The 51,117-nt window shown below is 39.6% G+C and carries 49 protein-coding genes; 31 read left to right on the plus strand and 18 right to left on the minus strand.

What is annotated here, in order from left to right:
* The first annotated feature begins 105 nt into the window (after positions 1-105).
* The gene (locus Q0590_RS14990; RefSeq protein ID WP_302038375.1) at positions 106-1,290 is read left to right on the plus strand and encodes a tetratricopeptide repeat protein; all 1,185 of its coding nucleotides are present in this window, start codon (positions 106-108) and stop codon (positions 1,288-1,290) included.
* Between the two features lie 18 nt (positions 1,291-1,308).
* Here the strand turns inward: Q0590_RS14990 and Q0590_RS14995 are convergent, their stop codons facing one another.
* Complete coding sequence (locus Q0590_RS14995; RefSeq protein WP_302038376.1) at positions 1,309-1,785, minus strand: Lrp/AsnC family transcriptional regulator; 477 nt, start codon at positions 1,783-1,785, stop codon at positions 1,309-1,311.
* Positions 1,786-2,183: 398 nt separating this feature from the next.
* On the opposite strand from Q0590_RS14995, the gene Q0590_RS15000 reads away from it, so the two are divergent.
* From Q0590_RS15000 to Q0590_RS15030, 7 genes are all read left to right on the plus strand, one after another.
* Positions 2,184-2,555 carry a DMT family protein gene (locus tag Q0590_RS15000; RefSeq protein ID WP_302038377.1) on the plus strand — a complete coding sequence of 124 codons (372 nt, stop codon included), beginning with the start codon at positions 2,184-2,186 and terminating at the stop codon, positions 2,553-2,555.
* Between the two features lie 74 nt (positions 2,556-2,629).
* Positions 2,630-3,619: an AAA family ATPase gene (locus tag Q0590_RS15005; RefSeq protein WP_302038378.1), complete on the plus strand. Its 990-nt coding sequence runs from the start codon at positions 2,630-2,632 to the stop codon at positions 3,617-3,619.
* A gap of 390 nt (positions 3,620-4,009) precedes the next feature.
* Complete coding sequence (locus Q0590_RS15010; RefSeq protein WP_302038379.1) at positions 4,010-6,808, plus strand: TonB-dependent receptor; 2,799 nt, start codon at positions 4,010-4,012, stop codon at positions 6,806-6,808.
* An 89-nt stretch (positions 6,809-6,897) separates the two neighbouring features.
* Entirely contained in the window at positions 6,898-8,325 is a 1,428-nt protein-coding gene (locus Q0590_RS15015; RefSeq protein WP_302038380.1) for a beta-helix domain-containing protein, read from the plus strand.
* A 70-nt stretch (positions 8,326-8,395) separates the two neighbouring features.
* Positions 8,396-8,974 carry a hypothetical protein gene (locus Q0590_RS15020; protein WP_302038381.1) on the plus strand — a complete coding sequence of 193 codons (579 nt, stop codon included), beginning with the start codon at positions 8,396-8,398 and terminating at the stop codon, positions 8,972-8,974.
* Between the two features lie 141 nt (positions 8,975-9,115).
* Positions 9,116-10,132 carry a glycosyltransferase family 9 protein gene (locus tag Q0590_RS15025; protein WP_302038382.1) on the plus strand — a complete coding sequence of 339 codons (1,017 nt, stop codon included), beginning with the start codon at positions 9,116-9,118 and terminating at the stop codon, positions 10,130-10,132.
* 136 nt (positions 10,133-10,268) lie between these two features.
* Positions 10,269-12,245 carry a T9SS type A sorting domain-containing protein gene (locus tag Q0590_RS15030; RefSeq protein ID WP_302038383.1) on the plus strand — a complete coding sequence of 659 codons (1,977 nt, stop codon included), beginning with the start codon at positions 10,269-10,271 and terminating at the stop codon, positions 12,243-12,245.
* Positions 12,246-12,339: 94 nt separating this feature from the next.
* On the opposite strand, the gene Q0590_RS15035 is transcribed toward Q0590_RS15030, so the two are convergent.
* The 4 genes from Q0590_RS15035 to Q0590_RS15050 form a co-directional block, all read right to left on the minus strand.
* A complete protein-coding gene (locus Q0590_RS15035) occupies positions 12,340-12,741 on the minus strand; it encodes a hypothetical protein (RefSeq protein ID WP_302038384.1) in 402 nt (133 codons plus the stop codon).
* A 128-nt stretch (positions 12,742-12,869) separates the two neighbouring features.
* Entirely contained in the window at positions 12,870-13,103 is a 234-nt protein-coding gene (locus tag Q0590_RS15040; RefSeq protein ID WP_302038385.1) for a hypothetical protein, read from the minus strand.
* Between the two features lie 12 nt (positions 13,104-13,115).
* Positions 13,116-13,415: a hypothetical protein gene (locus Q0590_RS15045; RefSeq protein WP_302038386.1), complete on the minus strand. Its 300-nt coding sequence runs from the start codon at positions 13,413-13,415 to the stop codon at positions 13,116-13,118.
* Between the two features lie 26 nt (positions 13,416-13,441).
* Positions 13,442-13,711, minus strand: coding sequence for a hypothetical protein (locus tag Q0590_RS15050; RefSeq protein ID WP_302038387.1), 270 nt, complete (start codon positions 13,709-13,711; stop codon positions 13,442-13,444).
* Positions 13,712-13,870: 159 nt separating this feature from the next.
* Between Q0590_RS15050 and Q0590_RS15055 the strand changes: the two genes are divergently transcribed.
* Positions 13,871-14,212, plus strand: a complete 342-nt coding sequence (locus Q0590_RS15055; RefSeq protein WP_302038388.1) for a hypothetical protein — start codon at positions 13,871-13,873, stop codon at positions 14,210-14,212.
* Positions 14,213-14,279: 67 nt separating this feature from the next.
* On the opposite strand, the gene Q0590_RS15060 is transcribed toward Q0590_RS15055, so the two are convergent.
* Both Q0590_RS15060 and Q0590_RS15065 read right to left on the minus strand, forming a co-directional pair.
* Positions 14,280-15,377 (minus strand): S1C family serine protease, encoded by a 1,098-nt coding sequence (locus Q0590_RS15060; protein WP_302038389.1) that lies wholly within the window; start codon positions 15,375-15,377, stop codon positions 14,280-14,282.
* A gap of 30 nt (positions 15,378-15,407) precedes the next feature.
* Complete coding sequence (locus tag Q0590_RS15065) at positions 15,408-15,977, minus strand: RNA polymerase sigma factor (RefSeq protein WP_302038390.1); 570 nt, start codon at positions 15,975-15,977, stop codon at positions 15,408-15,410.
* Positions 15,978-16,109: 132 nt separating this feature from the next.
* Between Q0590_RS15065 and Q0590_RS15070 the strand changes: the two genes are divergently transcribed.
* Together Q0590_RS15070 and Q0590_RS15075 are read left to right on the plus strand one after the other, a co-directional pair.
* A complete protein-coding gene (locus Q0590_RS15070; RefSeq protein WP_302038391.1) occupies positions 16,110-16,319 on the plus strand; it encodes a hypothetical protein in 210 nt (69 codons plus the stop codon).
* 151 nt (positions 16,320-16,470) lie between these two features.
* Positions 16,471-16,653, plus strand: a complete 183-nt coding sequence (locus Q0590_RS15075) for a hypothetical protein (RefSeq protein WP_302038392.1) — start codon at positions 16,471-16,473, stop codon at positions 16,651-16,653.
* Between the two features lie 67 nt (positions 16,654-16,720).
* On the opposite strand, the gene Q0590_RS15080 is transcribed toward Q0590_RS15075, so the two are convergent.
* The gene (locus Q0590_RS15080; RefSeq protein WP_302038393.1) at positions 16,721-17,119 is read right to left on the minus strand and encodes a TerB family tellurite resistance protein; all 399 of its coding nucleotides are present in this window, start codon (positions 17,117-17,119) and stop codon (positions 16,721-16,723) included.
* 302 nt (positions 17,120-17,421) lie between these two features.
* Here Q0590_RS15080 and thiL point away from each other — a divergent pair, with 302 nt between their 5' ends.
* Positions 17,422-18,447, plus strand: a complete 1,026-nt coding sequence (gene thiL, locus Q0590_RS15085; RefSeq protein ID WP_302038394.1) for a thiamine-phosphate kinase — start codon at positions 17,422-17,424, stop codon at positions 18,445-18,447.
* 85 nt (positions 18,448-18,532) lie between these two features.
* Positions 18,533-18,886, plus strand: a complete 354-nt coding sequence (locus Q0590_RS15090) for a hypothetical protein (protein ID WP_302038395.1) — start codon at positions 18,533-18,535, stop codon at positions 18,884-18,886.
* Between the two features lie 45 nt (positions 18,887-18,931).
* On the opposite strand, the gene purB is transcribed toward Q0590_RS15090, so the two are convergent.
* A complete protein-coding gene (gene purB, locus Q0590_RS15095) occupies positions 18,932-20,275 on the minus strand; it encodes an adenylosuccinate lyase (protein WP_302038396.1) in 1,344 nt (447 codons plus the stop codon).
* A gap of 345 nt (positions 20,276-20,620) precedes the next feature.
* Here purB and Q0590_RS15100 point away from each other — a divergent pair, with 345 nt between their 5' ends.
* From Q0590_RS15100 to Q0590_RS15120, 5 genes are all read left to right on the plus strand, one after another.
* On the plus strand, positions 20,621-21,688 hold the full coding sequence (locus Q0590_RS15100) for a ferredoxin--NADP reductase (RefSeq protein ID WP_302038397.1): 1,068 nt from the start codon (positions 20,621-20,623) through the stop codon (positions 21,686-21,688).
* Positions 21,689-21,723: 35 nt separating this feature from the next.
* Positions 21,724-23,451, plus strand: coding sequence for a M3 family oligoendopeptidase (locus tag Q0590_RS15105; protein WP_302038398.1), 1,728 nt, complete (start codon positions 21,724-21,726; stop codon positions 23,449-23,451).
* 435 nt (positions 23,452-23,886) lie between these two features.
* Positions 23,887-24,693: a TerC family protein gene (locus tag Q0590_RS15110; RefSeq protein ID WP_302038399.1), complete on the plus strand. Its 807-nt coding sequence runs from the start codon at positions 23,887-23,889 to the stop codon at positions 24,691-24,693.
* Between the two features lie 246 nt (positions 24,694-24,939).
* Complete coding sequence (locus Q0590_RS15115) at positions 24,940-25,509, plus strand: type 1 glutamine amidotransferase domain-containing protein (RefSeq protein WP_302038400.1); 570 nt, start codon at positions 24,940-24,942, stop codon at positions 25,507-25,509.
* A gap of 263 nt (positions 25,510-25,772) precedes the next feature.
* On the plus strand, positions 25,773-27,029 hold the full coding sequence (locus Q0590_RS15120; RefSeq protein WP_302038401.1) for a glucuronyl esterase domain-containing protein: 1,257 nt from the start codon (positions 25,773-25,775) through the stop codon (positions 27,027-27,029).
* A gap of 68 nt (positions 27,030-27,097) precedes the next feature.
* Here Q0590_RS15120 and Q0590_RS15125 read toward each other — a convergent pair whose 3' ends face one another.
* Positions 27,098-27,649 (minus strand): hypothetical protein, encoded by a 552-nt coding sequence (locus Q0590_RS15125; RefSeq protein ID WP_302038402.1) that lies wholly within the window; start codon positions 27,647-27,649, stop codon positions 27,098-27,100.
* 208 nt (positions 27,650-27,857) lie between these two features.
* Here Q0590_RS15125 and Q0590_RS15130 point away from each other — a divergent pair, with 208 nt between their 5' ends.
* From Q0590_RS15130 to Q0590_RS15140, 3 genes are all read left to right on the plus strand, one after another.
* Positions 27,858-28,442 (plus strand): LemA family protein, encoded by a 585-nt coding sequence (locus Q0590_RS15130; protein WP_302038403.1) that lies wholly within the window; start codon positions 27,858-27,860, stop codon positions 28,440-28,442.
* Between the two features lie 173 nt (positions 28,443-28,615).
* Entirely contained in the window at positions 28,616-29,059 is a 444-nt protein-coding gene (locus tag Q0590_RS15135) for a TPM domain-containing protein (RefSeq protein ID WP_302038404.1), read from the plus strand.
* Positions 29,060-29,108: 49 nt separating this feature from the next.
* Positions 29,109-29,882 carry a TPM domain-containing protein gene (locus tag Q0590_RS15140; RefSeq protein ID WP_302038405.1) on the plus strand — a complete coding sequence of 258 codons (774 nt, stop codon included), beginning with the start codon at positions 29,109-29,111 and terminating at the stop codon, positions 29,880-29,882.
* Between the two features lie 19 nt (positions 29,883-29,901).
* Here the strand turns inward: Q0590_RS15140 and Q0590_RS15145 are convergent, their stop codons facing one another.
* Positions 29,902-30,930, minus strand: a complete 1,029-nt coding sequence (locus tag Q0590_RS15145; RefSeq protein WP_302038406.1) for a LacI family DNA-binding transcriptional regulator — start codon at positions 30,928-30,930, stop codon at positions 29,902-29,904.
* A gap of 192 nt (positions 30,931-31,122) precedes the next feature.
* Between Q0590_RS15145 and Q0590_RS15150 the strand changes: the two genes are divergently transcribed.
* Positions 31,123-31,938 (plus strand): phosphatidylinositol-specific phospholipase C/glycerophosphodiester phosphodiesterase family protein, encoded by an 816-nt coding sequence (locus tag Q0590_RS15150; protein WP_302038407.1) that lies wholly within the window; start codon positions 31,123-31,125, stop codon positions 31,936-31,938.
* Between the two features lie 125 nt (positions 31,939-32,063).
* Here the strand turns inward: Q0590_RS15150 and Q0590_RS15155 are convergent, their stop codons facing one another.
* Entirely contained in the window at positions 32,064-32,843 is a 780-nt protein-coding gene (locus Q0590_RS15155) for an enoyl-CoA hydratase/isomerase family protein (protein ID WP_302038408.1), read from the minus strand.
* Between the two features lie 262 nt (positions 32,844-33,105).
* Between Q0590_RS15155 and Q0590_RS15160 the strand changes: the two genes are divergently transcribed.
* Positions 33,106-34,302 (plus strand): baeRF3 domain-containing protein, encoded by a 1,197-nt coding sequence (locus tag Q0590_RS15160; RefSeq protein ID WP_302038409.1) that lies wholly within the window; start codon positions 33,106-33,108, stop codon positions 34,300-34,302.
* Positions 34,303-34,390: 88 nt separating this feature from the next.
* Here the strand turns inward: Q0590_RS15160 and Q0590_RS15165 are convergent, their stop codons facing one another.
* A complete protein-coding gene (locus tag Q0590_RS15165) occupies positions 34,391-35,614 on the minus strand; it encodes an acyl-CoA dehydrogenase family protein (protein ID WP_302038410.1) in 1,224 nt (407 codons plus the stop codon).
* A 145-nt stretch (positions 35,615-35,759) separates the two neighbouring features.
* Between Q0590_RS15165 and Q0590_RS15170 the strand changes: the two genes are divergently transcribed.
* The 4 genes from Q0590_RS15170 to Q0590_RS15185 all read left to right on the plus strand — a co-directional run bounded on the left by Q0590_RS15170 (position 35,760) and on the right by Q0590_RS15185 (position 41,058).
* Positions 35,760-36,752 carry a tryptophan 2,3-dioxygenase family protein gene (locus tag Q0590_RS15170; RefSeq protein ID WP_302038411.1) on the plus strand — a complete coding sequence of 331 codons (993 nt, stop codon included), beginning with the start codon at positions 35,760-35,762 and terminating at the stop codon, positions 36,750-36,752.
* Positions 36,753-36,993: 241 nt separating this feature from the next.
* Positions 36,994-38,823 (plus strand): toxin-antitoxin system YwqK family antitoxin, encoded by a 1,830-nt coding sequence (locus tag Q0590_RS15175; protein WP_302038412.1) that lies wholly within the window; start codon positions 36,994-36,996, stop codon positions 38,821-38,823.
* 110 nt (positions 38,824-38,933) lie between these two features.
* A complete protein-coding gene (locus Q0590_RS15180) occupies positions 38,934-40,532 on the plus strand; it encodes an NAD(P)/FAD-dependent oxidoreductase (RefSeq protein WP_302038413.1) in 1,599 nt (532 codons plus the stop codon).
* Between the two features lie 280 nt (positions 40,533-40,812).
* Positions 40,813-41,058, plus strand: coding sequence for a hypothetical protein (locus Q0590_RS15185; RefSeq protein WP_302038414.1), 246 nt, complete (start codon positions 40,813-40,815; stop codon positions 41,056-41,058).
* A 45-nt stretch (positions 41,059-41,103) separates the two neighbouring features.
* Here the strand turns inward: Q0590_RS15185 and Q0590_RS15190 are convergent, their stop codons facing one another.
* A complete protein-coding gene (locus tag Q0590_RS15190; protein WP_302038415.1) occupies positions 41,104-42,000 on the minus strand; it encodes an SDR family oxidoreductase in 897 nt (298 codons plus the stop codon).
* Between the two features lie 365 nt (positions 42,001-42,365).
* On the opposite strand from Q0590_RS15190, the gene Q0590_RS15195 reads away from it, so the two are divergent.
* The 3 genes from Q0590_RS15195 (at position 42,366) to ffh (ending at position 45,680) form a co-directional block, all read left to right on the plus strand.
* Positions 42,366-43,355, plus strand: a complete 990-nt coding sequence (locus tag Q0590_RS15195; protein WP_302038416.1) for an OmpA/MotB family protein — start codon at positions 42,366-42,368, stop codon at positions 43,353-43,355.
* 91 nt (positions 43,356-43,446) lie between these two features.
* A complete protein-coding gene (locus Q0590_RS15200; RefSeq protein WP_302038417.1) occupies positions 43,447-44,202 on the plus strand; it encodes a class I SAM-dependent methyltransferase in 756 nt (251 codons plus the stop codon).
* A gap of 146 nt (positions 44,203-44,348) precedes the next feature.
* Complete coding sequence (ffh, locus tag Q0590_RS15205; protein WP_302038418.1) at positions 44,349-45,680, plus strand: signal recognition particle protein; 1,332 nt, start codon at positions 44,349-44,351, stop codon at positions 45,678-45,680.
* Positions 45,681-45,800: 120 nt separating this feature from the next.
* Here ffh and Q0590_RS15210 read toward each other — a convergent pair whose 3' ends face one another.
* Both Q0590_RS15210 and Q0590_RS15215 read right to left on the minus strand, forming a co-directional pair.
* Positions 45,801-46,778, minus strand: coding sequence for a pyruvate dehydrogenase complex E1 component subunit beta (locus Q0590_RS15210; protein ID WP_302038419.1), 978 nt, complete (start codon positions 46,776-46,778; stop codon positions 45,801-45,803).
* A gap of 223 nt (positions 46,779-47,001) precedes the next feature.
* On the minus strand, positions 47,002-48,789 hold the full coding sequence (locus Q0590_RS15215; RefSeq protein ID WP_302038420.1) for an OmpA family protein: 1,788 nt from the start codon (positions 48,787-48,789) through the stop codon (positions 47,002-47,004).
* A gap of 149 nt (positions 48,790-48,938) precedes the next feature.
* Here Q0590_RS15215 and Q0590_RS15220 point away from each other — a divergent pair, with 149 nt between their 5' ends.
* A complete protein-coding gene (locus tag Q0590_RS15220; RefSeq protein WP_302038421.1) occupies positions 48,939-49,160 on the plus strand; it encodes a PspC domain-containing protein in 222 nt (73 codons plus the stop codon).
* On the opposite strand, the gene Q0590_RS15225 is transcribed toward Q0590_RS15220, so the two are convergent.
* Positions 49,157-50,173, minus strand: coding sequence for a glycosyltransferase family 2 protein (locus tag Q0590_RS15225; RefSeq protein WP_302038422.1), 1,017 nt, complete (start codon positions 50,171-50,173; stop codon positions 49,157-49,159). The two genes, Q0590_RS15220 and Q0590_RS15225, sit on opposite strands and share 4 nt — an antisense overlap.
* A 9-nt stretch (positions 50,174-50,182) precedes the next feature.
* The gene (locus tag Q0590_RS15230; protein ID WP_302038423.1) at positions 50,183-50,515 is read right to left on the minus strand and encodes a YbaB/EbfC family nucleoid-associated protein; all 333 of its coding nucleotides are present in this window, start codon (positions 50,513-50,515) and stop codon (positions 50,183-50,185) included.
* Positions 50,516-51,117 lie beyond the last annotated feature (602 nt).

Genomic DNA, 51,117 nt, shown 5'->3' on the forward strand with positions numbered 1-51,117 from the left:
TAATCATTTATTGCATAACCTTACACGTTTTTTACCCATGTTTAGGTTTTAGCTGAATGAACTACTGCTTGTAAAACAGGGTTTTCTTCAGTAATTAGAGTTTGTATGAAATATAAATTATTGCTGATCTTCTTGCTGAGTACTGTGCATATGCATGGTCAAGAGAAACCTAAAATGCTTCTTATGGACGTGAATATGCAGATTGAGGCTACTCAGGCAGTGAATGATATGTACAATTTCCGTTTTGCGGAAGCAGAAGTAAAATTCAACTGGATTAAAAGGCAACATCCCGATCATCCTTTACCTTACTTTTTACTCGGCCTGAGTCAGTGGTGGAAAATTGTACCTAATATTGATGTACAAACCTATGATAATGCATTGCTCGCCTATATGGATACATCCATTTCTTTATCAGAAAAAATGTATGACCGGGATGAGAATAATATTGAAGCTGCTTTTTTTCTGGCGGCCGCCCACGGATTTAAAGCAAGGTTATTCTCCGAAAGGCGTGAATGGCGAAAAGCAGCCTTTGCCGGGAAAAACTCATTAAAATATTTGGATAAAAGTAAAGGTTTTGAAGAATTAAGTCCTGAATTTTTATTTGGCGATGCCCTTTACAACTACTACCGGGAATGGATTCCCGACAATTACCCGGCTCTTAAGTCGATCTTATGGTTATTTCCTAAGGGCAATAAAGAATTAGGGTTACAACAGTTGAGAGAAGTCTCTAACAATGCGTTCTATACGCGTACTGAAGCTCAATATTTTTTGATGCGTATTTATACAGATGAGAATCAGCCTGCCAAAGCGTACCAGCTAGCTAAATATTTGTACGAAACCTTTCCGGATAATGCGTATTTTCATCGTTACTTCGCCCGTATGGCCTATGCCCAGGGTAGAATAGATGAAGCGGAAGAGGCTTCAGCCAGTATATTAGATAAATTATCGAGAAACATGCCTGGCTATGAAGCTACCAGTGGAAGATATGCCAGTTATTTTTTAGCCTATATCCATTTTTATAATAATGATATGGAGCAGGCAAAATCTTTCTATAAAAAAGCCGTAGTCTATTCAGAACAGACAAATGCCTACGAAAGTGGCTATTATCTGGCTTCGTTGACGGCTTTAGGGCGTATTTATAACAAAGAGCGAAATTATACAGAGGCTGAAAAGTATTATAATGTAATTCTAGACCGGGCAGAGAAAAAATCGGATGCTTACAAAGAGGCGAAAGACTATATGTCTAATAAGAATAGAAAGCAGCGCAGAAAAGCAGAGGCTGGTGTGTAGCCCCTGCTTTTAAATACTTTATGCCGGGATAGGAAGTACTTTGCTATTTTTGAACGTAGAAAGAATTACCATAGACTGCATGCTGTCTATTTCTTCAATATCACTTACCCGCTCCAGCATTAGCTTCTGATAAGAAGCAATATCTTTCGAGATGATCTTCAGAAGGAAATCACCGCTACCGGTTATGTGATGGCATTCTATAATTTCTTCAATACCTTTAATTTTTTCTACAAAAGCATCGATATAGGACTTTTTATGACCAATAAGGGATACCTGTACGAAGGTGGTTACGCCCAGGCCAACCTTTTCGGTATCTAGCTGGGCATGGTAACTTCTAATTAAGCCCGCATTTTCTAATTTCTTTACTCTTTCCAGCGTAGGTGCTGGCGAAAGCCCAATTTCTTTGGAGAGTAATGCGTTGGTAATTTTTGCGTTACTTTGCAAAATCTCCAGAATTTTTCTGTCTGTTGGATCTAATTTGATGGATGTGCTCATAAAAAAAGCAAAATAAAATTTGGCGCAAATGTAGCACCTTTTTGGATTTCAAGTGGTCGAATTTCTATTTATTAACTCCGTTGTTAATTAGTTGATATTACTAATTACTATAATGTGGTAATTGGCAATATATTATGTAGGTATAAAAACTATTTTTAAAATTCAGTGCGAAAAAGAAGGGCTTAAAATAATTAAATATATTGCTGCAATATTACAATAAATTTACTTTACTCCAAGATGGTGTTTTTATAATTAATCTGAAAGCTTTACTGCAATTTTTCACTACTACATGAAATTATTACTGTCATGTGAAACTCAAAACCAAATCTATAACAGGCATTTCTAATAAACTCTGTATTTTTGAAGATTAAACGTTAGCAAAACTAGTATATAACTTTATGAAAGGAACCTATTCCATCCTGTTACTAATTCTATCAAATATATTTATGACGTTAGCCTGGTATGGACATTTGCAATTTAAAAATATCACTGCGTTAAAAAGTTTGGGATTGATTTCAGTCATTCTTATTAGCTGGGGATTAGCCTTTTTTGAGTATATTTTTCAAGTACCGGCTAATAAAATTGGGTACAGAGACAATGGTGGCCCGTTTAGCCTGTTTGAATTAAAGACCATTCAAGAAGCAGTTTCTCTTACAGTATTTGCTTTTATTACCATATTTGTGTTTAAAACTGAAAAAATGGCATGGAACCATTTGGTAGGTTTTCTACTGATAATACTAGCAGTGTTTTTTGTATTTAAAAAGTGGTAACTGTTTCAGGCCGACTTTTATAAGTTGATAAAAAAGGATAAAGTCGGACTTTGGAGTATAGCTAATTTAAATTTATGGCTGAAATTACTGAGTTAGAGCGGGTAAAGCTGCATCAGCATAAGGTGAAGCAGGTGTTTTCGGAAGTAGGTAAAGTAGTGGTAGGGCAAAGTTATATGATAAACCGGCTACTAATCGGGTTATTCACCAATGGACACATATTGCTAGAAGGTGTACCTGGCTTAGCTAAAACATTAACGGTAAATACATTAGCCAAAGTGTTGCACCTAGATTTTCAACGCATACAATTTACTCCTGATTTATTGCCTGCCGACTTAGTGGGTACGATGATTTACAATCAGAAGCTGGGTAATTTTGAAGTTAAAAAAGGGCCTATTTTTGCCAATCTGATACTTGCCGATGAAATAAACCGGTCCCCTGCCAAGGTGCAGTCCGCTTTGCTGGAAGCTATGCAGGAGAAGCAAGTAACTATTGGCGAAACAACTTTTTATCTGGATAAACCTTTTCTGGTACTAGCAACACAAAATCCTGTAGAACAAGAAGGAACCTATCCTTTGCCCGAGGCCCAGGTAGACCGGTTCATGATGAAAGTACATATAAATTATCTGGATAAAGCAGATGAACTTGAGGTAATGCGCCGGATGTCGAATATGAGTTTTACTGGTGAGGTAAGCACGGTGCTAGATAAGGCTGATATTTTTTCTATAAAAGAAGAAATAAACCGGGTAAGTATATCTGAAACACTAGAAAAATATATTATAGAACTGGTATTTGCTACCCGGCGGCCATTGGAGTATGGATTACGGGAAGAAGCCGCCTACATCCAGTTTGGAGTATCTCCCAGAGCAAGCATCAGTTTGAATCTTGCTGCGAAAGCTATTGCCTTTTTTAATGAACGGGATTATGTGTTACCAGAAGATATTAAAGAAGTAGCACACGATGTATTAAGCCATAGATTAATCCTTAACTATGAGGCAGAGGCCGATGGCATTGTAGCTTCGCAGATAATAGATGTCATTCTTAAAAAAGTGGCCATTAGCAGATGATAAACAGTTTCTAAATAAAGTTCAATTAGAAAAATTAGATGTATTTGTTAAAAAATTGTTAATATAAGTGACAGAAGCAATTTGCAGCCTTTGAAAAAACTAGTAAAGCTCGCCCATCCTTTCAAACAATGGTTTTAGTATAACAAGAGCCATATTTTTTAAATAACATCTAGTGCATAGCTTTGGTAAATAGCAAATTGTTTGAAAACAGATGAGTTATCCATTTCCAGAAGTAGTTTTTAATACTTTTTTAGTTTTATGCACCTGTTGATGAAAGTCAAATCAGATTAAGGAATTGTTAACAGAGCTTAACAGCTAATAATACTAATATAATTTTCGATTAATATTAGGCTAACAGTGTAAGACTAATTTTGCGGCAAAATCTTACATATGTTAAAACGTATAACTATTTTTTTTATACTTTCATTTCTTTGCACAATTTCTTTGTTTGCTCAGAGTGGAAGCATCAAAGGTACAATTCGGGATGCCGCAACAAACGAAGGAATTATTGGGGCTAATGTTATATTAGAAGGAACCACCACAGGTGCCTCTACAGATGTTAACGGAAATTATGTAATTCCCAAAGTGCCCACCGGCACAGTCAATCTTGTAATTTCTTATATATCCTATCGCACGAAGAAGGTAGAAGGGGTACGAATTGAAGAAAATAAAACTACTACAATTAACACCAATTTGGAAGAAGATGTAGCGATGCTACAAGACATTGTTGTAGTCGGTGCACGCGAGGCTCATACAGACATTGCCGTAATAAACGAAATAAAGAATGCTACTCAAGTAGTAAGCGGTGTATCTTCCGAACAAATTACACGCTCAATGGACCGGGATGCAGCACAAGTAATGATGCGCGTTCCAGGTATTACCATTCAGGATAACCGCTTTATTTCTATCCGTGGGGTTAGTGAGCGTTACAATCAGGTAATGATTAACAATGCTATTGCTCCTAGCACAGAAATAGATGTTCGTTCTTTTTCATTTGATCTAATTCCTAGCAACATGATTGAACGAATGCTGGTTTATAAATCGGGTACGGCAGACCTACCTGGTGACTTTGCAGGTGGAGTAATTAAATTATTTACACAATCTAGTGTTAACGAAAATTTTACGAACATATCGCTGAGTGGTGGCTTTAGAGTAGGAACTACCCTCAACGACTTTCAACAGAGCAAAACTAGCTCTACAGACTTTTTAGGTTTTGATAATGGTTTCCGCAAGTTGCCCTCTGATTTTCCTGCTAACCTAAATGATGTAAGTGGGGAGAATGCTTTTGACGTTGTAAGAAGTCTACCTAATAATTTTTCACCTATTCGTTCTACAGCTGCACCTGATTTTAGTTTTGGCGTAGGCTTCGGGCGTAAATTTTTCATAGGAAAAGTAGATGTAAGTAACCTCACTTCTATTAATTACTCTTACGGCTCGCAGTACATGAATATTGACCGTAATCTGTATTTGCAGTACAATTCCCAAACAGGTACTGTAGGCTCCCCTATATTTCAATATAATGATGATTTTTATGAGCGAAGTAACCGGGTAGGTATTATTCATAACTGGCGTTTTGTATTGAATCCTAACACAACTATAGAATTTAAAAATTTATATAATCAAATCGGCGACCATGAGACTGTATTAAGAAATGGCCAGAATTTAGTGCAAAGATCTTCTGATGAATTACAAAATTATGGCTACCGCTACACAGAAAGACGAATCTATAGCGGACAATTATTAGGCACGCACAAATTTGGAGGCGATCGTAGTACATTGAGCTGGCTGGTAGGTACTAATTACTTACTAAGAAATGAGCCTGACTTCCGCCGCTTCCGTACTTTCCGCACTGCTGGAACCGATAATGGATATGAAATAATTACGCCCTCTCAGAGTAGTTTAGTAGATAATTCTAGGTTCTATTCAAATCTGGATGAGTACAGTATTTCTAATGGAGTGGATTTTGAGCGTAAACTGGGTAAGACCGATGCAAAAAATCCTCTAGTTTACAAACTAGGATACTATGTAGATTACCGCGACCGTAGTTTCGCAGCCAGATATTTTTCTTATAACATCAGAAACCCTCGCCAAGAACTAACTTTGTTGCCAATTGACCAGTTTTTTGCACCTGAAAATATTGGCCGTGGAGATGTTGAGGCTACCGAAGGGACCAACTTATCTGATAGCTATAAAGGAACAAACTTGCTTACTGCCGGCTACGCAAGCATATCTATTCCATTCGGTCGGTTCTATTTATCTACGGGAGCTAGGGTAGAGCACAATCGCCAGCAATTGGAAAGCCGCGACAATGCAAATAGACGTCTAAATGTAGACAATCCTATATTTGTTCCTATGCCATTTGCTAACCTAAGCTTCGATTTGTCTGAAAGATCTCTTATGCGGCTAGCATATAGCCGTACAGTTAACCGGCCTGAGTTCAGAGAATTGGCTCCATTTTTATATTATGATTTTGTAAATGAAGCAAACGTAGTAGGAAGCCCTGATCTTGAAACTGCACGAATCCACAATATAGACTTACGATACGAATTTTACCCTCGTCCTGGCGAAACTATATCCATCGCAGGATTTTATAAAAACTTCGACAAACCAATAGAAAATTATGTAACGCAAGCTTCAGATGGTACCCAGCAATTCTCTTATAGGAATGCCGTATTAGCTAATAATGTAGGTGTAGAATTAGAAGTTAGAAAGTCACTTTCTGATATAGCAGGCGAAAGTTTTCTCAAAAATTTATCTCTGGTATTTAACGGATCGTACATCTACAGCCGCGTAGATTTAGGAAGTGATCCCACGCTTATTCAAGACCGTATCCGGGCCTTACAAGGGCAATCACCTTACATAGCCAATTTAGCTGCATTCTATGACGACAGAGATCGTGGCTTTGCCTTCAATGTATTTTACAATGTTTTTGGAAAACGCATCTCCAGAGTAGGTAGCGATATATTTCCTACCGTTTATGAAATGCCACGCAATATGCTGGATGCTACTATAAGTAAAACCATCGGCGAGAAAGTGACTTTGAAAGTAGGCGCACAAAATATATTGAATGCTCGCTACCGTTTCTTCCAGGATTCTAACAGAAACCGCGAAATAGGCGGAGTAGACCAATTAATTACCGGTTACCAGCGCGGAGCTTATTACACAGCAGGAGTAGCTATCAAATTATAATACATTGATTATATAAAGTTCACTTAACATTAGTTTAATACTAGAAATATAATTTTGCAACATACGTACATTAAGTAACCTAAACAATTATGAAAAAAATCCTAAGATTTGCTTTAATGGGACTACTGGTTTCTACTTTTGCTTGTAAAGACGATGATCCAGATCCAATAGATGCTGGCGAAACAGAACTGGTACTACTTTCAGGCAATCTCACTACCCAAACATTAGATGCTACGAAGCAATATTTGATTCAAGGGCAAACCTTTGTTCAAGATGGTCAAGTACTGACGGTACCAGCGGGTACTGTTATTTATGGAGAGAGACGTTCAAAAGGTACTTTAATTATAAATGAAGGAGGAAGGATAGTAGCAGAAGGTACAGCAGACAATCCTATAGTTTTTACCTCCAATCAGGCAGAAGGCGAAAGAGATAGAGGCGACTGGGGCGGTGTAATTATATTAGGAAAGGCGAATGTAAACCAGAACCGTCCGGCTATTGAAGGCATTTCTCCTGAAGCAAGATACGGTACACAAGGTAGCACAACCAACGATGGAGACAACTCAGGTGTATTACGGTATGTGCGTATTGAATTTGCAGGCATTGAGTTAACGCCTAACAATGAAACAAACAGCTTAACGCTGGGCGCTGTTGGCAATGGTACAGTTATAGAAAATGTACAAGTATCCTATGGTGGGGATGATGGCTTTGAGTGGTTCGGCGGTACAGTAAATTGCAAAAATCTTATTTCATACTCAACATGGGATGATGACTTTGATGTAGATTTCGGATATTCTGGAAATGTGCAGTTTGGTTTGGCAGTTCGAAATCCATCGTATGCCGACCAGTCAGGTTCTAATGGATTTGAAGTAGATAATGATGCTACTGGATCGGCTGCCATACCTCTTACCTCGGCTGTGTTTTCAAACATGACTATTCTGGGGCCAAGAGTTAATACAGGCTCTAGCCTTAATGCAAACTACCAAAATGCCTTGCATATTCGTCGCAATGCTGCAATTTCTATATTTAATTCTGTTATCTCAGGTTTCCCAACAGGTCTCCGGATGGATGGTGCGAATACAATCACTAACTATACAGCAGGCAGTGGTATATTAGCAAACAACACCCTCATTGCTATAGGTAGCCGTTCTGCAGCTGCTACACCATTTGCTACTGACCAGGCTGCTATTGGTACTGCAGGCATAGAGGCTGCTTGGGCCGCATCCGGTAACGAACTAGTTTTGAATACTCCTCCAGCAGATAATAACGCAGCAGCAACCAAGCCAGATTATGCAGCAAATAATATAAATGAACAGTGGTTTTTTAGTTCGTTTGCTCTAGGAGAATATCCTGCTAATCCCGGATTCACCATGACTTCTGTTAAAAGTGCAGATTTTACTAATCCGAAAATATCTGGTGCTTTCTTCGATAAAGTAGCCTATCGTGGTGCAATTGGTACCACAGATTGGACTGATGGATGGTCTGATTTCAATCCAGTGAATGCACAATATGCACAATAGATAATTTTATTGCTTATTTTAAAGGCTTACCTCAGTTAATGGGGTAAGTCTTTTGTTTAGTATATATTCAATGATAAAAAAGAAATTACCTATTTTACTATTCTGTATGCTCTCGATTTTTGTATGGAGTTGTGCTAAAAAAGAGACATACAGCCCGGAAACATACTTCTCTCCAGAAAAACAACACCAATTTTTGATGAATATAAGCCGATATGTTGCTAAACTTCCTAAACATACCTCGCATGAGCAAAAGTTTGATAGCAAACATGATCTATATTATCAGGAGGAAATGCAAAAGTATGAAATACAACATTATTATATTTCTTCAGATAGCGTACATTATTTTCTAATTAACCGTCCGGCCCCAAGTCTGTATGCTAAAAAGGTGGCTATAGGAGGCAGGTTAAAATACGACAAAGGCATGCTGATTGAATACGAAGAAGTTTTTAGAACTTGGAAACTAAAAGAAGACGAACTCGAAAAAAAAGGAGAAATGCTTTTTGCAGCGATGGTAGAAAAAGGCAACGTAGATCAATACCTACCCAATAAAACTCAAGATGATTGGGTAGAATTTCCGGATAGCAAAAATTATTTTGACAAAGCCAGCCGTCGTTGGCGTGTAAAGGGGCAGAATGATTCACATTTATAATTAACTACTAACCACAGAAAGTGCGCCTTTATAAAATTATCCTTCTTTTTTAATTTATTGTAAACCGTAAGAGCTATTCATATGTTTGTGAATAAATGGACTAGTAAATTTCTTTACAACCAATACGGTTAAGCTCAATTCATGCCAAAGAAAAAAATCCTGATTATCCGCTTCTCATCCATAGGAGATATTGTACTAACCACACCTGTAATCCGGGCCGTAAAGTTACAAGTAGAAGATGCCGAAGTACACTACTGCACCAAAATTCAGTACAAGCAATTAGTAGAACATAACCCATATATAGATAAGTGCTTCTATCTGGAAACCCGCCTGGCTGATTTAATTCATCAGTTGCAGCAAGAGAAGTATGAGTATATTATTGATCTGCATCATAACATCCGCACCAGAATTATTAAATTACGATTAGGGGTAAAGGCCTACAGTTTCGATAAACTCAATTATGAAAAGTGGTTACTCGTAAATCTAAAGATCAATAAACTTCCCAACATCCATATAGTAGACCGGTATCTGGATACAGTAAAAACATTAGGCGTAAAAAAAGACCAGTTTGGCCTGGAATATTTTATTCCTGACAAAGATGTAGTAGAACCCGAATGGCTCCCCCAGACTCATCGCCGGGGATTTATCGCCTATGCTATAGGCGGACAACATGCTACCAAAAAATTGCCCGTTTCCCGCATGATCGAATTATGTGATAAAATTAATAAACCCATCGTATTGCTGGGAGGCAAAGAGGATGCAGAAAATGGGGAAACCATAGCTAAGTTCTTTGAAAAACACGAACGGAACGCCTCTTACGAAAATGCATTACGTGATTTGAATAAAAAAACAGTTATCTATAATGCCTGTGGTAAATATAACCTCAATCAGTCGGCTTCCCTTATTCAGCAGGCGCAAGTAGTTTTTACGCATGATACTGGTATGATGCATATTGCTGCGGCTTTTAAGAAAAAAGTGTATAGCATTTGGGGAAATACCATACCTAGTTTTGGCATGTACCCTTATCAGACTCCTTTTGTTGTATTCGAAAATAATAAGCTTAGTTGCCGACCCTGCTCTAAGTTAGGCTACCCCAAATGCCCGTTAAAACACTTCAAATGCATGAATGATATTGTATTTGATTTTTATATTCCTTAACTGAATACCCTCTGAAATACAATATGTTAGCTGGCAATGGCATAAAGCAGATTTGCTTCTCTGTTAAAATTTTGTAAATTTCATGCATACATCTTACATCTAAGTTGTATTAACCAGCAAAGAGATAACCTAAGCTATGAATGCTATAATGAAACCTTTGAGAATGGTGCCCGGTGGTGTAGGTCCACTACTGGCAATTTTTTCTATTTTATTTTATGTGCCCACACATGCTCAGATTGCTATCAGAGGTGAAATTAATTCGTATGCCGCCGTAACTGGATTTGATGTGTGTGCTAACAAATTGAGTGTAGCAAGTACAGCTGGTTTCCAACCTGGTAATGTTGTCATGCTTATACAAATGCAGGGTGCAACTATTAATGAGAGCAATAGTTCTGCGTATGGCAGTATTTCAAGCTACAATAATGCCGGGAATTTTGAAAAAGCTGTGATCGCTGAAATACAAGGGAACACCATCTCTTTTACAAAAGATTTAATTAAAACTTATGATGCGAACGGGAAAGTACAAATGGTAAGCATTCCTCAGTACGGCACTGGGACTGTAATTGTGCTAGGTGAACTTACTGCTGCCCCATGGAATGGTACTACAGGCGGTGTTCTGGCTTTTGAAGCTATTGGTGGCACAGTAGATGTAAGAGCAAATATTAATGTTAATGGCAAGGGATTTAGAGGTGGGGGAATAACCTTACGAAGAGGTAATGGAAATAATTGTAATCCATTCTTTCCTAGTCCGGACTACTATTATGGAAGTGATAGCTGGGAAAGTGCTTTTAAAGGTGAAGGCATTGCCGAAACAATAACCGGAAAGGAATTAGGTAGAGGCTCACAAGCGAATGGAGGTGGGGGTGGTAATGACCATAACTCCGGTGGTGGCGGTGGAGCGCATGCCGCTTTAGGAGGAAACGGTGGAGAAAACAGAGAGCCTCCATTAAATTTGTTTGGTAGCAACCAGTGTAGAGGATACAATCCCGGCTTAGGTGGTAGAGCTTTACAAACTACAGAACTTATTTTCATGGGTGGCGGAGGTGGAGGTGGACATAGTAACAACGAGAATGCTGGTACTCCAGGAGCGAACGGCGGCGGTATTGTTTACATATCAGCAAACGAATTGATTGGCAATAATAGAGTTATAAGTGCAAATGGAAATAATGCGATAAATGGACTTGGAGATGGAGTAGGTGGGGGTGGTGCAGGAGGCACTGTTATTTTAAATATCAATCAAGTAAATGCACAAGATTTACAAGTACAGGTAAAGGGTGGTAATGGCGCAGATGTAGATAACTTAGGGGATGATCGTTGCTTTGGCCCAGGTGGTGGAGGTAGCGGTGGGGTAATTGCCTTAAGTGACCAAATAGATCTTACTGAGATTATTGCCGATCTTTCTGGTGGCATTTCAGGAGTTACATTAAACAGTACAAGTGAGCTGAACTGTAATGGCAGCACAAATGGGGCTACAGCCGGAGGTAACGGCATTGTACGTAACAGTGTATTTATTCCAACTGGGTTGCTTGATCCGGGAAGTGGTTGTTTTACACCTACACCTGTAGATTACCTGTACTTCAAGCTACAGCCCCAAGATAATATAGTGCACCTGGAATGGGCGACTGCCAGAGAAAAGGACAATGATTATTTTTCTATTGAACGTTCTGAAAATGGCAAAGACTTTTATGAGATAGCCAGAGTACCGGGTAAAGGTACCTATAGCGGCGTTTCTACTTATACCATTAACGATAATAATCCTTTATTTGGGCTTAGCTATTACCGTATCAAACAAGTAGATTATGACCGTAAGTCTGCCTATACAGGTATTGAGCCTGTACGGTTCAGCGCCGGTGAGATGCTGCTAAGTGTTTATCCGAATCCAGTCCAAAGTCAGGATAATTTAAATATAACCTTATACAGTCCGGTAGAAGGAGAAGCTACGTTACGTGTATATACACTCTTGGGTGAGGAAAAATATACTGCTACTTACGGTGTTACCAAAGGTGCTCAAAAACTTGACTTATCCATGAATAATTTCACTACCGGCTGGTATGTTATTCATCTGCAAATAGGAAACTACTATAAAGTTCAGAAGATAAAGGTAGTCAGGTAAAACAGTGTACAAAAAGAGACACCCTATACATGGCATCTGCTAATAGATGCCATGTATAGGGTGTACTTATTATTACTATAAAAGTTTGTAAAAATTATTGCTTAGTACTCTGCTGCGATTGTCCGTCGCCTGAATTCTTCCCTGAAGCGTTATTGGCATCCTGCCCATCACTATCTTCTACATTTGCATTGTTGCCATACCCTGAGGCATTGGTTCCGGATTGGTTTTTCTGAATAGAATCCATTTCAACTCCGGGAGTAGCTACTGAGTCAGAAATCTGGCCTGCACCACCGGGCTTCCCATTACTGCTTCCGCCAATGGAAAGTGTATCAGCAGGATCATCGCCGGCATTATCCATATCCGAGCCATTTACAACATCCGAACTATTGTCTACAGAGCTTTCCTGGCTGCCACATGCAGAAAAGAAACCTGCCAATACAATAGCTGCTATTGCCGTTCCTAGTTTAAGTTTATTCATAAGATGATTTATTTCCATAGCTTTATAAAGTTTGTTGATGAATTGTTGAATCCTTTCTTCGTAAGAAAGTAACTATAGATTAGATGAAGTTCGTTTGTAACTTATATTCTATGATATAGCTTGCTAGTTCTGTAAGACTTCATAAGTTATAAACTATCGGTCTTGTCTTTAATTTCGGTGTTGTCAATCATCAATGTGTCATTTTTACGAACTTCTGTATTGTCCTGATCCGCACCAGTGCTGTTATTGTTAAAGTTTTCACGACTCGCTTCCTGCCCTGAGCAAGCAGGTATACCGGCTAAGCAACTACATAACAAAGCCACAAGACTAATTTTCAAAGCAGATCCATTCCGGTTTATCTTACTATTTTGCTTTTTCATATAAGCGGGTATTTATTGTTTTGTTTTGCTACTGGCCCGCATGGCACTATCCGTAGACATTCCTTTATCTATTACAGGGTTATTATCTAAGTCTGGATTTGCAGCAGGTGTACTGTCTGCTCTAACGCCTATAGGAGCCGTAGTATCTTCGTTGTTTGATTGTGGAAGTGTTGCTTCATTATCAAAATTCTTATCACTCTGGGTGTCATAGTCCCGGCCTCCGCAAGAAGTTATACTTAAGCTGGCAATTAATGCCAAGAAAGCAGCATTGTATATAAAAGCAGACTTGATTTTTTCTAATGAGCGTTTCATAGCTGATAATTTAAAATAATTATAGGTTACTTTTTATTAACTGTATCAGCAGACATTTGCCGTCCGGTACCGCTTGTGTCAGTATCTGCACGGCCCACAGCTTCATCGGTGCCTGCACGGCCGGCTTTTCCAGTAGTATCCACCGTAAAATCAGTTTGCTCCTCGCCTAAGTTACTATCCTGCCCCTGCTGGTTCTGACTACTATCGCAGGAATACAAACCGGTAGAAATCATTAGCATACTCATGCCTACCCATTTTACCCAAGATGTTCTTGTATTTTTCTTAAATAGTTTCATTTTATTCGTATTTTAGGTTGTTGGTTTATGTTGATGCAGATACGAAATATTTTGAAAAAGTTTCATCCATAAAATCAACATCTTACGTGTTTTATTGTACGTTCATTGCTTACGAAAACAAAACCACTAAGTTTTATAGGTTTATAAAATAAATACACATTGATAGCAATTGTCAGGCATGCTTCCTTCATCCCTGCCCGGGGTATGGCCTTATTTCCATTTATTCTCGTTAAGCATCCGCAAGATCTGGCAGATGCCAGGTTAATCCGGCACGAATACATTCATATTTGGCAGCAGATAGAATTACTTATTGTTCCCTTTTATGTTCTGTACCTGGCGAATTATTTGTGGAACCGGCTAAAGGGGCAGCCACATGAGCAGGCATATTATAATATATGTTTCGAAAAAGAGGCTTTTATGCATGACCATGATGAAAATTACTTGCGTGAAAGGCGGCTATGGGGTTTTTGGAGGTATATAATAAAGAAAAGCAGCTTTTAAGGCTGCCTTTCTTTATTGCACAGATATCTTCTTGCTAAAATGTTATTCTGTAAGCTATCAATATATTTTATTTATGCTGATAGACTTTTACATTAAATACCAGATTTTGCAGATACTTTATTTGTTCAGGTCGCTTTAGCTCTTTAATAGAATTTTTGGCGGGCAAGATAATTGGCTCAGGCAAAGAATCTCTAGGTATAGAATCAATTACTTCTAAAAGATATTTAGCCTTAATGGCAAATGCCGCACCTTCTGCATCCGTATGTTTACCTGAGATAATACCTACCAAATTTCCTCGGTCGTCCAGAAGAGGGGCACCACTATTGCCTGGGTTTACAGGTATAGAAATCTGATAAGCAGCCGTATCTCCCTCAAATCCGGTTTTAGAGCTGATGGTACCGTCTCCATACACCATGTCTTCCCGGGGAAAGGCCAACGTATACACTGGTTCTCCCAGATCAGATTCTCTGGTCTTAAAGCCATAAGGTATTTTCATAGATATAGGAAAATCCGGATCAGTAATTTTGAGCACTGCCAGATCGCTGAATTTATCAATATATACCTCTTTTGCCTTGTAGCGGCACAATTCATTTACTTTAGATTCTACATATACTGAATCTGCCCCGGCTATTACGTGCCTGTTGGTGACAATGTATCCGTTTGAGGAAATTAAAAAACCGGTAGCGCTATAAGTAACTGGCTTATAATCAGATGTATTACTGGATGTGGCGCTAACTATGTTTTTCTGGGTATTTTTAATAGAATTCAGCTCCCGTTTCAACTCTTTGTAATAGCTGATCTGACGGTTTTCCAGAGAATGAAGATAATCAACGGTGAATAGGGTACCCATAACTGTAATAACTGCTACGGAAGCAGCAACAACCATAGTGGGTAAATGTTTTTTCCAGAAAACCTGTATGCTGTATTTAGCAAACCTGCTCCTGTTAGCAAAGCTTTCAGTTTCCATTTCCTCGTGAAACTGGTTAAGCTTTTGCTTTAAGCCTGTTCGTTTTCCATACAAGGTAAAACTTTCCATCAGTAGCTTATGGCTACTTACTTCTATCGCCAGCTGAGGATCTTGTTTTATTTTTGTTTCAAACAAATCTGCCTCTTCCTTGCTTAATGTACCTGCTAAGTACTGTTCAATCTGTTCAATGTTACTCATGTTTACCATAATATAGGCTTCCTGTCAAAATTATTCACTATGATAACTGGAGAAAAAAAGCTTTTTTAACCGCATCAGGCATTTATATTTTTGATTTTTGGCATTGTCCGTATTTGTATATCCCATTTTTTCCATAATCTGCTGCATAGTAAAATTATGAATAAAAAAATCTTCCAGGATGGTGCGGCAAGGTTCGCCTAACTTTTCCAATGCCTGTTTCATAACTTTAAATTGCATATCCTTGTCTTCAATCTCTGCATCCTCTTTCACGAAAGGAATAAAACTCTCAAAGTCTTCAATCTTACCAACGTACCTGCTTTTTTCAGCCAACTTTTTCAACCACAACCGGCGGCTTACCGAATAAATGTATGTTTTTACTTTGCAGGTAAGCTCAAACCCAGGAATTTGCAGATTTTCATACAGCACAATAATAGATTCCTGATAAATATCTTTGGCTTCCTGCTCGGTTCCGCTGTTGTTGCCAATAAAATGCAGCACCATGGGAAAGTACGTTCTATACAATAAATTTAATGCTTTGTCATCTCCCCGTTTAAGCGCCAAGAGTAGCTCTTCATCAAATTCAGGCAATACTTTATTCATTAAATTTGCATTAATACACTAAGGTAGGAATTGTAACCTGTAAAAAATAAATCTTTTTTGGGTTACCTTCGTTAGTTTTCGGTATAAAGCCAAAATTTATTAAACCTTTAACCTTAAAACTTGACAATGACTATGAAAAAAGTAATGTATGCAGCTTTGTTTGTTCTTGGAACACTTAGCTTTTCTGCCTGCGATAGCTCCACAAGTTCAACCACTGAGTCTGACGAAAGAGTAATCGATAGAGACACTGTTGGAACAGAGGTAGAAGTTGAAGAAACAGTTGTAGAAACAGACACCAGCACCAGAACTCAAACAATGGAAACTGATACAACAAAACAATAAAATAATATATTGTACTCTGATATAACAAAAAAAGCCGGTATTCTATACCGGCTTTTTTTATTGTAAAAAATATAAATAATCCGTTGGGTTACCTGTTTTGATTTATTGTATAAACCAAAATTTTAACTATTACTTTAAAGAAAACAAGAAAATGAAAAAGATTTTATTCGTAGCACTACTTGCCTTCACTACTTTAGGTTTCACGGCTTGCGATAGCTCAACCACCACTACTAACGATGAGTCTACTGATACAACTACTGTAGAAACAGCTCCTGAAGAAATTACTCCAGCTGATACTACTTCTATGTCTGCAGACACAACTAGCGCTCAATAATCAAATTTATAGCAACAAAAAAGGCCTGATATGTATATCAGGCCTTTTTTGTTGTATTATCTGTTACTTATCTATCTACAGTCAGGTAGTTGATCTGCAAATCATTCTGGAACTTCTGGATCAAATCCTGTTGAAAAAGATTAATAATGCCTCTTTCTTTCGCTTCAGAAGCAGGGCTGTGATGGCTGGCTTCAGCAATAGCTTTCAGGATACTTACAAGGTGTTCATACTCAGGGCTTGGGCCATGTTCTTTAAAAATATCCATAGCTTTAGCATATACGTATTCTACCGTGTTGTCTTTTTGAGCTTCATATTTAAACGACCATACAATATCTTTGGCCCAGCTATGGTTCCTTACTATATGTTCCAAAGTTGCCACTTCTTCTCCTTGCACCACTCCATCAGCTTTGGCAACGGCATAAATGAGCTCACCAAACGCTTCGTATAATTTTTCTTTCGTAACCATTCGTGTAAATTTTTTGCCTTTTATCTGAAGTGAATATACTTTGTAACCTTCATTTTCACAACTTATCCTAAGTGAATCTGTTGATTAAGTTATATATAGTTAGCTATCAACAAATAAAAGTTGGATGAAGCTTTATTTAATAATTCATATAAAAAACTGGACAAACGGTAATGAGTTTGCGTAAATATCTTACATAGGTTTTTTATAGGCTGAAAATCAGGCAGCTATATAAATCTTTTCTATTTTATTGTTGTTATTCATACACTGTACTACATTTAGCCAAACTTTAATGAATATAGCATATGAAACGGACAGAGCTTAAAGAGTTGGGAGAATTTGGCTTGATAGACAGAATAGAGGCTGATTTTAAAAATATAAATTCTGAAACGGTTAAAGGTATAGGCGATGATGCAGCAGTGATTGATAATGGAAGTAATGTATACACGGTCGTTTCTACAGATATGTTGGTGGAGGGAGTACACTTCGATTTAAGTTATGTTCCCTTGCATCATTTGGGGTATAAAGCAGTGGCCGTAAATATTTCAGACATTGCTGCAATGAATGGCATACCTAAGCAAATAACGGTAAGCCTGGCGTTGAGTAGCCGTTTTTCAGTAGAAGCAATAGATGCACTGTATCAAGGTATTAAAATTGCTTGTGACGATTACAAAGTAGATTTGGTGGGTGGAGATACAACCAGTTCCAGAGCTGGGCTGGTTATTTCAATAACAGCAATAGGAGTAGTAGAAAAAAATAAAATAGCCTACCGCCATACAGCCAGGCCAAATGATATTATTTGTGCTACCGGCGATCTGGGTGGCGCTTATCTAGGCTTACAAGTGTTGGAGCAGGAAAAACAAGTATATCTGGCAAATCCGGAAATGCAGCCTCAACTGGCAGGAAAAGATTATTTACTGAAGCGGCAATTAAAACCGGAAGCCCGGATGGATGTAATCTATGAGTTGAATGATATAGGCGTAGTTCCTACATCCATGATTGATATTTCAGATGGGTTAGCTTCCGAACTTATGCACTTGTGCCGCTCTTCTAATACTGGCGCAGTTATTTTCGAAGACAAACTACCTATTCATGGCGAAACGTACAATACGGCTGTTGAATTTAACATTGATCCGGTAACCTGTGTGCTGAACGGAGGGGAAGATTACGAACTGTTGTTTACGATTAGTCAGGAAGATTTCCCCAAAATTAAAAACCATGCAGATATTGCCCTTATTGGCTATATGACTAATATACCTAAAGAAATACTGTTAAATACTAAGTCTGGCACACCCGTACCGATACGGGCGCAAGGCTGGGTACATTTTTGAGAAACTTGATAAACTATGTTAACTATCTACTATTATGGAAGCATTTCATAAATATTGCATTTTCACATGCATACTATGGTTTGGTATGGGAATGCTTATGAGTATTCCGGTATTGGGGCAGGAAAATAAGATTACAGCTACAACTAAAACAAGCATATCTGACGAATTTGATCTGAAAGAACTTAAAAACAGGCAGCGCCGAACAGTTTCTTACTTAGTAGTAACTGATATCCGGGATATAGCTTATGGAAACCGCTGTGTAACGGAAGCTACCCGCAGATTAGGGTTTGTTTATACGCCCATGCCTATCAGTGAGATAGAAAGAAAATCAAGATTCCATTACTTCACCCATAACCAGTTCACCAAACTAAAGATTACATTAAAACACGGTCCGGGCTGGAAAAAGAAGTTGAGAAAAAGCATTGCACGATGCGGGTAAAAGGGTTTGTACGCAGGCACATACGTAGGTAAGTGCCTGTATTTTTTATAAACCAGTATAGTTAAAAGGCGTAATCAACCGTAGCTCTTCTTTCACTTCATCACTTACTGCCAAAGTATTGATAAAATTGGTAATGGCAGGAAACGTAATTTTATCATTGGTACGGGTAAGTTCTTTTAAAGCTTCATAAGGCTTGGGGTAGCCTTCCCGCCGCAATATGGTTTGAATTCCTTCTGCTACCACAGCCCAGTTATTCTCCAGATCTTCACTCATTTTTGCTACATTAATTTCAAGCTTGCCTAATCCTTTCAGCAGCGACTGGCAAGCGATAAGTATATGTGCCAAGGGTACGCCAATATTGCGAAGAACAGTAGAATCCGTTAAGTCCCGTTGAAGCCGCGATATAGGAAGTTTGGCAGATAAATGTTCTAAAAGAGCGTTGGCAATTCCTAGGTTTCCTTCAGAATTTTCAAAATCTATTGGATTCACCTTGTGAGGCATGGCCGAGGAACCTATTTCGCCTTTTTTGATAGCTTGTTTAAAATAACCCATAGATATGTATTGCCACATATCGCGGTTCAAATCTATGAGAATGGTATTGATGCGTTTAAGGTTATCGAACAGGGTTGCCAGAAAATCATAATGTTCAATCTGGGTAGTGTAGCGGCTGCGGCTCAGTCCAAGAATGGTATTAACAAAATAATCTGCAAAATTTACCCAATCTATATGCGGATAGGCTACTGTATGGGCATTAAAGTTGCCAGTGGCGCCACCAAATTTAGCTGCATAGGGTATTTGTTCTAACAAGGCCAGTTGCTTTTGAAGCCGTTCACAGAATACCATTATTTCTTTGCCTAACCGTGTAGGGGAGGCAGGTTGGCCATGCGTGTAAGCCAGCATAGGAATAGAGGTCCATTGTGAAGCTAAATTCAGGAGTTTTTGATGCAGGTTATTCAATACGGGCTTTATCTCTTTTTCCAAGCCTTCTTTTAAGGAAAGTGGAATGGCGGTATTGTTAATATCCTGCGATGTAAGCCCAAAATGAATAAATTCACTAAAATTTTCTACCTCCAATGATTCCATTCTGGACTTAATATAATATTCCAGGGCTTTAATATCATGGTTGGTTGTTTTCTCAATATCTTTTATTTGTCTGGCATCCTCTATACTAAAGTTCTCATACAATTTTCTTAAATCATTGTATTTCTCTTTAGGAAAATCAGCTAACTGGGGCAGCGGCAATTCACATAAGGCAATAAAATATTCTATTTCTACGCGTGTTCTAAAATAGATTAGTCCCTTCTCAGAGAAGTAAGGAGACAAATGAGAAGCCTGTTGCCAGTATCGGCCATCTATCGGCGAAATGGCAGAAAGTGAATCTAGGTGCATAAGTGGCGTTGTTAATCCTCTCAAAGTTGACAATTATTCTCGATTTTTCTATATATCTGTAAACCTTTCCCAGAATTATTGAAACGGTAGCAAAACCTGTTCCTCGTAAAACTTGTGTTGCCATAATTTGTTATCAAACTGAGAGATGAACTGAAAATAAGCAGACTTTAATTTCTAGGGCTGATATGTTAAAATATTCAGCGGTAATTATCTTAGTTTTGCTACATAGAAACAAAACCGGCTCTTGTACGCTATACTTAGCTATTAACTTGCGTAAATCTGTAAGGACTAGTGTAAGCAAAGGCCAGAAAAGTAGTTTAGTCAATTGTATTAGCCTATTACTCCATGAGCACCAAGTACCATAAATTACGCGTAACAAATATCATTAAGGAAACTCCGGACACCATATCTGTCTATATGCAACAGCCTGCTCAAAGCAAAATTGCCTATAAGCCGGGTCAGTTCCTCACGGTACTTATTCCAATGGGTGGCGAAACCGTGCGCCGGTCCTATTCTATGTCTAGTTGCCCGCATACAGATAAAGAACTCTGCGTAACCGTAAAGCGGGTAGCCAATGGCAAAGTCTCTAATTATTTAAACGATCATTTGCGGGTAGGGCAGGAACTGGAAGTAATGGAACCAATGGGGAGTTTTTCTTTAGATCTACGGCCTGTACAACGGCATGTTATTCTAATTGGCGCTGGCAGCGGCATTACTCCACTAATGTCTATTGCTAAGGCTGTGTTGCGTATGGAATCTTCCAGTATTGTGTCGCTGCTCTATGGCAACCGCAACCAGGATACTATTATTTTCAAAAATGCCCTGGAAGAATTACAGAAACAATATGCTAACCGGCTCCGGATTGTGCATGTGTTAAGCCAGCCAAATCCAGGTTGGAATGGGCTTACCGGACGGCTGAACAGAACATTGGCAATAAAGCTGATTAATGAATTGCCTAAACTAGATGTATACCGTACCGATTATTATATATGTGGCCCCTCTGGTATGATGGAGGAGATGGAGCAAGCATTAAATATTTTGTATGTACCCAAAGAGAAAATTCACAAAGAAAGCTTTGCAACTACACCTTCTGCAGATACTACTCCAAAGCCAGTGGAAGACGATAATAAAGAAGTAAAAACCCAGGTGGTTACTATTATTTATGAAGGCAGTGAATACAAAGTAAAAGTAGAGCCACATCAGAGCATACTGGACGCTGGCCTGGATATGGATATAGACCTGCCCTATTCTTGCCAAAGTGGTTTATGTACGGCTTGCCGCGGAAAGTGCATTTCCGGAAAGGTACTCATGGATGAAGAAGATGGCTTGTCTGAGTACGAAATGAAAGAAGGATATGTGCTGGTGTGTGTAGGCCACCCACTGACCTCCGATGTTGTAATTGAAATTGACTAGATATATTCTACCATTTATAAGCTGCTATTGAACAAATGCCTGAAACTACCTTATCTATCCCACAACGGAAACAAAGAACCTTTTTGCCGGATAATTTTCAGTTAATTACCTGGGAAAGTATCCAGCCTTTTGTGGAAAATCTAAAATACCGCCCAATTCATTCTGCTAAAGACCTCCAGCACTGGTTTGAAGACAGAAGCGAACTGGAAGCGTATTTGGCGGAAAATTTTGCCTGGCGGTATATCCGCATGACCTGCGATACAGCAAACGAACAGCTGGTAACGCATCTGCAAGATTTTATTACCAACATACAACCCAAAATTGCTCCTGAAACAAATGCACTCAATGAAAAAGCCTTGCTGAATGAGTACCTGACCTGGATTAAAGCAGAGGGATTTGAGATTATGATACGGTCTATGAAAAAGGATTTTGAAATTTTCCGGGAAAAAAATATTCCGGTTATTACTCAAATCCAGACAGAAGAGCGTAAATACGGTGCCATAGCCGGAGAGATGACAGTAGAGATAGATGGAAAAGAACTGACCTTACAACAAGCTTCCGATTTTCTACAATCTACCAACCGTGCTGCACGTGAGGAAGCTTACAAAAAAATTGCTGAAAGGCGGTATCAAGATAAAGACAAGCTGGATGAATTATTTAACAAACTCATTCAACTCAGGCACCAGCAGGCAACCAATGCAGATTTTAAAAACTTCCGCGACTACATGTTTGCTGCGTTAGGCCGTTTCGATTACACCCCTGAAGACTGCTTTGCTTTCCATACTGCTGTGGCAGAGTCGGTAGTTCCTTTATTGAATGAAATGGCTCAAGAACGAAAAGAAAAGCTGAAGCTAGATATACTTCGCCCTTGGGATACAAAAGTGGATATTTCCAATAAACCTGCCTTAAAACCCTTTACTAGTGGCGAAGAGTTAATTAATAAAACCATTGAATGCTTCACCAAACTAGATCCGTATCTGGGACAATGCCTGGCTATTATGAAGCAAATGGGCCACCTGGATCTGGAGTCCCGCAAAGGTAAAGCACCAGGTGGGTATAACTATCCACTAGATGAGATTGGCGTACCATTTATTTTTATGAATGCTACGTCCAGTTTACGCGATATGGTAACCATGCTCCATGAAGGGGGGCATGCCGTACATTCATTCCTTACCAGGGACTTGTCTTTGAATGCATACAAACATCCGCCTTCTGAAGTAGCCGAACTCGCATCTATGTCTATGGAACTCATAAGCATGGATCATTGGAATTTATTTTTCGAAAGTGAAGAAGATCTTCGCCGGGCTAAAAGGCAACATTTGGAGCAAATCATAGAAACACTCCCTTGGGTAGCTACCATTGATAAATTTCAGCACTGGATCTACGAGCATCCAACACACACAGTGGAAGAAAGAAAACATACCTGGCTACGCATCTATGAGCAATTTTCAGATTCTGTAACAGACTGGGCAGGATTGGAAGAATACAAAGCATATATCTGGCAGAAACAACTACATTTATATGAAGTCCCCTTCTATTATATAGAGTATGGAATTGCGCAGCTGGGAGCCATTGCAGTCTGGAAAAATTATAAAGAAAATCCGCAAAGAGGCTTACAAGGCTATATAAATGCTTTGAAATTGGGCTATACAAAACCTATAAGCCAGATTTACGAAGCTGCGTACATTCCCTTTAATTTTTCGAAAGAGTATATTACGGAGTTGATAAGTTTTGTGAAAACCGAATTAGAAAAGGTAAAATAGTACATAAATGCTTGCCACATACTACTTTCTACATAAATAATAAGGGAATGCTCCTGCACAAGCATTATATTATTTAGGTACTGGCATCGTCCGCAGAAGAGTTTAGGTATGTCGTGGGATTCTCTCTAGAAAATACCTTTTACAAGTCTACCAAAATAGCAGGTTACATTCATCTATGTAATATTTATTAAGGGGAAATAGCACTACGGATAAAATTGTGAAGCGCAACTACCAGAATTTGACTATTTGCCTCCTTATACATCTTTTTTGCTTAAACTTTACATGTAGGAAAATCTTTGAGAAGGAATGAGATTGGCCATAATTTGATAGAATAGTATACCATTACTTACCTATATTTGCATTCTATCCTAAACCAGCAGCGATTTTCTTCCATTTTATTCATTTTTTACAACATTCTTTTTGTTATAAATAGTTATGGATTCTCTTCACCAGCTGCTAACTGAACTGTTTGGGCAGGATCTACAGGCAGCGGCCTTTGTAATACTTAACCTGATCATTATAGAGAGCTTACTTTCAGTAGATAATGCAGCAGTATTAGCTACTATGGTAATGGACTTACCACGTGCGCAAAGGGCAAAAGCCTTACGGTATGGTATTCTGGGTGCATATGTTTTCAGAGGTATATGTTTATTATTGGCTTCATGGATTATCAATTTTGGTTGGCTGAAAGGTTTGGGTGGCCTGTATTTGTTTTGGCTCGCCTTTAACTATTTTCGGTCAAAGGCTACTCCCAAAGATGAAGACGATACACTTAATAAGCAGGACAACCGCATTTATAGAGCTTTTCTCCGGATGTTGGGTGGTCCTTTTTGGGCCACAGTTGTATTTGTGGAGATAATGGACCTGGCTTTTTCTATTGACAATGTATTTGCTGCAGTTGCCTTCACAGATAACCTGTATCTTATCTGGATTGGGGTATTCCTGGGTATTCTCTCTATGCGTTTTGTTGCCCAAGGGTTCGTAAAGTTAATGGAAAGATTCTCTTTTCTGGAGCCTACTTCTTTTATAGTAATTGCCTTGCTTGGAATAAAACTAGTGGCCTCTTACATCAGCGAGTTTGATAAGTCCAGTGCCTTCTATCATTTTATAAATAATGAAGAAACAGACTTATATGTCTCCATTACTACTGTGCTTATTTTCTTTATTCCTGTGTTCACTTCTTTGTTGTTCAATTATCCTAAACACACGGTAACAGAGCAGAAAATAGCTGAAAAAAAATAATTTTAACGTTGGCTTCTGTCTTCTATAACAGGTGAATTGCATTCGCAACGTATGCATAAATACGGTTTCAGGTAAGTTTTGCTAAAACAAAATTTACATAGAGGCGTATTGTCTTACAAAGTCCTATGGTAGGCTTATACATTCTCTGTATAGGTTTTTCTCCAAAAATTTTAGTTGAAAAACGGATTTTCCTGCTATAAGGAAGGATGAATAGTAATTTAGTTAACCACTAAACTAACAAACCACATGAAAAAAATAGAAAATAAGAAAGTAGCTATTCTGGTAGCTAACGGGTTTGAGCAGGTAGAGCTTACCTCGCCGAAAGAAGCATTGGAGCAAGAAGGCGCCATAACTCATATTGTTTCACCAGAATCTGGCGAAGTAAAAGGCTGGGACGAAACTGACTGGGGTAAAACTTTTAAAGTAGATGTACCCTTGAATGAAGCGGATGCGGAAAATTACGATGCGCTAGTACTGCCTGGCGGGCAGATGAACCCGGATTTTTTAAGGGTAAATGAAAAAGCGGTTGCGTTTATTAAGCGTTTTTTTGAAGCTGGCAAACCCGTAGCTGCCATTTGCCATGGTCCGTGGACATTAATTGAGGCTGATGTAGTACGTGGCCGCACAGTAACCTCTTATCCTTCTATTAAAACTGATTTGAAAAACGCCGGTGCCAATTGGGTAGACCAGGAAGTAGTTACAGATAATGGACTGGTTACTAGCCGGAAGCCAGATGATCTGCCTGCTTTTAATAAAAAGATGATTGAAGAGATCAGGGAAGGAAAACATCAGGCGCAAGCTTCTAGCAGCAAATAAGATAGCTGTATTTCGTTAGACAAAGCAAAAACTCCTCTTCCTTTACGAAGAGGAGTTTTTGCTTTATGTGCTGCTAGGTTAGGTGCGGATTCATAAGTGCAAAAAGAATGTTAAGGGATATATGCAAGAATATTTCATTGATCCGCAGTTTTTATTAATTTACTTCGAATCTGTCTGAAATTAACTAGTTGTATATGAAAAAGCTTTTGTCAAAGTACCCATATAGGTATAGTTGTTTGCTAAGTATATACTTCGCTTTTTCTATGCTATCCATAGCCACCGCTCAGACTTTTCAACCTAATTATGAAGAGGCCAACGTAGGCAATTACCGGTTGCCAGAGGTATTACAAACAGATAAGGGTAAGAAAATAACGACATCCAGGAAATGGGAAAAAAGTATGCGGCCAAAAATACTAGCAAAATTTGCTGAACATGTGTATGGCAAATTTCCGGGCCGGACAAAGGACATGCATTTTACAATAAATTCTGTAGACAGTACAGCACTGGGAGGCAAAGCTACGCGAAAGCAAGTAACCATATTTTTTACAAAAGCTGCTGATTCTCCAAGCATGGATGTATTGCTTTATCTCCCTAACCAAGTAAAAGAGCCAGTACCGGTATTTATTGGCTTAAATTTTTATGGCAATCACTCTATACAAACCGACCCTGGTATTCAGCTTTCCGAGCGGTGGATGAATAATAATGAACCATACAAAGTGGTAAATAACCGGGCTACTGAGGGTTCGCGTGGAGCGCAGGCTAGCCGGTGGCCGGTAGAAGAAATCTTAGCCCGAGGATATGGCTTAGCTACAGCCTATTATGGCGACCTGGAACCTGATCATACTGAAGGCTGGAAAACCGGAATTCGTACCACCCTGCAAGAAGAATTGACTATAAAACCAGAAGAATGGGGTGCCATTAGTGCCTGGGCATGGGGACTAAGCCGGATAATGGATTACCTGGAGACCGATAAGCAGGTAAATGCCAAACAAGTAGCCATCACAGGTCATTCGCGGATAGGAAAAGCAGCTTTGTGGGCAGCTGCCAACGATCAGCGGTTTGCTATGGTTATTTCCAATGATTCTGGCGAAGGAGGCACAGCCCTTGCACGCCGCAATTATGGCGAAACCCTTGAAAGAATTAACACAAGTTTTCCGCATTGGTTTGTTTCTAAATACAAAGAGTACAACACCAACGTAGATCAACTTCCTGTAGACCAGCATATGTTACTGGCTTTAATGGCTCCGCGTCCTTTGTATGTAGCCAGTGCCGAAGACGACCAGTGGGCCGATCCTAGAGGAGAGTTTTTAAGTGCTAAACATGCAGAACCAGTTTATGAATTATATGGTAAAAAAGGCCTGGGTACAGAACAAATGCCAGCTATTGAGCAGCCAGTAGGCGAATATATCCGTTACCACATCCGCACCGGGAAGCATGACATTACTCTATATGACTGGCAACAGTTCTTAACTTTTGCTGATAAACATTTTAAGCAAGTAGCAAAAGCAATCAACCAGTAACATCAACTAAAACAATTTACCTTTTGTGTTGGATGACTAACTCAGTAGCAAAACTCATGTAAATTTCGCTACATTAAGTTAACCAGTCGGTAAAAATCCTTCATTGTTTTGCGGAAATTATCCCGGTCAGTCTCGGTCTGAAACAATTCTATCCACTGCTTATCTTCCGTGTAAACCAGAAGTTTATGTTTGGCCATTACACTCTGGTAAATCTCTGAAGCAAACTTAAAATGATTATCCTTTGGGCCGAAGGTAAACCGGTACACACCAGATTGTTTCCTGTCAATATCCTGCCATTCCACTTCAATAGATGACATATTGTCAAAAAAAGCGCTAGGTTCTATTATTACATAGGCCTCATCATGTAGCCAGTTATTAACCAAAGCTAGGTTTAACACTGGTTTATCGATAGCTAGATTTCTTTTTCCAAAGCGGTATACTTCCAATTTAGTGTTTTCAGGTATCTCACGGTCATAATAGATTTGCCGTACATTTTTAAAAAATAATCTAGAATCAGCCGATGTGCTGAATTTTGCTTGGTTTTGGTCAACTCTCTTATCAGGGCTAACGTTGCAGGCGAATAACAGGAATGCAACTATGACTAAGGGGATTCGTTTCATGGGTAGTTACTTCAGTCTACTAGAAATTAGTTGGCTATTTGCAAGCCAATGTTACCATCCGGACAAATGGACATGTATTCCGGGTATAGCAGGTTTGGCAAGCATTTGGATATAATTGGTTTATAGCAACAGGTTCTATACCTTTGGTAACAATGTTGCCAGGGGATTGTTCCTCATCATGCATATTTTAAAAACACATCTACCTCCTATGAAAACAAGATTTTTTTCTGTTATTAGTGTTATAGTTTTATTCTTTTCCTTGAGCGGCTGTGGGTACAACAGCATGGTCGATAAACGTGAAAATGTATCTGGCAAATGGGCGCAAGTGCAGAATGCCTATCAGCGCAGAGCAGATCTGATTCCTAACCTGGTAAATACAGTAAAAGGGGCAGCTAATTTTGAACGCGAAACATTAACACAGGTTATTGAAGCCCGGGCAAAAGCTACCTCTGTCAATATTACCAGTGCTGATAGCTTAACTCCACAAAAATTTCAGCAGTTTCAACAGGCGCAAGATGCCCTGGGATCATCTTTATCCAGGTTGCTGGTAAGTGTAGAACGTTACCCGGAGTTAAAAGCTAACCAGAACTTTCTGGAATTACAGGCACAGTTAGAAGGTACAGAGAACCGTATATCCGTTGAACGTAAAAACTTTAACGATGCTGTACAGGATTATAATTCCTACATAGCCAGGTTTCCTAATAACTTATCTGCCGGGATGTTCGGCTTTGATCCTAAGCCCTATTTTGAAGCTCAGGCCGGTTCAGACCGTGCTCCGCAGGTAGAATTTTAACGCGTTTGTTAAGCAAAATTTAATAGCCTATCCTAGACTTGCCAAGTTATGGGTAGGCTTGCTTTATCCGGTAAGCTGAAAGGCTTGGCAGTTTCTGTTTGTTTAAGGGAATGCCAAAGCCACTTAGTAATTGTTCTATATTAATCGGCTTCTATACATCTGTTCATTTATTTATGGCATCAAGCTTTTTTACCCAGGCGCAGCAAGACCGGATTGTACAAGCTATCCGGGATGCGGAAAAAAATACATCCGGTGAAATTAAAGTGCATATTGAAAAAGAATGTTCCGGCGATGTTATGACACATGCCAAGGAAGTTTTTCTTTTATTAAAACTGCATGAAACCTCTCTACGGAATGGGGTGCTCTTTTATCTCGCTCTGGAAAGCCACAAGTTTGCCATACTGGGTGACGAAGGCATAGATAAGGTCGTACCTGCCAATTTCTGGCAAGAGATTAAACAGGCTATGCGCAGCCAGTTTAAACAGGGACTTATTACGGAAGGATTGTGCCAGGGCATACGAATGGCAGGCCACGAACTAAAAGCACATTTTCCTTATCAGGCCAACGATAAGAATGAATTGTCGGATGATATATCTTTTGGGGATAGTAAAGGATAATAAATGTTGATCTATACGAAGAATTATAGCTTTTTATAAAGCCTTGTGAATGAAAAAAACAAAATTTATACTGATAGCTTTTATTATTGGTTTGCTGGCTACCGGAGCTTCTGCCCAAACTTTTCCGGAGAAACCCAATCCGCCCAGGTTGGTGAATGATTTTGCCGGTGTGTTGAGTGAAAATGAAGAAAATGCTCTGGAGCGCAAATTAGTAAGGCTTGACGACACAACTTCTACTCAAATTGCTATTGTAATTGTTAATACCTATGGAGACTATGACCGGGCGCAGTATACCTTTGAGCTGGCAAATAAGTGGGGAATAGGGCAAGCAGGTAAAAACAATGGCGTATTAATTACCATAGCTATAAAAGACCGCAAATATTTTACAGCTACTGGCTACGGTGCCGAAGGGGCGCTGCCCGATGCGATTATTAAAAGAATAGAAGAACAAACATTTCCACCAAATTTCAGAGCCGAAAACTATTACCGGGGTCTTGATGAAGCAACTACCTTAATGGCCCGTGCTATTGCAGGAGAATATCAGGCGGAAAATACAGATGAAGGCGAAGGAGGCAGTGGAGGGATGAGTTTTATTTTTTTGCTCATTATTATCATTATTATTATTGCTGTGATCAGGCGTGGGGGTAGAGGAGGAAGAGGCGGAGGTGGCCGGTATTACGGTGGGGGTGGATTTTTCCCTCCGTTTATAACCATGGGAAGAGGCGGAAGCTTTGGTGGAGGCAGCTTCGGTGGGGGAGGTGGTGGCTTTGGCGGTTTTGGTGGCGGTAGTTTTGGCGGTGGCGGTGCTGGCGGTGACTGGTAGTAAAGAAGTTAACCTTAAGCTAAACAGCATTTTTTACAGTAGAACCCCGGATAATTAACCTGGTTTTTAATACTGTTTTCGGGCATACACTCTCCTTGGATGGCCTATTTATCTGTGCGAAAAGCAACCGGGCGGCCGTTTGCCCGATTTCAAAAGTAGGTTGGGCCACGGTTGTTAAGCCAGGATCTACAAGCGATGCAGTAGGTTCATCCGTATAGCCAGCAATAGCTATATCTTCCGGTATTCTAATGCCTTGCTCTTTTAAAACTTTCATTGCACCAAAAGCCACAGAATCGCTTACTGCAAATATGGCATCGGGTAGGGGGCGAACCTGCAACAACTGCCGGGCAGCATCCATACCGCTGGCAATATTAAAATCGCAGGATAGCATAAGTTCTTCTCTGACTGGTAGATTATGTGTTTTAAGAGCATCTACATATCCTCTTCTCCGTTCCTGGCTGATAGATAAGTTCTGTGGACCGCAAAAGTGTGCTATGCGTTTTCGCCCAATACTAATCAAATGTTCAGTGGCGGCTACTGCTCCATCATAATCGTCTACTACAACTTTGGCCACTGGCATGCCTTCATACACCCGGTTAAAAAAAACAATCTCGATACCCTTTTGCTGCAAACATTGTAAATGGTCAAAATTAGTTGTCTCTTTTGATACCGAAACTAACAAGCCATCTACCCGGCTGGATGCTAATGTATAAATATTCGATACTTCCGTTGTATACGATTCATTTGACTGGCATACCATTACATTGTAGTTTGCTTTGGCAGCTTCTTCTTGAATGCCACTTATAGCCGATGCATAAAAAGGAATTACGAATGTAGGAATAACTACGCCTATCGTATTTGTCCGCCGCTTAACCAAACTCTGGGCAATCTGGTTGGGCCGGTAATCTAACTCAGCAGCTAACGTTGTTACCGCTTTTTTTGTGTTTTCATTAATGTCCGGAAAATCCCGCAACGCTCTCGAAACAGTAGCTACCGAAATATTCAATTGTCTAGCTATATCTTTAATAGTTACTTGTCCACTTGACATAAGATTTGCAGATAATGTGAGTTAAGAATAGATAGCGAATCAAAAAGAAATTTCAAAAAAATAAGTGTCTTCCGAGCAAATAAAATTATGGTAATATATATTTTATATAAATATAATGCAATTAAAGCTTTATTAATTGACTATGTACCCGCTTAGCAGTAATTTAAGCCGGCTTTTGTTAAATATATATTTATGAATACATACCGGTTTAGTTTTTTTGTCAGCTCATTATTGCTTTTGAGCATAAGCCTGTTTTCTTATACTGTTCGGGCGCAGGTACACCCTTTGCTTAAAGCACATGCACATAATGATTATATGCATGCTAAACCTTTGTTCGATGCATTAACTTATGGATTTACGAGTATAGAAGCTGATATTCATCTGATTGATAATGAACTATATGTTGTACATGATAAGCCTGAATCTACTAAAGGACTACCTACTTTAAAAGCATTATATTTGGAGCCTTTGGCTAAACATATAAAACAGAATAATGGATTTGTCTACAAAGGACACACCTCACCTGTGTATCTGATGATTGATATTAAAACTGACGGCACAGCTACGTACGCAGTCTTAAAGAAGCAACTGGCTTTGTATAAAGAGATACTCTACTCGCCGGCTAATCCTAAGGGCCAGGTTCAAGTAGTATTATCAGGTAACAGGCCCATAGACTCAGTAAAAAGTGAGTCGGCTGCACAGGTTTCTATAGATGGCAGGCCAGAGGATCTGCCTGCAAATTATCCGGTTCAGTTTATGCCAGTTATCAGCCAGAATTATTTTAAAATACTTGCCTGGACAGGTGAAGGAAATATTAGCCAGGAAGACAAACAAAAGTTAGAACAGTTAGTAAAGGCTGTACATGCTCAAGGTAAGAAACTACGGCTTTGGGCATCTCCTGAAAAAGAAACAGTATGGCAAGTATTACTAGAAACAGGCGTAGATTTTATCAATACGGATAAATTACCTGCACTCCAGGCCTTTATGCAAAAAGCAACCACTAAATAAGTACTGAACAGAGGATAATCTTAATTATAAGGTTAACCCATTGTGATTAATTTTCTTGTAACAACTGGTGTATCTCCTCGATATGCAATAGGTATTTAGTTTCCCGGCTTAGCAGCATATTTTTATCAGTTGCCTTTAAAGTTTGGTTTCCGTTTTTCCATAAAAGCCTGTATTCCTTCCTTATTATCCTGCGTTCTGCCAGCTTGTTCCTGATAAAGAGCTTCATATTCCAGCATTTCTTCTAAGGAGGAATGAAAAGAGAGATTGAGCAGCCGTTTCATCAAGCCAACCGTTTTTGTAGGAGCAGCAGCGTAATAATGTACATACTGTGCTACGGCTTTATCCAGGTCGGAAGTAGGCACCGTTTTATTTACTAGGCCCATAGCCTGCGCTTCTGTAGCAGGGACCTTTTTACCCATGGTAGAAAGCTCAAAAGCTTTGGCAGACCCTACTAATCGGGGCAAAAAATACGAAGAACCAGAATCCATAACTAAACCAATACCAATAAATATTTCAGCTAACGAGGCTTCTTCAGAGGCTACAATAATATCGCAGGCTAAAGCTAATGAGCAACCAGCACCGGCAGCAATACCATTAAGCCGGCAGATAATCGGTTTTGGCATATGGCGCATGGCCGTAATAATAGGGTTGTATCGGGCTCGCACGGTTTCGGCCAGAGAAGCTATTTGTAAGCCTGCAATAGCTTTTAGGTCTTGCCCCGAACAGAAACCTTTTCCAGCGCCGGTTAGTACAACTACTCGTACAGCCTCATCCATACTAGCTTTTTTAAAAGCATCTTGTAGCTCGTAACTAAGTTTATCGTTAATGGCATTGTATACTTCCGGCCGGTTCAGGGTAATAGTACAGGTGCTTTCCGATACCTGATAGAGAATATGTTCAAACATAGCTTTAGATTTTTGGAGGTTTTAGGAAAGGTACAAATCCTGCCTTAGAAAAACTATTTATTAAAAACAGACTAATCTGGAAAAATAGCGCTGGTGAACGAAACAACGAACTGAGATTCCAGGCTATTTACTCTCTTGAAGCAACTATTCCGCTACACGGACGTACATTAAAAACCAGTTTGTCTTTACATTTTTTGCCCGTTAGGGTATTATGGCAAATGTGATAAATAAACATCAACCACTTAAACAGTCCGTTACACATATGACTAATCAGGAAATTCAAGAACGTATTAAAGTATTAAGCAATCAGTCGGCTTATCCTTCTGTTTCAATCTTGTTCCCTTTAGCAGAAGCAGGAAGACCTACGTTCAATTCACCAGAACATACATTAAAAGTGATGATTCAAGAAACGTATCAGCGGCTGGGCGCAATGGAAGATGAGCGGGCATTAGAATCTATCAAAAGCAAACTCAGTTCCATCGCCAAAAATATGAAGTTTGAAGAGGCAGGTAAAAGCTTAGGTATTTTTGTATCTCCGGAGCATGAAGAGGTAATGTCGTTGCCTTTTCAGGTAGACCGGAATGTATTTATTGGAGACAATTTTCAAATCAGAGACCTGGTAAAGGCACGTAACCGGCTAGACGAATATATAGTGCTCTTATTAAGCGAAAAGAAAGTTTTAGCGCTAAGAGGTGCAGCTACACAGCTTTCGTTTGTCGAAATACCTGGTTTACCGTCTGACAAAGGCGATCCTGGCGTGTCTGGCAATGCGCTCGATACGGATGAAATTATAACTGATCAGATAGATACTTCCATTGAACGTGACTCTCCTTCTCCGGATGGCTTAGCCGATCAACGTGCTCATCCCGATCAGTCTTCTATTGCCGGGGTACGGAACGATGAAAAAACCAGGTATTTTATGACCCGTGTAGATAATGCACTTGGAAAATACCTGACTGAAGAAGGCTTACGTGTAGTACTCGTGGGCGTAGATAGAACCCTTAGTCATTATAAGAAATTTTCTAAGTACACAGATAAAATTTTAGGGGAAGTACATGGGAATTACGACTTTGCGCCTGCGCCTGCTATTGCTGATTTAGCATGGCCTGTGGTACAGCAAAAGCTACAGGAAGAAAAAAATACCTTATTGAATGAGTTGGAAAATATAGGACGAAACTTCTATGTTGGAGGAATTGCCTCTGTATGGCGGGCAGCCTATGAAGGGCGTATCCGCACGTTGCTGGTGGAGGAAAACTATCAGATACGCGCACTGGCTCAAGACGAAGGCTATTCTCTGCTACTAGATATACCAGAAAATTCCAACGGTTCAGACAAAGTAATGGAGGATGCTGTAGACGATTTAATTGAACTAGTAATGAGCAGAGCAGGCCAGATTGTATTTGTTAATGATGGCGAGCTTGAAAAACATCAGCGGGTAGCTGCTATTTGCCGCTATTAAATCTGCATTGTTTTACTTACAAAAGCCTCATATTTTTAAAAGATATGAGGCTTTTGTGTATATTTTTTCTGCTAAACAATACTAAAATTTACTTAAACGCCGGAATACCGGTAATCTCATTACCTAAAATCAACAAATGTATATCGTGTGTTCCCTCATAGGTAATAACAGATTCCAGGTTCATCATATGGCGCATAATAGAATATTCTCCCGTAATTCCCATGCCTCCATGAATTTGCCTGGCTTCACGGGCAATGTGTAAAGCCATTTCTACATTATTACGTTTAGCCAGAGAAATCTGGGTAGTCGTAGCTTTGCCTTCATTTTTCAACATGCCTAACCGCCAGCATACTAGTTGGGCTTTCGTAATTTCTGTCAGCATTTCTGCTAGTTTTTTCTGTATCAGCTGAAAAGAGGCAATTGGCTTATCAAACTGAATACGTTCCATGGCATAGCGTCTGGCTGAATCGTAACAATCCATGGCCGCACCTAATGCACCCCAGGCAATGCCATACCTGGCAGAATCCAGGCACTTTAACGGACCTTTTAATCCATCAATATTAGGCAGCAGGTTTGCTTTAGGAATTTTTACATTATCAAATACCAATTCGCCGGTACAGCTGGCCCGTAACGACCATTTGTTGTGTATTTCTGGTGTAGAAAAACCTTCCATCCCTCGTTCTACTATAACTCCCCGGATGCGTCCGTCTTCATTTTTCGCCCATACAACGGCTACATCTGCCATCGGAGAGTTAGAAATCCACATCTTGGAGCCATTTAGCAGATAGTAGTCGCCTGCATCTTTAATTGTAGTAAGCATACCCGCCGGATTTGAACCAAAATCTGGTTCTGTTAACCCAAAGCATCCCAGCCATTCACCAGAAGCAAGTTTAGGTAAGTATTTTTTCCGCTGCTCTTCGCTGCCAAACGCATATATCGGATACATCACCAGAGAACCCTGCACCGATGCGGTAGACCGCATACCAGAATCGCCCCTTTCAATCTCTTGCATAATTAGGCCATAGGCTATGTAATCCAGTCCGCCGCCACCATATTCTGCTGGTATAGTGGGGCCAAAGGCACCTATTTCGCCAAATTTCTTTACCAAATGTTGTGGAAAGGCTGCCCGCTGAGCATAGTCTTCAATAATGGGAGAGATTTCTTTTTTTACAAAACTGCGTATACTGCTTCTGATGAGTTTGTGCTCTTCGGTAAGCAGATCGTCTATCTGGTAGAAATCCGGAGATTCAAATACGTCGTTTGCTTGTTTTTTATTGGCAGATACAGAGGTGTCTAGCGTGCTGGTAGCCATAAGCTTTAAGTTTACATTGTTTTAATTCAATTAAATAGTCAAATTTACAACATAAAAAATACAATTCCTGGTTTTAAAAAAGGGCTTTTTATTCTAGATACTTATAGCTGTACTCCATTATTCCCCGTATTTAAAAATAAAGACCGTGCAACATCATCAACCTGTTCCTGAAGACAAACAAGCCCAGTTATTAGAGGCATTAAAAGCAAAGTTCGAGACTTCCGGCCAGGATATAAATGCCTATCTGGAAGGCTTATTATATGCCGATTATCTGTCATACTGGGATTATATACACCTGGATACATTACTTTCTTTGCAGAATCAGGAAACTACTTTCCCTGATGAAATGATCTTCATTACCTATCATCAGATTACAGAACTCTATTTTAAGATGATCTTGTCGGAAATGGAGCAGATAGGAAAGCAAACGGACGTTAGTGAGGCTGATTTTACTATGCGCATGAGCCGGATCAACCGGTATTTTGAGATGCTGGTGCAATCGTTTGATATAATGGGTGAGGGGATGGAGGCGGCACAATTCAGAAAATTCAGACTTTCATTAACACCGGCCAGTGGTTTTCAGTCTGTACAATTCCGTATGATTGAGATACGGGCTACCGAATTTATAAATCTGGTAGATAAAGAAGTACGCCATGAGTTGCATGCAGACCAGCCCATGAGAGAGCTGTATGAACATATTTACTGGAAGCGGGGAGCCACAGAGCTATCTACCGGCAAGAAAACCCTTACACTCCAAAAGTTTGAGGAAAAATACGAGCATACCCTCATTGCATTTGCTGAAGAGGCCCGCCATACTAATCTCTGGACAGCATACGAACGATTACAAACCCATACAACGCCTGGCGAAAAACTTATACAAGCTATGCGCCATTTCGATACACTGGTAAATATAGACTGGGCTTTGGCCCATTTTAAATCGGCTATGCGCTACCTGCATCAGGAACCCGAATCGGTGGCTGCTACCGGGGGCACCAACTGGCAACAATACCTGCCCCCTTTTTTTCAGAAAAGAATATTTTATCCGGAATTATGGTCAGACACAGAAAAGCAGAATTGGGGAAAAAGCTGGGTGGAAAAACATGTGTTAACACAGAAAAATAAGCCTGGTAAAAAGTAAAACAGCTTTCTTTGGGATTTATACACTAAAAAAGATACTTATTGCCTACAGGTTATTATTACTCCACTAATGTTGCCGGAAATAACTATTAGTTAAGAAGTCTTGGCAAAAAATTCTTTTACATCTGCACAGATCATAACGGGCGCATATATTTTTATAATTTAATTACAAGTTTATCTGCCTACCTTTGTATAAGAGCACTACTGCCGAAAACGTATATTTTCAGGCTTTCTAGCCCATTATGCGACATGTAATCAGCATATTATTAATTATGGTTGCCACGCTTGCTTTCTCCCAGGAAAGACAAGTAGAAACATTTTATGACCAGGGTAAAAATACTATAAAAGAGAGATATACGGTTAAAGGCAATGATCCACCGGTTATACAGGGTTTATACACAAGTTACTATAGCAATGGCAATGTAAAAAGCAAAGGATGGTATAGTAACAACATACCCAATGGTGAATGGGAGTATCATTACGAAAACGGTAAACTCAAAATGGCTGGTACGCTGGCTTCAAATCTGGCTGAAGGCTACTGGAAGTATTATTTCGAAAATGGTAATCTGCATATGGAAGGCAACCTGCAGGCTGGGAAACGTCAGGGATTATGGAAGTTCTACTATGAAAAAGGCCAGTTAAAAAGTGAAGGTTATTTTGCAGAAGATATAAAAGAAGGCGCCTGGAAATATTATTATGAAGATGGCACAGTAAAAGCAAAAGCTAATTTTCAGGCAGATAGAGGGCTTTATCAGGAATTTTATACATCTGGTAAATTAAAAATGGAAGGAGTAATAGCAGGTGAAAAAAGTGACAGTACCTGGAAGTATTATTATGAAGATGGATCATTAAAAGCCACAGGTCCCGAAAAAGATGGCAAAAAAGAAGGCTTCTGGCGTTTCTATCACCGCAATGGGGAATTGCTGGGCGAAGGTAATTATAGTAAGGGGCAGACCGAAGGCTTCTGGAAATATTACGATTCTAATGGCAAACTCAGCACCGAAGGCATAGAAAAAGGAGGTGAGAAGGAAGGTATCTGGAAATTATATTATCCATCTGGAGCCTTTAAAGGAGAAAGTAATCTAACACATGGAGAGGGGCCCTACAAAGAATACTATGAAAGCAAAAAACTAAAAGCAGAGGGTTATCTGAAAGATGGAAAAAATCATGGGGAATGGAAGTATTATACCGAAGATGGCCAGCTGGAAGGAGAAGCTTTGTTTACTGATGGAGAGGGCAACTACAAAGGGTACTACACAAATGGTAATTTGCAGATGGAAGGAAGGATAAAAGATGATAAACGGGTAGGTGAATGGATATTATATAAATCTAATGGAGAAGTAGCCGGATATTATGAGGCTTTTTACAATGATGACACCTTTACATTTAAACCTTCTGAAAATGCAGTAGCCCGGCCAGATACTATACAACGACGTGCTAATTTCCCTTACGAAAAACCTCCGCTACGGCTAAAAAAGCCTCAGCTGCGCTATTTTAAACCTAAAATAAATGAATATAAAACGTTTATTTTAAGTACCAATCCGCTTGCCCTCACTACAGGCAGTTTTCCTGTTTCCCTGGAGTATTATATACAGCAACGCCTTGGCCATGAACTGAAATATACTGTTTACCGGAATCCTTTTTTTACGGCAAGTTCCAGAATAGAGTTAAATACGGTATACCGGAGTGGTTTTTCTGTAGATCTGCGGCAAAAATTCTACCAGCCGGAGGGGCAATTGGGTATGCTGTATGGTGCCCATGAAATCCGCTTCTCTTACCTGGACCACCAGGCCAACATTCTGGAGCAACGGAATAGTATATTGGTAAACCGAACTTTACATGCACCGGAAACATTATACGAATATAGCCTGCTATTGGGCAACCGATGGATGTATAATGTTGGAATGCATGGCATTACCTTCGACATTTTCTGTGGATTAGGTATTGGAATAAGAAACTACAAACAGAAGTGGGAAAGTACCCTGGAAAAAGATGCCTTGTTTGAAAATGTAAAGAAAAACAATATTACATTCCCAGTACGCTTGGGTGCCAGTATCGGCTATGCCTTTTAAATAATATACTATAATGTTGCTAAAGCTTTTTTGAGATAACGGCAATAGTTGTATACTTTTTCTATAAGTTGTTTTGTACCATTTAAGGATAACTCCCTTACAAAGTATTTATGAAAAAAATGCTTGATTTAGCACTCTCTCCGGAAGTAGCTTTCAATGAAGATGCCTTTACAAAGCATATCACGCAACTCCTCAGAATTACATCTACCGACCAGGTCACCATTCGGAAGTTAAAACGTTCCATTGATGCCCGTTCAAGGCAAATAAAGGTAAATGTGCAGGCAGAGGTATATGTAGGTGAACAAGCTCCTCTTTTACTCAGCTATAGAAAAGATTTTCCAAATGTACACAATGCTCCACAGGCTATAGTGGTAGGTGGCGGCCCTGCCGGAATGTTTGCTGCCTTGCGCCTGATTGAACTAGAAATTAAGCCAATTGTGCTGGAACGTGGCAAAGATGTACGGTCTAGAAGAAGAGATTTAGCAGCTATTACCAAGCACCATACGGTAAATCCGGATTCCAACTATTGTTTTGGCGAGGGGGGCGCAGGAACCTATTCGGATGGTAAACTATATACTCGTTCTAAGAAAAGAGGCGATGTTCGACGTATTTTGGAGATTCTGGTGGCCCATGGAGCCACAGCAGATATCTTGGTAGATGCCCACCCTCATATTGGGACGAATAAGCTGCCAGGTATAGTAACGGAACTGCGAGAAAGTATCCTAAACGCTGGCGGGGAATTTCATTTCGATACAAAAGTGACAGATGTTGTGCTGAGCAACCAGGAAATAAAAGGAGTAATCACTGAAAAAGGCGATAAAATTGAAGGTCTTGGTGTGATACTGGCCACTGGGCATTCAGCCAGAGATATTTTTGAATTGCTGCACCACCGAGGTATCTATATAGAAGCCAAGCCTTTTGCTATGGGCGTACGCATCGAGCATCCCCAACCACTTATAGATCGTATCCAGTATCATTGTGAAAACCGGGGCGAATATTTGCCGGCTTCTTCCTACGCTTTAGTGGCTCAGGTAAAACACAAGGGTGTAGAAAAAGGGGTATTCTCTTTTTGTATGTGCCCTGGAGGATACATAGTGCCTGCGGCTACGGCTCCCGGCGAAGTAGTGGTAAATGGCATGTCTCCTTCCCGCCGCGATTCTAAATATGCCAATTCGGGTATGGTCGTGGCTATCGACGAAGACGATATGCTTCCTTATCAAAAATTTGGTCCGCTGGCGGGCTTACAAATGCAGAAAGAGCTAGAGCAGCGGGCTTGTCACTTGGCTGGGGGTACGCAGGTTGCGCCTGCGCAAGTTATGTCAGATTTTGTGCAAGGGAAACTATCCAAAGAATTATTACCTACCTCTTATCAACCAGGTTTGCAGTCTGTGCAAATGAACGAAGTACTTCCTGAGAATATTGCCTACCGATTAAAAGAAGGCTTTAAAATCTTTGGCCAGAAAATGAGAGGCTATTTAACTGACCAGGCACAGATTATTGGTGTAGAGAGCCGTACATCTTCTCCGGTGCGTATTCCCAGAGATAAAGAAACCTTGGAACATGTACAGGTAAAACGCCTTTTCCCTTGTGCAGAAGGAGCAGGCTATGCTGGAGGCATTGTTTCAGCAGCTATGGATGGCGAGCGGTGTGCGGAAAAACTGGCTGCTATGTATGCTGGTAAAAAAGATGTTTCGTATACCTCTGCTTAAGCCTTCTGGCCAAATGCTTACACCCCCTTATTAAAGCATTTCTATAGACTTACTCAGCTGATGGCACATAAGCTAGCACACCTAAGTTTACTCAATATTTGTGCTGATAAATTTTTCATGAGGCAACAATTGAAAGTTTTGCTTTTTTTCTTATTTTAGATACCCGTCCCAATAAAAAATTAAAAATAGCATAACTAATTCCTATACATTTTAGTTGAATTTGCGTAGTATATATAAACCCGTTAAGTAGTATGATATAGAAATTCAATTTACTAATGCCATGACTATCAAATACCTGATTCTTTGGATACTAAGCTTTGCCACGGTTACCTGGATACTGATTAAAGCGTTGCGCAAAAGCTATTTTCCGCCCCATAACGACGACGACGGAGGTACTCCTGTAGATATAAATCTGCCAATTTATGATCCACCTAGTGGAAATGGGTTAGATGATCTGCTGATCGACCGCCCGCCTAAGAACTTTGGAGATGGCCCCACAAAGCCAGTTCCTCAACAAATGCACTGAGACGTTGCCCGGCAACGTCTCAGTTGTCTATAGCCGTTATGTATACTATTGAGAAGATTTTTTTCCCCGGGTTGCTTTTTCTATTTCATCCCAAAGTTGTCCGGGAATGGCATCCAGCATAGAGAACTCTCCGGCACCGTACAACCACTCGCCTCCATCTATTGTAATTACCTCGCCATTTACAAAAGCAGAAAACTCAGAAACCAGATAAGCCGCCAGATTAGCTAGCTCCTGGTGCTCTCCTACACGTTTTAAAGGTACTCTTTCTGCAGGGTCCAGTTTTTTTGCTAAATCGCCAGGTAAGGCATCAGCCGGAAATAGTCTTTTCCAGGCACCCTCCGTTGGAAAAGGTCCGGGAGCTATGGCATTACTCCGTATTCCGTATTTTGCCCATTCTACAGCCAGCGAACGGGTAAGAGCTAGTACACCAGCTTTAGCACAAGCCGAAGGAACGACAAAGCCCGAACCAGTCCAAGCGTAGGTAGTAACGATATTGAGAATGGTACCTGGTTGTTTGCTGGCAATCCACTCCTTACCAAGAGCAAGTGTAAAATTGTAGGTTCCTTTTAGCACAATATCTACAATAGTATCAAAAGCTTTGGCTGATAAACGTTCGGTAGGGCTTATAAAGTTGCCCGCTGCATTGTTTACTAGTGCATCTACCCTCCCAAAAACTTCCTTGGCTTTAGTTATTACTTGTTCGGTATCTGCGTAATTTCGTACGTCGCAAGCTACTGGCAATACCTTTCCACCAGTTTGTTGCATAAGTTCAGTAGCCGTTTGCTCTAATACATCCAGCTTACGGCTGGCAATTACCAGGTTGGCTCCTAATTCCAGAAAATATTTACCCATGGATTTTCCCAAACCTGTACCTCCGCCGGTGATTAGTATTGTCTGGCCTTGAAGAGCATTGTCGCGTAACATAGATTTTGTGTGTGCCATATTGGTTTGTTTAATTGCGTACAAGAAAGATAACATAAAATACCTAACATCCCTTTTGTGGCTAAGCAGTTGTTGAAAGAGTAATTAAACTTAAGACTTACAAAAGCCGTAAAGTTAAACAGTAGCCGATCAGGAATAGGCTTTATAAAAGTATAGCAATTGCACAGGTAAAAGGCTTTGTTGAAGTATAGGCTATTGATGGACAATCATTGCTTGAAAGATATATGTGGGTAAAATATACTTGTAAACATATACGAAAATTTACTACTTTACCGGATAATAGCCTGTAAGTGCCTGAATTTTACGTGTGCCCTGAAAATGATTAATACATTTAGTACGAACTTTCAATAACAAAAAATATACTTATGAAAACGTATTTACTTTATACCAGCATGTTGTTTATTAGTGTGAGTAGTTTAAGCAGTTGTGTTACAGCCAAACGATACGACGATATGGCGGCACGTGCCCGGCAGGCAGAGATAAGCAAAGCAGAATGTGAAGAGAAAATAGCTCTACTGGATGAGGACAAGAAACGCGCAGAAGCTCAGATACAGAGCCTGAATTCATTAACAGCCAGATTGCGTGAAGACAGCGTTCGTACACAGGATTTATATAGTAAGAATAAAGTGCTTTTAGATGACCTGTTTGATAAGTACGACCGCCTGAATAAGTCATATAACGGTCTGCTGGCCAATAGCGCGGCGGAAGCAGGCACCTTATCTAAAAACCTATCAGAAAAGGAAAGGGAACTGCTGGCCATGGAGCAAAACCTGTTAGCCAATAAAGCACAGGTAGATAAGTTGAGTGCCGACCTAAGTGCCCGGGAACAACGCCTGGGCGAACTGGAGCAAATACTAAAAGAAAAAGACCAGGCAGTGAATGATTTAAGAGACAAAGTAAACAAAGCCTTGCTTGGTTTCAAAGATAGCGGACTCACCGTAGATGTGCGTAATGGAAAGGTATATGTATCCCTTGCCGAAAAGCTACTGTTTAAATCCGGAAGTTATGCCATTGATCCCAAAGGCGTAGAAGCACTTACCCGTTTGGCAGGCGCATTAAAAGATCAGCAGGATATAAATGTAATGGTAGAAGGCCATACAGACGATGTACCGGTGTCCAAAGACAACGCTTGCATAGATGATAACTGGGATTTGAGTGTACTGCGGGCTACTTCCATTGTAAATACACTGGTAAGTAAAGGAGTGCCTCCTGCCAGGTTGATAGCTGCAGGTAAAGGAGAATTTTCGCCGGTTGAAGCAGCAAAAACAGCTGAAGCCCGCCAGCGCAACCGCCGTACAGAAATCATTCTGACTCCTAAGCTGGACGAATTGTTTCAGATATTGAATGTAAACTAAGTGTGAGACATATTCTGTAAAATGACTGAATTTTGTAGGGGAGCTTGTACGTTATAGAGTGCAGTCATTTTATGTATAACAATATTTTGCCATGAGTATATCCGCACAGGTTCAGCAAGCCTACGAGAAACAATATGAAAGTTATCAATCAGCGTGGCGGGAGATTGGTGCCCAGCAAAAAGCATTAAATATTATTGAATTAACACGAGGCCTGAAGCTAAACAAAGTGTTGGAAGTAGGAGCCGGCGATGGCAGTATTTTGCAAGTCCTCAGCAAACATTCGTTTGCTAACGAATTATATGCCGTAGAAATATCATCCAGTGCCTTGCAGCAGATTCACCAAAGGCAATTGCCGCAACTTAAACAAGCTGTATTATTTGATGGATATACCCTGCCTTTTGCCGATCAGACATTCGATTTAGTAATATTGTCGCATGTGTTAGAGCACGTAGAGTTTGAACGTACGTTGTTGAGGGAATTACTAAGAGTAGCCAATTACCAGATAATAGAAGTTCCCAAAGATTACCGCTTCAATGTTGACAAAAAGGTGAACCATTTCTTAGCCTATGGTCATATTAACATGTATACGCCTTCTTCACTCCGCTTTTTGCTTAGATCTGAAGGGTATGAAATTCTAAAACAAAAGGTAGCTATCTATTCACAAAAGACCTATCAGTATATGTTTGCAGGACCTAGAGGTAGCACTATTAAACGTATAAAAGCTGATTTGCTTTATTTGTTCAAAAGAACCATGGTTTCCTTTCCAGCTAATCGGGTACGTGATCATTTTGCCAATACCATTACGGTGCTTACAACTAAAGGGAAGGGCGGAGTAGAAATATTTTAGTTGATTGTAAGCAAGCTAAACCCAAAACTGCAGGTTAGACTGCTTTTTTTAGTATTTTTGTAACTATCTTAAAAATACATGCATAGAGTAAGTAATGTGGCTTATTCTACTAGCAACCAACCGTAAACATCAGCAAATTCAAAAATATGTTTGAAAATTTAAGTTCTAAATTAGACAAGGCATTTAAGACCTTAAAAGGGCAGGGGAGAATATCAGATATCAACGTCGCCGCTACAGTAAAAGAAATTCGGAAAGCTTTAGTAGATGCCGACGTTAACTATAAAGTGGCTAAAACGGTAACTGACAAAATCCGGGATGAAGCCTTAGGAAAAGAAGTATTAATATCTGTGCAGCCAGGACAATTGCTTGTGAAGATTGTACATGAGGAGCTGACCAAGCTGATGGGCGAAACAAAGCAAGATATTAATATTAAAGGCGATCCGGCCATTATATTAATTGCTGGTTTACAAGGTTCCGGTAAAACTACTTTTAGTGGAAAGCTGGCTAATTATTTGAAAAAAACCGGCCGTAATGTATTGCTGGTTGCCTGCGATATTTATCGCCCTGCGGCTATTGATCAATTAAAGGTGTTGGGCGAGCAAGTGGGTGTAGAAGTATATGCAGAGCCAGAAAATAAAAATGCTGTTCAAATTGCTAAAAATGCCATTCAACATGCCAAGAATACCAACAAGAAAATTGTCATCGTTGATACAGCAGGCCGTCTGGCGATAGATGAGCAAATGATGCGTGAGATTGCTGAAGTGAAAAAGGCTATTGCCCCCACCGAGACATTATTTGTCGTTGACTCTATGACCGGTCAGGATGCGGTAAATACTGCCAAAACTTTCAATGAACGGTTGAATTTTGATGGCGTTGTACTTACCAAACTAGATGGGGATAGCCGTGGAGGAGCGGCTCTTTCTATCCGCTCAGTAGTGGAGAAACCCATTAAATTTATAAGTACCGGAGAAAAGATGGAAGCTATTGATCTTTTCTATCCCGATCGTATGGCAAGCCGTATTCTGGGTATGGGTGACGTGATTTCCTTGGTAGAGAAAGCACAGCAAGCCTTTGATGAAGATGAGGCCCGCCGTATCAATCAGCAAATCCGCAAAAATCAGTTCAATTTCGATGACTTTATATCACAGCTGGAGCAGATCAAGAAAATGGGTAACATTAAAGATCTGGTAAGTATGATTCCTGGGGTAAGCAAGATGATGAAAGATGTAGAAATAGATGATGATGCATTTAAGCCTATAGAAGCTATTATCCGGTCAATGACAAAGAAAGAACGGGCGAACCCCGACATGATAGATGGTAGCCGCCGCAGAAGAATTGCAGCCGGTAGCGGTACCTCTATTCAGCAGGTAAATAACCTCATGAAACAATTTGGCGATATGCGCAAAATGATGCGTTCTATGAGTCAGATGGGAAGCGGCAAAGATGCCCTCCGCAAAATGAAGAACATGGGAAAGTAAGGTGAACCACTAAATATATTTTTCATAAACAAAAGAGGCTGTTAAAATTAACAGCCTCTTTTGTTTATATATCTGTATAGAATACTAACTCATTATCCATTCGTCAATATTTACTATTCATTACTTGTAGGTTACTGCTTGTATTGCTTGCAGTGTTCTCTTAACATTAGGCAATACAGCTTCAATTAATGTGGGTGCATAGGGCAAAGGCACATCCATACTGTTTACCCGGTGAATAGGCGCATCTAGATAATCAAAGGCATGCCGCTGTACATGAAAAGTTACTTCCGTAGAAATAGCTGCCAGAGGCCATGCTTCTTCTACAATAACCAGGCGGTTGGTTTTCTTAACAGAGTTCACAACCGTAGCGTAATCAATTGGGCGTACAGACATTAGATCAATTACTTCCGCAGCAATTCCATTTTTTTCAGCTTCCGCAGCAGCTTGTAAAGCTACTTTCATCATTTTTCCGAATGATACGAGTGTTACATCGGTGCCTTGCTTTACTACCTCTGCTTTACCAATAGGAATCAGGTACTCTTCTTCAGGTACTTCGCCTTTGTCACCATACATTAATTCTGATTCCATAAAAATAACCGGATCGTCGTCGCGGATAGCAGATTTAAGTAATCCTTTGGCATTGTATGGATTAGAAGCTACGACAACCTTAAGGCCGGCGGTATTAGCATACCAATTTTCAAAATTTTGAGAGTGCTGAGAGCTGAGCATACCAGCATTACCTGTAGGGCCACGGAATACCACCGGCGCAGAATACTGGCCACCCGACATAGACATAATTTTTGCAGCCCCATTAATAATTTGGTCAATAGCTACCAATGAAAAGTTAAACGTCATAAATTCTATAATGGGACGAAGTCCGTTCATGGCTGCTCCTACTCCAATACCGGCAAAGCCAAGTTCAGCAATAGGCGTATCTATTACCCGCTGAGGTCCGAATTCGTCCAGCATACCCTGACTTACTTTATAGGCACCATTGTATTCAGCTACTTCTTCACCCATCAAAAAAATGCGTTCATCTCTGCGCATCTCTTCTGACATTGCTTCCCGTAAGGCCTCTCTAAATTGTATCTCTCTCATGTGAAATAATCTTTAATTATAAGCGTAATAATATGTTTGCAGCCTGCATACCTTAGACTTGCCCGGCATTTCAACGGCTGCAAAGGTAGAAGATATTTTGTTTATTGTAAAGTATATTGTTTGGCTTCCCTACACAAATTTTATGGGTGTATGTTATCGCAAAAGACGTAAAAAAACCTGCCTCTATGGAGGCAGGTTTTGTATACCTTATTACTTATAAGAACTATCTAAGAGCATTTTTGAAGCTTTCAGAATTAGCATATGCATCGAACTCTAAGTCTTGCATAGCTTTTGTTCTTAAATCACTGCTTCCACTAACAGCTTTCTTCAAAGCATCTAGCATGGCGCTTTCATTTTTAGCTCTGGCCGCAGCAATAGCTGTAACATAGTGAGTCATAGCATCTGCACCTTCTTTAGCAGCAGCTTCATTTAGGGTACCAAGAGCCGCATCATACTGCTTAGCCAATACTTGAGCAAGGCCTTTGTTGTATAGTACATTTACATCGTCGCCAGCCTGAGACAGTGTATTTACTGCTTCACTGTAGTTAGCAGATCTAATTTGCATTACACCTTTAGCAGCATTAATAGCTTTTGTTACTTCTTCGTTACCTGTTTGCTGAGTTGCTTTGTTGATAGCTTCCATAGCTTCTTTTCTCATACCTTTCATGCTATAAGCTACTGCTAAGTTGTTGTATACTTCAGCAGATTCTTGCTTGTTTCTAGCCATTTCCAGGTGAGTAATAGCCATATCAGCAAGTTGAGTTTTACGTGACTGATCTGTCTCTTTTTTTGCTAACTCTAAGTGAATAGCACCTAAGTCATTATGAGATTGCCAGTTGTCAGTTTTCTTTACATATGCTTCATAAATACCTTTCTTCTCATTCAAATCAGGAGTTAATGTAGCAGCATAGGCTAGTTCTTTTGCATTCAAAGCACTGGTGTCAGCTCTGCCTTCAGCCATTTGCTTAGCTATTACAGCTATTTCATTATCTGGCTTCTTCTCCATTAGAGTTAACATCTCAGTTTGAGCTGTTCTCAATTTTGGATATACCTGATTTAATAAAGTTCTGTAGTACGGAAGTTTGTGCAGTTCATCTTCTTTTGTTTCAAAATCTCCACTACCATCAATAACAGTCAGAATTTGTTGTTCTTGTTCTTCATTCAAGATATCAGTAGCTGCTAAAGTATCTTTCAGTTGCTGCCAGTCCTGGATGATAGGCTTCAGAACAAACTCTACAGAATCTGCTTTTTGTTTGTAGTTGTAAGATCTCATTTTGCCACGGTAGTATTTTTCAATGGCTTCAGCTCTGTTTTCAGACAACCGGGAGTTTACTCTTTCAGCACCTTCTGGTGAGTGAGTACCGGTAATAGTAACTGTTTTAGTTACGTTCTTCTCTTGAATGAATGCATCTAGAAATTTACCTCTGGTACTTCTTGTTTCACTGGTACGCAACTGAGCGCTACCTTGAGGGAAGAAAAAGGCAACATCTACCGGCTCAAACTCAGGATTAGGATTGTATCCGCTCTCTGCATAAGCTACCAGATCTGCTTCTTTTACCAGCTTAGAGGTAGTAATAATACCTTTAGCAATAGGCATCTCTGGAGTGGTTTTAGATTTTTTGCCTTTTGCTGCTGTACCTTGAACTACTAACTCACCTCTTTCCATACCTTCCTGATAAGGAAAAGAGAAGTTTTTCTCGAGTTTGGGTTGTTCTTTTTTAGCATTTGGAAAATCAGCTGCGGCATACTCAAGATTACCTACATCTGTTTTTTTGTCGCCATACTTATAATCTACATCCGCCGTATAGGTTGTTTTTTTCTTTAACATTTTCACTGGAAGTGTTCCAGCAACATCAAATTTTACTTCGTCTGCATGCACTTCAAGAGGATTGGGTGTTACTTTCATCTCCTGGTCTTTAGACATTTTTACCATCTTAGGCAATGTACAGCTGGAGTAGCCCATTGCACTAACGATAGCAATCGTAGACAGTAAACTTCTAGTTCGAATCATGGTCTCAATTTGTTTAGTTGCGATTTGATATTTGGTTGCGAAATTATAGAGATATTAAATTTATTACAATTTTGGTGACACTTTTTTTGTAATTTGCGTATAAAGGAACTAAATTCAACCAACGTTTTTTTGCAACTTTTGTTTTATCTATGCAAAAAATTCAATATTTTTTCGAAAAACAAGCTTTTGGTGTTTGTACACGTTTAGGAGAAAAACTAGGTATTTCAATTTGCAGCATACGCTTGTTTTTTATCTACAGTTCGTTTCTAACGTTTGGTTCTCCTATTATAGTATATCTTTCTCTGGCTTTTATTATGAATATGCGGAAACATTTCCGTCGTAACAGCCACCCTTCTATCTGGGAATTCTAAAATTTTAATTGCTTAAAAGTCCGTTTTTTCTCTATAAAAAAACTGTAGACAATACTTTTTTTATATATTTCCTCATGGGCAAACCCTTTTGCCAAACGTATACTTTTCTTTCTTTGTTGTTTCCAGACAGAAATATTTTTATAGAAACTCATATGAGCTTTAAAAACTGCTGCGAAGTTAGCAAAGGAAAATGTCAGCAAAAACTGGATAGCAGCTACGCCATCTAATACTAACCGTATAAAAATAATCCGCCACAGTTGATCTTCCGGCAAGTTTTTGTATAATAATACAATACCATTTCTAAAATTCAGGAATGTTTTCCGAGGATTAGATACTGGTAGTGTACCTCCGCCTACATGAAAAACCGTGCTTTCTGCGCAATATATGATTTTATATCCAGCATTCTTTATTCGCCAGCAAAGATCTATTTCTTCCATATGCGCAAAAAAATGTGGATCGAGCCCACCTAGTAACCAAAATAGTTCAGCTCTTACCACCATACAGGCCCCTGTTGCCCAAAATACTTCCCTTGTATCATTATACTGGCCATTATCTATTTCAACATGTGAAAACAGCCTACCCCGGCAAAAAGGATACCCATACTTATCTATATAACCACCAGCTGCTCCGGCATATTCAAATGCTCGTTTGTCGGAATATGATTTTATCTTAGGTTGACAGGCAGCTATTTGGCTATCACTTTCCATTAAAGCAATCAGAGGGTTCAACCAGTTAGGTGTCACCTCAACATCAGAATTCAACAATATGTAATAAGTTGCCTTTATTTGCTGAAGTGCTAAATTATACCCCTGGCTGTACCCCTCATTACGGATGAGTCGAATAATTTCTATAGTAGGAAAATTCTGTTGCAAATATTCTATTGAGCCGTCGGTTGATTTATTGTCTGCTACTATTATCTGGCTACCTATACTATATGTAATAACGGAAGGCAGAAATTTCTCCAAAAAATGTTTACCGTTATAATTCAATATAACAACCGCAACACTGTACATATATTAAAATTAAAACATGCTGCCAAGGTCAAGCCCTGGTATATTTGGCATAATTCCTTGTGTGGTCTTTTTTAACTCTTCTTTTGCTTTAACATCTACTTCGGCCAAAGCTTTGTTAACAGCTGCCACTATCAAATCCTGCATCATTTCTTTATCGTCTGGCTTAATCACATCCGGATCAATTTCCAGAGATACCAATTGTTTTTTGCCATTAACAGTTGCTTTTACCATACCTGCGCCAGCTTCTGCGCTAGCTTGTACATGTACTAAGTTATCTTGAGCTTCTTTCATCTTGGCTTGTAATTCCTTTACTTTACCAAGCATTCCCATCATGTCAAACATATGTGTAAATCGTTGTTAGTTGTGGTTCTACTTATTTTTAAAATTGATTATTAAACGAGTATATAATATAAAGAATCATAAATATACTAGAGTAAATATTTTTACAAACGTATATCTAATATATACAGCTAAATTTTCTCATAAATATCCATCCTCAATCAACTTATAAGCATGCTTACTATTAGTAGAAAAAAATAATTGCTAAAGTATTTGGAAAGGTAAGAGGAGTCGGGTAGGATTGCAACCCGATTGGGAAGCGAGCGGGAGCTAATAGTACAGGGCAAGAATAAGAAGGCTAAGACAAGAAAAAAAGAGTAAAAAAAATAGGTCTTTAGATTTGGGGGGAAACAAAAAGCGTGGTATGTTTGCAGCCCGTTTGGAGAGAAAGAGGAGCAGCGAGGGAGGGTGAAAAAAGGCAGAAAATATTTTTCTTTACTTATTTGGAAACTTAAAAGAAAGCCCCTAGATTTGCAATCCTTTTGAGAAAGAGAGCAAAAAAGCGGGAAAACAGGGAAGGTAGAGTTTATACGAATAGATTAGTTTACGGGTAAAATAGTTTTAGGTTTGTAAAAACCACCATCTTAGCAAGTAGTGCTGAGAAG

Origin of the sequence: Rhodocytophaga aerolata (genome assembly GCF_030503435.1) — a bacterium.
Lineage (GTDB): Bacteria > Bacteroidota > Bacteroidia > Cytophagales > 172606-1 > Rhodocytophaga > Rhodocytophaga aerolata.

Bases quoted from the DNA above. Each gene is read 5' to 3' on its own strand.
- Q0590_RS15040 (WP_302038385.1), bottom strand. From the start codon at position 13,103: ATGAAAAAGCAAAATAGTAAGATAAACCGGAATGGATCTGCTTTGAAA.
- Q0590_RS15160 (WP_302038409.1), top strand. From the start codon at position 33,106: ATGACTAATCAGGAAATTCAAGAACGTATTAAAGTATTAAGCAATCAG.
- Q0590_RS15215 (WP_302038420.1), bottom strand. From the start codon at position 48,789: ATGATTCGAACTAGAAGTTTACTGTCTACGATTGCTATCGTTAGTGCA.
- Q0590_RS15145 (WP_302038406.1), bottom strand. From the start codon at position 30,930: ATGTCAAGTGGACAAGTAACTATTAAAGATATAGCTAGACAATTGAAT.
- Q0590_RS15230 (WP_302038423.1), bottom strand. From the start codon at position 50,515: ATGTTTGACATGATGGGAATGCTTGGTAAAGTAAAGGAATTACAAGCC.
- Q0590_RS15225 (WP_302038422.1), bottom strand. From the start codon at position 50,173: ATGTACAGTGTTGCGGTTGTTATATTGAATTATAACGGTAAACATTTT.
- Q0590_RS15190 (WP_302038415.1), bottom strand. From the start codon at position 42,000: ATGGCACACACAAAATCTATGTTACGCGACAATGCTCTTCAAGGCCAG.
- Q0590_RS15050 (WP_302038387.1), bottom strand. From the start codon at position 13,711: ATGAAACTATTTAAGAAAAATACAAGAACATCTTGGGTAAAATGGGTA.
- Q0590_RS15165 (WP_302038410.1), bottom strand. From the start codon at position 35,614: ATGGCTACCAGCACGCTAGACACCTCTGTATCTGCCAATAAAAAACAA.
- Q0590_RS15120 (WP_302038401.1), top strand. From the start codon at position 25,773: ATGCTATCCATAGCCACCGCTCAGACTTTTCAACCTAATTATGAAGAG.
- Q0590_RS15105 (WP_302038398.1), top strand. From the start codon at position 21,724: ATGCCTGAAACTACCTTATCTATCCCACAACGGAAACAAAGAACCTTT.
- Q0590_RS15045 (WP_302038386.1), bottom strand. From the start codon at position 13,415: ATGAAACGCTCATTAGAAAAAATCAAGTCTGCTTTTATATACAATGCT.
- Q0590_RS15155 (WP_302038408.1), bottom strand. From the start codon at position 32,843: ATGTTTGAACATATTCTCTATCAGGTATCGGAAAGCACCTGTACTATT.
- Q0590_RS15175 (WP_302038412.1), top strand. From the start codon at position 36,994: ATGCGACATGTAATCAGCATATTATTAATTATGGTTGCCACGCTTGCT.
- Q0590_RS15030 (WP_302038383.1), top strand. From the start codon at position 10,269: ATGAATGCTATAATGAAACCTTTGAGAATGGTGCCCGGTGGTGTAGGT.
- Q0590_RS15130 (WP_302038403.1), top strand. From the start codon at position 27,858: ATGAAAACAAGATTTTTTTCTGTTATTAGTGTTATAGTTTTATTCTTT.
- Q0590_RS14995 (WP_302038376.1), bottom strand. From the start codon at position 1,785: ATGAGCACATCCATCAAATTAGATCCAACAGACAGAAAAATTCTGGAG.
- Q0590_RS15000 (WP_302038377.1), top strand. From the start codon at position 2,184: ATGAAAGGAACCTATTCCATCCTGTTACTAATTCTATCAAATATATTT.
- Q0590_RS15010 (WP_302038379.1), top strand. From the start codon at position 4,010: ATGTTAAAACGTATAACTATTTTTTTTATACTTTCATTTCTTTGCACA.
- Q0590_RS15025 (WP_302038382.1), top strand. From the start codon at position 9,116: ATGCCAAAGAAAAAAATCCTGATTATCCGCTTCTCATCCATAGGAGAT.
- Q0590_RS15080 (WP_302038393.1), bottom strand. From the start codon at position 17,119: ATGGTTACGAAAGAAAAATTATACGAAGCGTTTGGTGAGCTCATTTAT.
- Q0590_RS15125 (WP_302038402.1), bottom strand. From the start codon at position 27,649: ATGAAACGAATCCCCTTAGTCATAGTTGCATTCCTGTTATTCGCCTGC.
- Q0590_RS15035 (WP_302038384.1), bottom strand. From the start codon at position 12,741: ATGGAAATAAATCATCTTATGAATAAACTTAAACTAGGAACGGCAATA.
- ffh (WP_302038418.1), top strand. From the start codon at position 44,349: ATGTTTGAAAATTTAAGTTCTAAATTAGACAAGGCATTTAAGACCTTA.
- Q0590_RS15150 (WP_302038407.1), top strand. From the start codon at position 31,123: ATGAATACATACCGGTTTAGTTTTTTTGTCAGCTCATTATTGCTTTTG.
- Q0590_RS15110 (WP_302038399.1), top strand. From the start codon at position 23,887: ATGGATTCTCTTCACCAGCTGCTAACTGAACTGTTTGGGCAGGATCTA.
- Q0590_RS15015 (WP_302038380.1), top strand. From the start codon at position 6,898: ATGAAAAAAATCCTAAGATTTGCTTTAATGGGACTACTGGTTTCTACT.
- Q0590_RS15195 (WP_302038416.1), top strand. From the start codon at position 42,366: ATGAAAACGTATTTACTTTATACCAGCATGTTGTTTATTAGTGTGAGT.
- Q0590_RS15135 (WP_302038404.1), top strand. From the start codon at position 28,616: ATGGCATCAAGCTTTTTTACCCAGGCGCAGCAAGACCGGATTGTACAA.
- Q0590_RS15200 (WP_302038417.1), top strand. From the start codon at position 43,447: ATGAGTATATCCGCACAGGTTCAGCAAGCCTACGAGAAACAATATGAA.
- Q0590_RS15020 (WP_302038381.1), top strand. From the start codon at position 8,396: ATGATAAAAAAGAAATTACCTATTTTACTATTCTGTATGCTCTCGATT.
- Q0590_RS15180 (WP_302038413.1), top strand. From the start codon at position 38,934: ATGAAAAAAATGCTTGATTTAGCACTCTCTCCGGAAGTAGCTTTCAAT.
- thiL (WP_302038394.1), top strand. From the start codon at position 17,422: ATGAAACGGACAGAGCTTAAAGAGTTGGGAGAATTTGGCTTGATAGAC.
- purB (WP_302038396.1), bottom strand. From the start codon at position 20,275: ATGCACCTAGATTCACTTTCTGCCATTTCGCCGATAGATGGCCGATAC.
- Q0590_RS15075 (WP_302038392.1), top strand. From the start codon at position 16,471: ATGAAAAAGATTTTATTCGTAGCACTACTTGCCTTCACTACTTTAGGT.
- Q0590_RS15090 (WP_302038395.1), top strand. From the start codon at position 18,533: ATGGGAATGCTTATGAGTATTCCGGTATTGGGGCAGGAAAATAAGATT.
- Q0590_RS15115 (WP_302038400.1), top strand. From the start codon at position 24,940: ATGAAAAAAATAGAAAATAAGAAAGTAGCTATTCTGGTAGCTAACGGG.
- Q0590_RS15100 (WP_302038397.1), top strand. From the start codon at position 20,621: ATGAGCACCAAGTACCATAAATTACGCGTAACAAATATCATTAAGGAA.
- Q0590_RS14990 (WP_302038375.1), top strand. From the start codon at position 106: ATGAAATATAAATTATTGCTGATCTTCTTGCTGAGTACTGTGCATATG.
- Q0590_RS15220 (WP_302038421.1), top strand. From the start codon at position 48,939: ATGCAAAAAATTCAATATTTTTTCGAAAAACAAGCTTTTGGTGTTTGT.
- Q0590_RS15065 (WP_302038390.1), bottom strand. From the start codon at position 15,977: ATGAATAAAGTATTGCCTGAATTTGATGAAGAGCTACTCTTGGCGCTT.
- Q0590_RS15005 (WP_302038378.1), top strand. From the start codon at position 2,630: ATGGCTGAAATTACTGAGTTAGAGCGGGTAAAGCTGCATCAGCATAAG.
- Q0590_RS15070 (WP_302038391.1), top strand. From the start codon at position 16,110: ATGAAAAAAGTAATGTATGCAGCTTTGTTTGTTCTTGGAACACTTAGC.
- Q0590_RS15060 (WP_302038389.1), bottom strand. From the start codon at position 15,377: ATGAGTAACATTGAACAGATTGAACAGTACTTAGCAGGTACATTAAGC.
- Q0590_RS15185 (WP_302038414.1), top strand. From the start codon at position 40,813: ATGACTATCAAATACCTGATTCTTTGGATACTAAGCTTTGCCACGGTT.
- Q0590_RS15210 (WP_302038419.1), bottom strand. From the start codon at position 46,778: ATGAGAGAGATACAATTTAGAGAGGCCTTACGGGAAGCAATGTCAGAA.
- Q0590_RS15140 (WP_302038405.1), top strand. From the start codon at position 29,109: ATGAAAAAAACAAAATTTATACTGATAGCTTTTATTATTGGTTTGCTG.